The organism is Natronomonas salinimetallica (genome assembly GCF_013839515.1).
Classification (GTDB): domain Archaea; phylum Halobacteriota; class Halobacteria; order Halobacteriales; family Haloarculaceae; genus Natronomonas.
Genome location: NZ_JACDNQ010000011.1, coordinates 1 through 56,753, shown reverse-complemented (window position 1 = coordinate 56,753; position 56,753 = coordinate 1). Strand labels below are relative to the sequence as shown.

The 56,753-nt window shown below is 67.7% G+C and carries 50 protein-coding genes and 1 pseudogene (1 of these 51 running past the window's edge); 27 read left to right on the top strand and 24 right to left on the bottom strand.

Annotated elements, in window-relative coordinates:
• Positions 1-283, top strand: partial view of an ABC transporter permease gene (locus HZR14_RS09980; protein ID WP_181692724.1) — the 3' portion only. Its footprint begins 863 nt before the window's first position; 283 of the gene's 1,146 nt are visible here — the last part of the coding sequence; its start codon lies beyond the left edge, outside the window; its stop codon occupies positions 281-283.
• Between the two features lie 99 nt (positions 284-382).
• On the top strand, positions 383-559 hold the full coding sequence (locus HZR14_RS09975; RefSeq protein ID WP_181692723.1) for a hypothetical protein: 177 nt from the start codon (positions 383-385) through the stop codon (positions 557-559).
• Between the two features lie 55 nt (positions 560-614).
• Here the strand turns inward: HZR14_RS09975 and azf are convergent, their stop codons facing one another.
• Complete coding sequence (gene azf, locus HZR14_RS09970) at positions 615-1,382, bottom strand: NAD-dependent glucose-6-phosphate dehydrogenase Azf (protein WP_181692722.1); 768 nt, start codon at positions 1,380-1,382, stop codon at positions 615-617.
• A 161-nt stretch (positions 1,383-1,543) separates the two neighbouring features.
• Here azf and HZR14_RS09965 point away from each other — a divergent pair, with 161 nt between their 5' ends.
• Positions 1,544-2,695, top strand: a complete 1,152-nt coding sequence (locus HZR14_RS09965) for a CBS domain-containing protein (protein ID WP_181692721.1) — start codon at positions 1,544-1,546, stop codon at positions 2,693-2,695.
• A 159-nt stretch (positions 2,696-2,854) separates the two neighbouring features.
• On the opposite strand, the gene HZR14_RS09960 is transcribed toward HZR14_RS09965, so the two are convergent.
• A complete protein-coding gene (locus tag HZR14_RS09960; protein WP_181692720.1) occupies positions 2,855-3,271 on the bottom strand; it encodes a hypothetical protein in 417 nt (138 codons plus the stop codon).
• Between the two features lie 98 nt (positions 3,272-3,369).
• On the opposite strand from HZR14_RS09960, the gene HZR14_RS09955 reads away from it, so the two are divergent.
• Positions 3,370-3,732, top strand: coding sequence for a hypothetical protein (locus HZR14_RS09955; RefSeq protein ID WP_181692719.1), 363 nt, complete (start codon positions 3,370-3,372; stop codon positions 3,730-3,732).
• 115 nt (positions 3,733-3,847) lie between these two features.
• Here the strand turns inward: HZR14_RS09955 and HZR14_RS09950 are convergent, their stop codons facing one another.
• The 3 genes from HZR14_RS09950 to HZR14_RS09940 all read right to left on the bottom strand — a co-directional run bounded on the left by HZR14_RS09950 (position 3,848) and on the right by HZR14_RS09940 (position 5,792).
• Entirely contained in the window at positions 3,848-4,282 is a 435-nt protein-coding gene (locus tag HZR14_RS09950; protein ID WP_181692718.1) for a universal stress protein, read from the bottom strand.
• Positions 4,283-4,624: 342 nt separating this feature from the next.
• The gene (gene msrA, locus HZR14_RS09945; protein WP_181692717.1) at positions 4,625-5,179 is read right to left on the bottom strand and encodes a peptide-methionine (S)-S-oxide reductase MsrA; all 555 of its coding nucleotides are present in this window, start codon (positions 5,177-5,179) and stop codon (positions 4,625-4,627) included.
• Between the two features lie 172 nt (positions 5,180-5,351).
• Positions 5,352-5,792, bottom strand: coding sequence for a universal stress protein (locus HZR14_RS09940; protein WP_181692716.1), 441 nt, complete (start codon positions 5,790-5,792; stop codon positions 5,352-5,354).
• 199 nt (positions 5,793-5,991) lie between these two features.
• Here HZR14_RS09940 and HZR14_RS09935 point away from each other — a divergent pair, with 199 nt between their 5' ends.
• Positions 5,992-8,295 carry an amino acid permease gene (locus HZR14_RS09935; RefSeq protein WP_181692715.1) on the top strand — a complete coding sequence of 768 codons (2,304 nt, stop codon included), beginning with the start codon at positions 5,992-5,994 and terminating at the stop codon, positions 8,293-8,295.
• A 199-nt stretch (positions 8,296-8,494) separates the two neighbouring features.
• On the opposite strand, the gene HZR14_RS09930 is transcribed toward HZR14_RS09935, so the two are convergent.
• Complete coding sequence (locus tag HZR14_RS09930) at positions 8,495-8,674, bottom strand: hypothetical protein (protein WP_181692714.1); 180 nt, start codon at positions 8,672-8,674, stop codon at positions 8,495-8,497.
• Positions 8,675-8,850: 176 nt separating this feature from the next.
• On the opposite strand from HZR14_RS09930, the gene msrB reads away from it, so the two are divergent.
• The 3 genes from msrB (at position 8,851) to ubaA (ending at position 10,966) form a co-directional block, all read left to right on the top strand.
• Entirely contained in the window at positions 8,851-9,246 is a 396-nt protein-coding gene (gene msrB, locus HZR14_RS09925) for a peptide-methionine (R)-S-oxide reductase MsrB (RefSeq protein WP_181692713.1), read from the top strand.
• 54 nt (positions 9,247-9,300) lie between these two features.
• Positions 9,301-10,035, top strand: coding sequence for a halocyanin domain-containing protein (locus tag HZR14_RS09920; protein WP_255479229.1), 735 nt, complete (start codon positions 9,301-9,303; stop codon positions 10,033-10,035).
• A 118-nt stretch (positions 10,036-10,153) separates the two neighbouring features.
• On the top strand, positions 10,154-10,966 hold the full coding sequence (ubaA, locus tag HZR14_RS09915; protein ID WP_181692712.1) for an SAMP-activating enzyme E1: 813 nt from the start codon (positions 10,154-10,156) through the stop codon (positions 10,964-10,966).
• 55 nt (positions 10,967-11,021) lie between these two features.
• Here ubaA and HZR14_RS09910 read toward each other — a convergent pair whose 3' ends face one another.
• Positions 11,022-11,228 carry a DUF7470 family protein gene (locus HZR14_RS09910; protein ID WP_181692711.1) on the bottom strand — a complete coding sequence of 69 codons (207 nt, stop codon included), beginning with the start codon at positions 11,226-11,228 and terminating at the stop codon, positions 11,022-11,024.
• A gap of 102 nt (positions 11,229-11,330) precedes the next feature.
• Here HZR14_RS09910 and HZR14_RS09905 point away from each other — a divergent pair, with 102 nt between their 5' ends.
• On the top strand, positions 11,331-12,071 hold the full coding sequence (locus tag HZR14_RS09905) for a 4-phosphopantoate--beta-alanine ligase (RefSeq protein ID WP_181692710.1): 741 nt from the start codon (positions 11,331-11,333) through the stop codon (positions 12,069-12,071).
• 200 nt (positions 12,072-12,271) lie between these two features.
• A complete protein-coding gene (locus HZR14_RS09900) occupies positions 12,272-13,222 on the top strand; it encodes a cell division protein CdpA domain-containing protein (RefSeq protein WP_181692709.1) in 951 nt (316 codons plus the stop codon).
• 149 nt (positions 13,223-13,371) lie between these two features.
• On the opposite strand, the gene HZR14_RS09895 is transcribed toward HZR14_RS09900, so the two are convergent.
• Genes HZR14_RS09895 through HZR14_RS09885 form a run of 3 tightly spaced genes read right to left on the bottom strand, consistent with a single transcriptional unit; the run spans position 13,372 to position 16,089 of the window.
• Positions 13,372-13,872, bottom strand: coding sequence for a Mut7-C RNAse domain-containing protein (locus HZR14_RS09895; RefSeq protein ID WP_181692708.1), 501 nt, complete (start codon positions 13,870-13,872; stop codon positions 13,372-13,374).
• Entirely contained in the window at positions 13,869-15,611 is a 1,743-nt protein-coding gene (locus tag HZR14_RS09890) for a DNA polymerase/3'-5' exonuclease PolX (RefSeq protein ID WP_181692707.1), read from the bottom strand. Before HZR14_RS09890 ends, HZR14_RS09895 begins: the two co-directional genes overlap by 4 nt.
• Before the next feature lie 40 nt (positions 15,612-15,651).
• Positions 15,652-16,089: a DUF5788 family protein gene (locus tag HZR14_RS09885; protein WP_181692706.1), complete on the bottom strand. Its 438-nt coding sequence runs from the start codon at positions 16,087-16,089 to the stop codon at positions 15,652-15,654.
• Between the two features lie 86 nt (positions 16,090-16,175).
• On the opposite strand from HZR14_RS09885, the pseudogene HZR14_RS14740 reads away from it, so the two are divergent.
• The 4 genes and pseudogenes from HZR14_RS14740 to aglG form a co-directional block, all read left to right on the top strand.
• Positions 16,176-17,456, top strand: a pseudogene (locus HZR14_RS14740) (GAF domain-containing protein); the annotation flags it as partial.
• A gap of 27 nt (positions 17,457-17,483) precedes the next feature.
• Entirely contained in the window at positions 17,484-19,277 is a 1,794-nt protein-coding gene (locus HZR14_RS14735; protein WP_489675580.1) for a PAS domain S-box protein, read from the top strand.
• Positions 19,278-19,340: 63 nt separating this feature from the next.
• Positions 19,341-19,673, top strand: a complete 333-nt coding sequence (locus tag HZR14_RS09875; RefSeq protein ID WP_181692704.1) for a hypothetical protein — start codon at positions 19,341-19,343, stop codon at positions 19,671-19,673.
• A 76-nt stretch (positions 19,674-19,749) separates the two neighbouring features.
• Entirely contained in the window at positions 19,750-20,706 is a 957-nt protein-coding gene (gene aglG / locus HZR14_RS09870) for a glucosyl-dolichyl phosphate glucuronosyltransferase (protein WP_181692703.1), read from the top strand.
• A 41-nt stretch (positions 20,707-20,747) separates the two neighbouring features.
• Here aglG and HZR14_RS09865 read toward each other — a convergent pair whose 3' ends face one another.
• Positions 20,748-22,199: an oligosaccharide flippase family protein gene (locus HZR14_RS09865; RefSeq protein ID WP_181692702.1), complete on the bottom strand. Its 1,452-nt coding sequence runs from the start codon at positions 22,197-22,199 to the stop codon at positions 20,748-20,750.
• 157 nt (positions 22,200-22,356) lie between these two features.
• On the opposite strand from HZR14_RS09865, the gene HZR14_RS09860 reads away from it, so the two are divergent.
• Positions 22,357-23,346, top strand: a complete 990-nt coding sequence (locus HZR14_RS09860) for a hypothetical protein (RefSeq protein WP_181692701.1) — start codon at positions 22,357-22,359, stop codon at positions 23,344-23,346.
• Positions 23,347-23,639: 293 nt separating this feature from the next.
• Here the strand turns inward: HZR14_RS09860 and HZR14_RS09855 are convergent, their stop codons facing one another.
• Positions 23,640-24,989 (bottom strand): glycosyltransferase family 61 protein, encoded by a 1,350-nt coding sequence (locus tag HZR14_RS09855; RefSeq protein WP_181692700.1) that lies wholly within the window; start codon positions 24,987-24,989, stop codon positions 23,640-23,642.
• A 101-nt stretch (positions 24,990-25,090) separates the two neighbouring features.
• Between HZR14_RS09855 and HZR14_RS09850 the strand changes: the two genes are divergently transcribed.
• Both HZR14_RS09850 and HZR14_RS09845 read left to right on the top strand, forming a co-directional pair.
• Complete coding sequence (locus tag HZR14_RS09850) at positions 25,091-26,536, top strand: sulfatase-like hydrolase/transferase (RefSeq protein WP_181692699.1); 1,446 nt, start codon at positions 25,091-25,093, stop codon at positions 26,534-26,536.
• A 67-nt stretch (positions 26,537-26,603) separates the two neighbouring features.
• The gene (locus HZR14_RS09845) at positions 26,604-27,584 is read left to right on the top strand and encodes a glycosyltransferase family 2 protein (protein ID WP_181692698.1); all 981 of its coding nucleotides are present in this window, start codon (positions 26,604-26,606) and stop codon (positions 27,582-27,584) included.
• Between the two features lie 24 nt (positions 27,585-27,608).
• Here the strand turns inward: HZR14_RS09845 and HZR14_RS09840 are convergent, their stop codons facing one another.
• The 3 genes from HZR14_RS09840 to HZR14_RS09830 form a co-directional block, all read right to left on the bottom strand.
• Positions 27,609-29,351, bottom strand: coding sequence for a zinc ribbon domain-containing protein (locus HZR14_RS09840; RefSeq protein WP_220132525.1), 1,743 nt, complete (start codon positions 29,349-29,351; stop codon positions 27,609-27,611).
• A gap of 6 nt (positions 29,352-29,357) precedes the next feature.
• Positions 29,358-29,510, bottom strand: coding sequence for a DUF2080 family transposase-associated protein (locus HZR14_RS09835; RefSeq protein WP_181692697.1), 153 nt, complete (start codon positions 29,508-29,510; stop codon positions 29,358-29,360).
• A gap of 149 nt (positions 29,511-29,659) precedes the next feature.
• A complete protein-coding gene (locus HZR14_RS09830) occupies positions 29,660-33,400 on the bottom strand; it encodes a S8 family serine peptidase (protein WP_181692696.1) in 3,741 nt (1,246 codons plus the stop codon).
• 233 nt (positions 33,401-33,633) lie between these two features.
• On the opposite strand from HZR14_RS09830, the gene HZR14_RS09825 reads away from it, so the two are divergent.
• The 7 genes from HZR14_RS09825 (at position 33,634) to HZR14_RS09795 (ending at position 42,023) form a co-directional block, all read left to right on the top strand.
• On the top strand, positions 33,634-34,218 hold the full coding sequence (locus HZR14_RS09825) for a DUF192 domain-containing protein (RefSeq protein WP_181692695.1): 585 nt from the start codon (positions 33,634-33,636) through the stop codon (positions 34,216-34,218).
• Positions 34,219-34,431: 213 nt separating this feature from the next.
• Positions 34,432-36,222: a vWA domain-containing protein gene (locus HZR14_RS09820; RefSeq protein ID WP_181692694.1), complete on the top strand. Its 1,791-nt coding sequence runs from the start codon at positions 34,432-34,434 to the stop codon at positions 36,220-36,222.
• Positions 36,222-38,603 (top strand): VWA domain-containing protein, encoded by a 2,382-nt coding sequence (locus tag HZR14_RS09815; RefSeq protein ID WP_181692693.1) that lies wholly within the window; start codon positions 36,222-36,224, stop codon positions 38,601-38,603. Before HZR14_RS09820 ends, HZR14_RS09815 begins: the two co-directional genes overlap by 1 nt.
• A gap of 2 nt (positions 38,604-38,605) precedes the next feature.
• A complete protein-coding gene (locus tag HZR14_RS09810) occupies positions 38,606-39,181 on the top strand; it encodes a chromosome partitioning protein (protein ID WP_181692692.1) in 576 nt (191 codons plus the stop codon).
• On the top strand, positions 39,181-40,218 hold the full coding sequence (locus HZR14_RS09805; RefSeq protein WP_181692691.1) for a DUF7502 family protein: 1,038 nt from the start codon (positions 39,181-39,183) through the stop codon (positions 40,216-40,218). The genes HZR14_RS09810 and HZR14_RS09805 overlap by 1 nt, the downstream gene beginning before the upstream one ends.
• Positions 40,211-41,164, top strand: a complete 954-nt coding sequence (locus HZR14_RS09800) for an AAA family ATPase (protein WP_181692690.1) — start codon at positions 40,211-40,213, stop codon at positions 41,162-41,164. The genes HZR14_RS09805 and HZR14_RS09800 overlap by 8 nt, the downstream gene beginning before the upstream one ends.
• A 4-nt stretch (positions 41,165-41,168) precedes the next feature.
• On the top strand, positions 41,169-42,023 hold the full coding sequence (locus HZR14_RS09795; protein WP_181692689.1) for a DUF58 domain-containing protein: 855 nt from the start codon (positions 41,169-41,171) through the stop codon (positions 42,021-42,023).
• A 128-nt stretch (positions 42,024-42,151) separates the two neighbouring features.
• On the opposite strand, the gene HZR14_RS09790 is transcribed toward HZR14_RS09795, so the two are convergent.
• A complete protein-coding gene (locus tag HZR14_RS09790) occupies positions 42,152-42,655 on the bottom strand; it encodes a hypothetical protein (RefSeq protein ID WP_181692688.1) in 504 nt (167 codons plus the stop codon).
• 165 nt (positions 42,656-42,820) lie between these two features.
• Positions 42,821-45,733, bottom strand: coding sequence for a BGTF surface domain-containing protein (locus HZR14_RS09785; RefSeq protein ID WP_181692687.1), 2,913 nt, complete (start codon positions 45,731-45,733; stop codon positions 42,821-42,823).
• 127 nt (positions 45,734-45,860) lie between these two features.
• Here HZR14_RS09785 and HZR14_RS09780 point away from each other — a divergent pair, with 127 nt between their 5' ends.
• Positions 45,861-46,013: a hypothetical protein gene (locus tag HZR14_RS09780; protein ID WP_181692686.1), complete on the top strand. Its 153-nt coding sequence runs from the start codon at positions 45,861-45,863 to the stop codon at positions 46,011-46,013.
• Between the two features lie 3 nt (positions 46,014-46,016).
• Here the strand turns inward: HZR14_RS09780 and HZR14_RS09775 are convergent, their stop codons facing one another.
• From HZR14_RS09775 to HZR14_RS09765, 3 genes are read right to left on the bottom strand one after another with little or no spacing between them, the layout of a single operon-like run.
• Positions 46,017-46,784 carry an ABC transporter ATP-binding protein gene (locus HZR14_RS09775; RefSeq protein WP_181692685.1) on the bottom strand — a complete coding sequence of 256 codons (768 nt, stop codon included), beginning with the start codon at positions 46,782-46,784 and terminating at the stop codon, positions 46,017-46,019.
• The gene (locus HZR14_RS09770; RefSeq protein ID WP_181692684.1) at positions 46,781-47,584 is read right to left on the bottom strand and encodes an ABC transporter permease; all 804 of its coding nucleotides are present in this window, start codon (positions 47,582-47,584) and stop codon (positions 46,781-46,783) included. Before HZR14_RS09770 ends, HZR14_RS09775 begins: the two co-directional genes overlap by 4 nt.
• Before the next feature lie 27 nt (positions 47,585-47,611).
• Positions 47,612-48,628: an ABC transporter substrate-binding protein gene (locus HZR14_RS09765; RefSeq protein WP_181692683.1), complete on the bottom strand. Its 1,017-nt coding sequence runs from the start codon at positions 48,626-48,628 to the stop codon at positions 47,612-47,614.
• A gap of 273 nt (positions 48,629-48,901) precedes the next feature.
• Between HZR14_RS09765 and HZR14_RS09760 the strand changes: the two genes are divergently transcribed.
• Positions 48,902-50,023 (top strand): pyridoxal phosphate-dependent aminotransferase, encoded by a 1,122-nt coding sequence (locus HZR14_RS09760; protein WP_181692682.1) that lies wholly within the window; start codon positions 48,902-48,904, stop codon positions 50,021-50,023.
• Positions 50,024-50,122: 99 nt separating this feature from the next.
• On the opposite strand, the gene HZR14_RS14410 is transcribed toward HZR14_RS09760, so the two are convergent.
• Positions 50,123-50,254 (bottom strand): DUF7503 family protein, encoded by a 132-nt coding sequence (locus tag HZR14_RS14410; protein ID WP_255479228.1) that lies wholly within the window; start codon positions 50,252-50,254, stop codon positions 50,123-50,125.
• 408 nt (positions 50,255-50,662) lie between these two features.
• On the opposite strand from HZR14_RS14410, the gene HZR14_RS09755 reads away from it, so the two are divergent.
• Positions 50,663-51,628 (top strand): response regulator, encoded by a 966-nt coding sequence (locus HZR14_RS09755; protein ID WP_370464973.1) that lies wholly within the window; start codon positions 50,663-50,665, stop codon positions 51,626-51,628.
• A gap of 18 nt (positions 51,629-51,646) precedes the next feature.
• Here HZR14_RS09755 and HZR14_RS09750 read toward each other — a convergent pair whose 3' ends face one another.
• The 3 genes from HZR14_RS09750 to HZR14_RS09740 form a co-directional block, all read right to left on the bottom strand.
• Entirely contained in the window at positions 51,647-53,758 is a 2,112-nt protein-coding gene (locus HZR14_RS09750; protein WP_181692681.1) for a hypothetical protein, read from the bottom strand.
• 216 nt (positions 53,759-53,974) lie between these two features.
• A complete protein-coding gene (thsA, locus tag HZR14_RS09745) occupies positions 53,975-55,657 on the bottom strand; it encodes a thermosome subunit alpha (protein ID WP_181692762.1) in 1,683 nt (560 codons plus the stop codon).
• A gap of 237 nt (positions 55,658-55,894) precedes the next feature.
• Entirely contained in the window at positions 55,895-56,458 is a 564-nt protein-coding gene (locus tag HZR14_RS09740) for a KH domain-containing protein (protein WP_181692680.1), read from the bottom strand.
• Positions 56,459-56,753 lie beyond the last annotated feature (295 nt).

Genomic DNA, 56,753 nt, shown 5'->3' with positions numbered 1-56,753 from the left:
GCGCGCCGTCGGGATCCGACGCGGTGAGGTGCTCCGAATGATACTCGCGGAGGCGGCCTTCCTCGGGATCATCGGCGGACTCGTCGGATCCGTCCTGTCGCTCGGGGCCGGGCTCGTCCTGTTCGACGTTCTCACCGGGGACCCGATGCTCGTCTTCGGCTGGGAGAGTGTGCGGTATCTGTTCTATGGCTTCGGGTTCGCCGTCTTCGCGAGCGTGGTAAGCGGGCTGTACCCGGCCTGGAAGGCGGCGAACGACCCGCCGGTTGAGGCCCTTCGGGGCTAGGACGGCCCGCCGTCCGGCGCGGGGATTGCCCGCGAGGTGGTCGTGGCACTTCCGACACACCGTAGCAAGGTATGTATGTGCGGGAGCTGTACGTCCGGCATGGCAGACGACACGTTCTACTGTGAAACCTGCGACGAGGATCTCACCCACGACGACATCGAGACGGTCCCGGACGTCCCCGAGATCGATCTGGACCGATTCAGGTTCGTCGAGGGATCGGCCGAGGTGTACAGATGTGGCGCGTGTGGGACGATACTCGGGTTCAAACCCGCGTAGCGATACACCCGATGATCCGGGGGGCCGCCGTCGCTCTCGGTCGGACGGTGTGGTTTCACCCACTCGGCGTGTCCCGATCCTCGCCGTCCCACTCCGCGGAGTTGTCCCGTGGCTCGTAGCCCAACGCCTCCTTCGCGCGCTCTAGGGAGTAGTACTTGCGGTCGTTATCGGAGATGCCGTAGACGATCTCGTAGTCGTAGTTGGCACACAGTGCACGGTCGTGGATGTGGGCACAATCGCGGTAGGAGAGCCACATCGCCTGTCCGCGCTCGTAGTCGATCGGCGGGTGGTTCCGGGTGAGGTTTCCGATCCGAATGTTACAGACGTCGATGCCGTACTCGTCGTGATAGTACCGCCCGATGGTCTCGCCGGCCGCCTTCGAGATCCCGTAGTGGTTGCCGGGGCGGGGGAGCTCGGTCCCGTCGAGTCGGAAGTCGTCGTCGGCCCGATAGAGGTCCGGCTTCCGGTCGGTCTCGAAGTGGCCGACGGCGTGGTTCGAGGAGGCGAAGACGAACGTCTCGACGCCCGCGTCGACGGCGGCGTCGTAGAGCAGTTTCGTCCCGTGGATGTTGTTTTCGAGGACCGAATCCCAGGGGGCGTCCCGCCGGGGGTCCCCGGCCAGGTGGATCACCGCCTCCACGTCCTCGCAGGCCTCGGCCACGAGGGCCTCGTCGGTGACGTCGCCGACGAGATGGGGATGGTCGGGGTCGAACGGCGGCGGATTGTGAAACAGGTATCGCCAGTCGTACTCGTCGGCCAGCCCTTCTCGGATGGCCGTTCCGACCGATCCTTTCGCCCCGGTGAGCAATACGGTCTCGTCCATGTGAGTACGGGAACGCGGCAGCCGGGTAAGAAACGTACGGTTCGCGCTCGGATCCACCCGATATGCCGGCGCTCACTGCCGGTTTCGGGGTGAGGTACGCTCGGCTCGCGTCCGGATTTCTATGAAAAAAGTTCTTTGCCGTCCTGTGTGAGGAGTTAGGTATGTTCAAAGGGTTTCGGATCGGATCCATCGCCGGGATCCCGATCAAACTCGACGTCACGCTTCTTTTGATCCTGCCCGTGATGGCGTATCTCATCGCCAGCGGGATGCCCGAGGCGGCAGACGCGCTCAACGTCACTCTCGACGCCGGCCTCGACGTCGACGTGCTGACCGAGGGGATGCTGCCGTGGATCATCGGGTTCGCGGCGGCGATCGGACTTTTCGTCTGCGTACTGCTCCACGAACTGGGCCACGCGGCCGTCGCACGGCGATACGGCTACGGGATCGAATCGATCACCCTGTGGCTGCTCGGCGGTATCGCACGCCCCGAGGAACAGCCCGACCGCTGGAATCACGAACTGTGGATCGCGCTCGGCGGGCCGGTCGTCAGCGTCGCCATCGGCGTCGGCTGTGTTCTGTTTCTCGACGCCATCCCGTCGGATCCGGCGCGGTTCGTCGTCGGGTATCTGGCGGTGTTGAACGTCGTTCTCGCGGTGTTCAACATGATCCCGGCGTTCCCGCTGGACGGCGGTCGGGTGCTCAGGGCACTACTCGGGCGGACCAGAAGCCGCGTGGCGGCGACCGAAATCGCCGTCTCCGTGGGGAAATCCTTCGCGGTCGTGTTGGCGTTTCTCGGGCTCCTCGTGTTCAACCCCTTCTTGATCGCGGTCGCGTTCTTCGTCTACATCGCGGCGGCAGCGGAGGGGCGGCAGACGGCGCTGAAAGCGACGTTCGAAGGGGTTCGCGCCGGCGACGTGATGACACCGGTCGGGGAACTCCGGACCGTCGAACCGACGGAATCGCTCGCCGAGATGCTCGATCGGATGTTTCGCGAGCGTCACACCGGCTATCCGGTCCTCGATTCGGGACGGCTCGTCGGCATCGTTACGCTCGAGGACGTCCGCGACGTCGACCCGGAGGCCCGGCAGGCGACCACGGCCGGGGACGTGATGAGTTCCGATCTGGAGTCGGTGCAGCCCGAGACCGAGGCGGTAGAGGCGATGCAGCGGCTCGGAAGCGGCGACATCGGGCGGCTGTTAGTCGTCGACGAGTCGGGATCGCTCGCCGGCATCGTGACCAGATCCGATCTCGTCACGGCCATGAACGTCATGCGTGAGCGCCGGTCGGTCGAGGCGGCGTCCCCGCTGGAGTGAACGGGAGACGGCACCGCGGCGGACGGGGCGGCCAGAGCGTCACCGCCGGCATTCGACGGGGACGTGTCGTCACCGCCGGCATTCGACGGGGACGTGTCGTCGCCGCCGGCATTCGACGGGGACGTGTCGTCGCCGCCGGCATTCGACGGGGACGTGTCGTCACCGCCAGTGTTTGAACAGGAGCCGCTTGACGTCGTCCTTCGTTCGGACCCCCGTCGTGGATCCGTCGGGGAGGTCGACTTCGTAGGGTTCGTCGCCGCCCGACTCGCGCCAGCGATCGCCGTGGGCATCGAGCAGGCTCATGGCCTGCTGGAGGGTGTCCTCCGGGGTATCGCCGTCTCCGCCGTTTTCTCCGCCCGGTGTCGAGGGGTCGGTGTCGGCGCGAGCATCGGCGTCGCGATCCGGCTCGGCGTCGGCCCCGCCGCCCGCGTCCGGCGGCGTGTACGTATCGAGCAGGTACTGCAGGGCGTCAGCCGGCCGGACGGTTCCGTATTCGCCGACGTAGACGGCGTCGAGTTCCTCGCGGATCTCCTCGAGCCGTTCGAGGTGTGCCTCGGAGACGGAGATGTCGGGCATACTCGAAGGTGGACACACGCGCCGACAATAAGCTATCGGCAGTGGTACGTCCGTGGGCCGATGCGGCGAGTTATCCGTCCCGACGCCCACCGTCTGGTATGGTCGACGGAGAGCCAGGGGCGGAGATCACGGGGGCAGATACCGCGGGTAACGGTGTCGACCGAGATCCCCCCGACGGGAGTCAAGACGCCCTCAGCAGGGGTCAAGACGCCCCCGACGGGAGTCAGAACACCCCCGACAGCGAATGGGACGACACTTCCCGGGACGGAATCATCACCGTCCGAGGTGCGCTCGTGGGGGTCGGATGGATCTGGCTGACCGCGGTCTCGGCGTTCGCCGCCGTGGGTGCTGCGGGCTACGGTGTGCGGACGTCGCCGGCGTTTCTCCTCGTCGCGGCCCTCGCCGCCGCGCTCGCCGTCGCGGCCGGATCGGCCTCGCTCCGGACGTTCGGCTATCGGTGACGCGGTCATACTGCCGGACGTACCTACTTGAATCGCGGTCCAGTCTACAGCTACGCTCTACCGGACGCCTGGACCTGCGGCGATTCAGATGTTCACGAAATCACGTCCGGTAGTATCAGGCCTGGTCGTCCTCGACGCGGACGGTGAGGACCGGCACGTCCGACGCCCGGACGACGCGTTCCGTGACGCTGCCGAGCAGGTACCGATCGAGTCCGCTGCGGCCGTGGGTTCCCATCACGACGAGATCCATCGCCTCCTCGTCGGCGTACTCGAGGATCGCCCGGTGGGGATCGCCGTTCTCGATGGCGGTTTCGATCTCGACGCCGGCGTCGTCGGCGCGGGCGCGGATGTCCTCGATCGCCTCCTCGCCGATCTGCTCGAGCCGCGCCTGGAACTGGCCGTCGCTCATCTCCGGTGCGGAGGGGATGTCCTCGACGACGAAGAGCGCGTGAAGTACCGCGTCGGTCTCCCCGGCGAGGCCGATCGCCTGGTCGACCGCTCGGCTGTTTCCTCGGCTTCCGTCAGTCGGTAGCAGGATTCGGTCGTACATATACGAGTCATCCCCCCACCGATACAAAGAACTGTCCCAGTGTCGCAGGGGGTGAGACCGGAGGGTCCCCGAGGGCGTTCGCGGCGGCGGCCGTCCGGCACGCGCGCGCCGTCCCGGTCCGATCTGACAGCACTCCCCGGTCCGACCTGACAGCGCTCCCCGGTCCGATCTGACAGCACTCCCCGGTCCGACGCGACAGCGCTCGTCTCGACGCTCTCCGCCCCGATAGCCTCATACTGACGGACAAAAGAATGTGTACACGACGCACGAGGATCACGCCGTTCGACGGAGCGAACGGCGGATCACTCGTGAGTCGGTTTCATTTGATTTTGTCCACCAGTATCAGGTCACCAACTCGGCGTGTTTCTCTCGCAGTTTCGACAGCTTCGGATTGACGTTGACCGTACAGTAGGTATCGTCCGGGTTCTTCTCGAAGTAGTCCTGATGATATTCCTCGGCCGGGTAGAACGTCTCGAGGGGTTCGACGTCCGTGACGATGTCGTCGTCGTACAGTGGTTCGACGTCCTCGATCACCGCCTCGACGGTCCGGCGCTGGTCGTCGTCGTGGTAGTAGACCGCCGAGCGGTACTGGCTGCCGACGTCGGGACCCTCGCGGTTCAGCGTCGTCGGCGTGTGGACCGTAAAGAACACCTCGAGCAGGTCGCGGTAGCCGATCGTCCCGGGATCGAACGCGACCTGGACGACCTCGGCGTGGCCGGTCCGACCACGACAGACCGCCTCGTAACTCGGATCGTCGACGTGGCCGCCGGCGTAGCCAGATGTCGCCGACTGGACGCCATCGAGTTCCTTCAGCACGGCCTCGATACACCAAAAACAGCCGCCGCCGAGCGTCGCGGTTTCGAGGTCGCCGTCGTGGTCGTGGCTGGACTCGGGCATACCGCCGTTTGGGGCTCGAAGGGCTTGAATCGTCGCGTCGAGGCCACCGGCTACTGCCGGCCGAAGGGCCGATCACGACGCCGCGAATGACATCGGGATGCGATACGCTCGGAAGCGATAGCGCAGGGCCATCGACTGACTGCCCCCGTCGACGCTGCTCATCCTCCGCGGTTCATTCGGATGCTCCGTCGTGCGGGAGCGCGATGACGGGTCGATCCGCGTCTGTAACGAGCTTTAACGATCGATCCCCGGAGAGGAACTGCATGATTCGGTTTCCGCCGCGGGATCGGTAGGCGATGGCGTTCGCATCGACGTCCTCGGCGGCCTCGAAGATCGCGCCGACGACGTCACGGGCGTAGGCGGTGTGTTCGTCCGCGTCCGGAAAGACGGTGCGAACGGCGGCGTAGGACGCCTTGGCCAGTTCTTCGGACTGCTCGACGGGCGTTTTGTCGGGGACGCCGCCACCCTTCTCGACGACGTGGAGCGCCGTCACCCGTTCCGGGCCGTACGGCTCGAGTGCCGTCGCGGTCGCCAGCGCGTCCGCCTCGTTCGCGACGGGCAACAGGACGTGCGCGAGCAGAGGCCGGGGACCGGATTCGGATGCAGTCGTCATGTTCGGGATTACCGCCCCTCGGTTTATAAATTTTCGACGGCGTCGGGGCCGACGACCGGCGGTAGTGTTCGATCGTCGTTCCACGGTGTTGGCGTTTAGGAATATATAAACCCGACGCGATGAAACAGCCGGACATGCTTTTCCGACATCGTTTCTCAATCTCTCGAATATTCGATCGCCGACATGCGGGTGAGAGCGGATGAGTGACGAGGAGCTCGCAAAGGACCTCGGCCCGTTGGCCGCCCTCACCATCGGCGTCGGGACGATGATCGGTGCGGGGATCTTCGTCCTCCCGGGGACGGCAGTACTCCGGGCCGGACCGCTCGCCGCGGCTACGTTCGTCCTCGGGGGCGTCATCGCGCTGTTTACGGCACTTTCGGCGTCGGAACTCGGTACCGCGATGCCGAAATCGGGCGGCGCGTACTTTTATATCAACGAGGCACTCGGGCCGCTTTTCGGCTCCATCAGCGGCTGGGCGAACTGGCTCGGGCTCGCGTTCGCCTCGGCGTTCTATATGTATGGCCTCGGCGAATACGTCAACACCCTCGTCGGCGCGCCCGCCCTGTCGGTCGGCCCGCTGTTCTTGGAGGCCGCACAGGTGATCGGCCTCGTCGGGGCGTTGTTTTTCATCGCGGTCAACTATTTCGGCGCGAAGGAGACCGGCGGCCTCCAGATCGTCATCGTGCTTTTGCTCTTGGGAATTCTCGGACTGTTTACCGTTGTCGGTCTGTTCAACGCCGACCTCGACTCGCTGCGGCCGCTCGCACCGCCCGGTGCGGCGGCCGAGGTGTTGCCCGTCACCGCCATCATTTTCGTCTCGTATCTCGGCTTCGTCCAGATCACGTCGGTCGCCGAGGAGATCAAAGACCCCGGTCGAAACCTCCCCCGGGCAGTCATCGGGAGTGTGGTCCTCGTGACGGTTGTTTATGGGCTCTTCTTGCTCGTGTTGTTAGCCGCGGTACCGAACGACCTCGTCGCGGGCAACGATACGGCGGTCGTTGACGCCGCACAGTTGCTCTTCGGCCAGTACAGCGCCCTCGGGTTCGATCTGGGCGTACTCGGGTGGGGGATGTTGCTGTTCGGTGGGCTGCTCGCGACGGCCTCCTCGGCGAACGCCTCGATTCTCTCGTCCTCACGGATCAACTTCGCGATGGGCCGAGAGAAAATCATCACGCCGAGCCTCAACGAGATCCACGAGCGCTTCGGCACGCCCTACAAGTCGATCGCCCTCACCGGTCTACTCATCGTCGTCTTCTTGCTCGCCGGCAACCTCGAGATACTTGCGACCGCGGGATCGGTGTTACACCTCATCGTCTACGGTCTCTTGAACGTCGCGTTGATCGTGATGCGGGAGGCCGAGCCTACGGGGTATGACCCCGATTTCGAGGTGCCGCTATATCCCCTCGTCCCGCTCGTCGGAGCGGTAACGTCCTTCGCGCTCATCGCCTACATCGAATGGCGGGTCATCGTGCTCTCGGCCGGACTGACCGTCTTCGCGGCGCTTTGGTACTTCGGCTACGCGCGAAACCGCGTCGAGTCCCGCGGCGTCCTCGCCGGCTGGATTCTCGATCGCTCCGGTAAACTCCCCGACGTCGCCGTCTCTGCGGCGACCTCCGTCCAGCCGGAGGGTGACGATTACCGCGTGATGGTACCGCTTTCGAACCCCGCAACCGAACAGCACCTCATCACGCTCGCGTCCGCCATCGCCAAACAGAACGACGGGACGGTCGTCGCGGTCAACATCGCAAACGTTCCCGATCAGACGTCACTGGAGGCCGCCCGCGACCGCGGTGCCCACGATGCCGCCGGCGACCTCCTCGAGCGTGCCCAGACCGACGCCGAGACGTTCGGTGCCGACGTGGAGACACACGTCGTCCTCTCACACCGGACGTTCGAGGAGATCTTCGACGCCGCCCGAACCTACGGCGCGGACGTCACCGTGATGGGCTGGGGCGAGGACGCCCACGGCTCGCCCGGGCGCGCCGAGTCGGCGATCGACGAACTCGCGTACTCACTGCCGTGTGATTTCCTCGTCTTCCGTGACCGCGGCTTCGACCCCTCGCGGATCCTGTTGCCGACCGCCGGCGGCCCCGATTCGGACCTTTCGGCCGCCGTTGCTCGGACCCTGCGGGCGGAGTTCGGCTCGGAGGTAACGGTCTTACACGTCGCTGACGACGAGGCCGAGGGTCGGGCGTTCCTCGAACCGTGGGCGGACGAACACGGCCTCGACGACACCGAGTTGCGGGTCGAAACCGGCGACGTCGAGGCGAACATCGCTCGCGCGGCCGCCGACGCGACGCTGCTCGTCATCGGCGCGACCGAACGGGGGCTGCTCTCGCGGCTCGTCCGGGGGTCGCTCGTGTTGGACGTGCTCTACGACGTCGACTGTTCGGTACTGCTCGCGGAGAAGAAACACGACCGCGGGATTCGAGAGCGCCTCTTCGGTGCCGGCGCGCACGAGGACGACACTCGGAGTGGCGTCGGCCACGAGGACGAGGCGTGACACTGTCGGCGATCCCGGTATCGCGCGATTCGCGCGCCGGTGGCGCGATCGCGTCAGAACGTACGCCGGCGGCATGAGGGGCCGTCGCCGCGGCGGTTACGAAAGCGAAAGCCTCGCCGCTCATACTGTCGGGTATACCTATCTCAAGCTATTCGCGCGACGGTGACGCGATAGCTTCACGAAATCATAGCCGACAGTATCAGGAGGTCGTGAAACCGCCCGATCCGTCGTACTCCTCGAGGGCCCACTCGAGCTCTTCGATCGCCCGCAGGACGGCGACCTCGGCGGTGTCCTCGAACTCCGACGACGGCGGGTCGTAGTCGTCGTATTCGGCTTCCAGTGTCTCGATCCGCTCGCGAATCTCGGCTTCGGTGCGCATGTTCGTACCGACCGGCGGGGGCCTCTTTGGGTTTGCGGCCCGTCCCGGCCCCGGCCGCCGACGGCGGGGGCCTCTTTGGGTTTACGGCCCGTCCCGGTCCCGGCCGCCGACGGCGAGGGCGCACCGTGGTTGGCCGCCCCCACAACGGCAAAGCCGCTGGAGACCGAAACGGGGGTATGGAGTCCGAAGTCCCGCAGACGGACGAGGAGTGGCGCGAGGTGCTCACCGACGAGGAGTATCGGATCCTCCGCGAACGGGGGACCGAACCGAAATTCTCCGGAGACCACCTCGGGACGGACGGGGACGGCACCTACCGGTGTGCCGGCTGTGAGGCCGAACTGTTCGATTCGGGGATGAAGTTCGATTCGAACTCGGGATGGCCCTCGTTTTACGATGCCAAAGAGGGCGCTGTCGAACTCAGAGAGGACAGAAGCCACGGGATGGTCCGAACCGAAGTCGTCTGTGCGCGCTGTGGGGGCCATCTCGGCCACGTCTTCGAGGACGGCCCGGACCCGACGGGCAAGCGCTTCTGTATGAACTCCGTCGCCCTCGAGTTCGACGACGAGGAGTGACAGTGCGTCGCAATCCTAAAGTAAAAATAAACCGACCGACAAGGACCGACACGAATGGCTACTAACGACGGGGCCGGGATGACCCGGCGCGATCTCTTCCGTGTCGGTGTCGGTGCGGCAACGGCCGCGGCGGCGACGGGGGCAGCCCAACCGACCTACGCACAGGAGGAGTTCGACTACGGCGGATGGTTCGAGGACGCGAACAACTACGACGGAACGGTCGACATGACCGGCGAGGACGAGGTGACAGTCGAGGTCGGTGCCGGCGAGAACGCCCTCGCGTTCGGGCCGCCGGCGGTCCACGTCGACGTCGGCACGACCGTCGTCTTCGAGTGGACCGGCGAGGGGGGGACCCACAACGTCGTCGAACGGGAAACCGGGGAGCGATACGGAAGCGACCTCGCCGACGAAGCCGGAACGCGCTACCCGATCACCTTCGAGAGCGACGGCATCAGTACGTACGTCTGTAGCCCACACTCGAGCGTCGGAATGAAAGGCGCGGTCGTGGTCGGCAACGGCGAGGGCGTTCCGGACGTCTCGGAGGGGGAGATGACCGTCGGCGGCGGTGGTGGCGACGGCGGCGGAAGCGGAGACGGCGGCGACGGAAGCGACGGCAGCGGAAGCGGAGACGGCGGCGACGGAAGCGACGGCGGCGACGGGGAGGTCCCGCCGGCGATGAAAGGCGACAACAGCGTCTTCGCGCTGTTCGGCCTCTCGGCCGTCATCGCGTTCCTCTCGCCGTTCGCGGTCGTGGTGTTGATGCGGCAAAACGACGCAAGCGAGGCCTGAGACGGGTCGTCGTACCGGCGTCGTCGGTCACCGTTCGCACGGTTTGGCGATGCTCGACCGGGCGGCGGTCAGTATACACACCCAGCGCATTTTATACCGGGACGCGTAACGGACGGATATGGCGGGACTCGCTCTCGACGCCGACCAGCTCGATCGCTACTCCAGACACATCATCATGGACGACGTCGGTCCCGCCGGCCAGGCGCGACTGCTCGATTCGGAGGTGCTCTGTATCGGGGCCGGGGGGCTCGGCTCGCCGGTCATTCAGTATCTGGCGGCGGCCGGCGTCGGCACGCTCGGGATCGCGGACGACGACGTCGTCGAGCGCTCGAACCTCCAGCGACAGGTCATCCACGGCGACCCGGACGTCGGCCGCCCGAAGGTCGAATCCGCCCGCGAGTTCGTCGAGCGACAGAACCCCGACGTGACGGTCCGATCCCACGAGACCAGAGTCGAGGCCGACAACATCGAGGCGTTGCTCGAGACCTACGACGTCGTCGTCGACGGCTCGGACAACTTCGCCACCCGGTATCTGGTCAACGACGCCTGCACGCTCGCGGGCGTCCCGTTCGCCCACGGGGCGATCCTGCGCTTCGAGGGGCAGGTGACGACCTTCGAGGCCACCGAGGGCGGCCCATGCTATCGGTGTCTCTTCCCGGAGGCCCCCGAGCCCGGTACCGTCCCCGACTGTGCGAGCGCCGGCGTCCTGGGCGTGCTTCCGGGGACGGTCGGCTGTATCCAGGCGACGGAAGCGGTCAAACTCGTCTTGGAGTACGGCGAAACCCTCGATGGCCGGATGATATTCTACGACGCCGCGGATATGACGTTCCGGGAGATCGCCATCGAGCCGCGCCCGGACTGTCCGATCTGCGGCGAGGGCGGGATCGAGTCGATCCAAGAGGTCGAGTACGAGGAGACCTGCTCGGTGTGATACGGTCGGTTTGGCCCCCTACCGGCACGTCGCTCGGTCGACGGGGGCCGACCGATCACAGGTCCTCGTAGCCCATCCCCATGGACGACAGGACGGAGCCGACGAGGCCGTGGCATATCAGCCCGCTGCCGAGGACGACCGCGGCGGAACCGAGCGCCGCACGGCGGTTCTCACGGCCGACGATCACGAGTCCGAGACACAACAGGGCGACGCCGGCGACGCCGGTCTCGCCGAGCGTCGCCCGCAGTTCGTCAGTGTCCATGTCGGGGACTGTCGGCGGCGGCGATTAAAGCCGGCGGGTTCGAACGGCGACCGCAGCGTCGACGAACGGGAGCCTTTTGGTCGATGACGCCCCACGAGGGGTATGACCGGCCCGGAGATCCCGGAATCGCATCCCAGATACGAGTCGCTTCTGACGCGACATCGCATCGAGGCGGGCGTCGACCGTGGGCTCACGTCCAGGCAGGGACTCATCGCGCAGGGTCGCGGCGAGGCGTTCGATTACCTGCTCGGGGAGGAGACGATCCCCAGCGCCGACGACGCCGAACGCGTCGCCGCCGCCCACCTGCTCCGCGCCGACCACCCGGTGTTGTCGGTCAACGGCAACGTCGCCGCGCTCGCGCCGGGTGAGATCGTCGCCCTGGCCCAGGCGACCGGTGCCGACGTCGAGGTCAACCTCTTCAACCGGACCGACGAACGGATCGGACGGATCGAGACACACCTCCGCGAACACGGGGCCGAAACCGTCAAGGGATCGACGGCGGACGGCCGGATCCCCGGTCTCGACCACGAGCGCGCGAAGGTCGATGCCGACGGGATCGGGGCGGCGGACGTCGTGTTGGTGCCGCTCGAGGACGGCGACCGCGCCGAGGCGCTCGCCGCGATGGGCAAAACGGAACTCGTCGTCGACCTCAACCCGATGTCGCGGTCGGCGCGGTCGGCGGCGGTGCCGATCGTCGACAACCTGATCCGGGCGGTGCCGAACATGATCGAACACGCGGTTGAGTTGGCCGACGCCGACGACGGGACGCTGGATGCGATCGTCGACTCGTTCGACCCCGAGGACGCCCTCGCGGCCGCCGAAGAACGGATCCGAGACGTTTGACCCGTCGTGTCGATCCGTGCGGCGCGCGGCGGTCGAACGGCGATCCGTGCGGCGCGCGGCGGTCGAACGGCGATCCGTGCGGCGCGCGGCGGTCGAACGGCGATCCGTGCGGCGCGCACCCCGATCCGTAGCGGTCGAACGGCGATCCGTCTTGCGCCCGTCTGACATAGTGTTTTGTGGGTCGGCGAAGTACGTCCCGTATGGCTAGCCTCACGGAGGTCTACAGGGGGGGCGGTGGGGCCGGCCTCCGGCGGCTGTACGCTGGTGTCGCGTTGTTCGGGATCGGGGCCGTACTCGTCACGACCGGCCTCGTCGTCGCGTCGACCGGGGTCGGCTCGTCTCTCGGGCTCGGGCAGTATCAGTCGCGCGAACTGGCCGGCGTACTGGGCGGGATCGGGCTCCCGGCGGTCCTCTTCGGGACCGTGGTCGCGTTGCCGAGGGCCTCGCGCCGACTCCAGTCGGCCGCCGCGGTCGGGGCAGTCGTCTGTCTGGCCGGCGTCGGGATGTTCGCCCGCTGGTACCCGGTCGATTGGGTCGGCGGCTCGGGCGATACGACGATGACGCTCGTCGTCTCGGCGACGTACTTCGTCGGCGCGATCGTCACGAGCTGGTGTCTGTTCAGCGCCGTTGCGAGCTTCAAAGCACGCAACGATCCCGGCGGCACGGTGTCGCTCGAGATCACGAAGGGGGGCGAAACCCGGATCGTCGAGGTCTCGAACGAGGAGCTACGCGGTCGGCTCAGCGGGATCGGAACGTTCGGTGCCACGCCGGACGGCGAGGCCGAGACACAGACGAACCGCCCGTCGTCGGGAGAACGGACGGCCGCCAGCGATCGGTCGGCGTCGGGAGCCGACGGCGACCGGTCCCGGACCGACAGGACGGCAGGTCAGACCGACGGATCGGCCGGCCCGACCCCGAGTCCGACCGACGGGGGTACCGACGCCGCCTCGATACGGGAGCCGGGCGTTTCCGACGACGCGGAGTTCCTCGACGAGGAGCCGTCGGCACCGATGAGCGACCGCTACTGCGGCAACTGCGCGCACTTTCGGTACGTCCGAACGGAGGAGGAGGCGCTCGTCCCCTACTGTGGGTTTTACGACGAGCCGATGGACGACATGGAGGCCTGCGTCGAGTGGTCGCCGAATACGTGAGACGGGCTGTTGTCGTAGCGCGACGACGATCCGTCTGATACTGTCGGACGTAACTACTTGAATCGAAAATCTCTGAGCGTCGTGTCACAGTACGGTTTCGTCTATCTGAACGATTCAGGTATTCACGAAATTACGTCCGACAGTATGAGTCACGACAGTACCGACGTCATCCGTTCGTAGTGGCTTCCCTTCCAGAACAGCTGTCCGCAGGACCGACAGCGCCAGCAGTCGGTTTCGTCGGGATCCGGGCTGTACTCGGGCGTGTCGGCGTCCGGGGGGACCTCCCGGAGCCGGCCGTTACACCGCCCGCAGTAGGAGGGCTCCTCCTCGGGGGTGAGTTCGACGCCCGCCCGCCGGAGTTCGGCCACCTGCGCCTCGACGTCCCGTTCCGTGAGCAGGATCGCCCCCTCGACGCGGTCGGCCAACTCGACGTCACGGGTGAGGAGCCGTCGGCGCTCCGCCTCGGCGAGGGCGGCGAGGCGGTCGTCGGACTCGATCCCGCGGTCGAGGGCGTAGGCCGTATCGTATCCACAGACCCGGAGGTAGACGGCGAGCGTACCGAGCATGACGTCGAGCAGCAGCCGGTCGGTCTCGGGTCGGATCGGCGTCTCCCCGCCCCCGCCCTCGCCCGTGGGGACTCCGCCGGTCATCCGAGAAACGCCCGAACGCCCGCCGCGTCCCGGCAGTTCAACACGTCGGCCGGTTCCGCCCACCCGCGACGGGCGGTGTGGACGCCGAAACGCGCGTTCGCGTAGGCGCCCGTCCCGTGCGCGTCGGTGTTTATCACGACCGTCGCACCGGCCTCGATCGCGGCCTTGACCCGTCTCGACCCGAGGTCCAGCCGCCGGGGGTCGGCGTTGATCTCCAGGGCCGTTCCGTGCGCCGCCGCCGCGGCCGCGAGCCGCTCGATGTCGACGTCGTGGCCGGGGCGCTGGTTCAACAGCCGGCCGGTCGGATGGCCGAGGATATCGACCGCGGGGTGTTCGGCCGCGGCGACGAGTCGGTCGGTGCCGTCGCCGTCGAGGGCGCTGTGCGGCGAGGCGACCACGCAATCGAGCGCGTCGAGGACGTCATCGCCGACGCTGATCGAGCCGTCCGATCCGACGTTCGCCTCGACCCCGGCGAGGACGTCGATCGACGCGTCGTCGTCGGCCGCCCGGATCGCGTCCGCGTGGGCCAACAGCCCGTCGTCGTCCAGCCCGACGCCGCCGACCATCCCCGGCCCGGTGGCGTGATCGGCGACGGAGACGTACTCGTGGCCGTACTCCGCGGCGGCCTCGACCATCTCCTCGACCGTCGCCGAGCCGTCGGAGGCGGTCGTATGGAGGTGGAGGTCCCCGCGGACGTCGGCCGTCTCCACGAGTGTCGGGAGGGCGTCCTCGGCCGCCCGTTCGATCTCGCCGCGGTCCTCGCGCAGGTCCGGTGGGACGAACGACAGCCCGACGGCGTCGTAGACGTCCGCCTCGGTTTCGCCCGCGACCCGGTCGCCGACGCGTTGGCCGCCGTCGGGATCGTCGACCCCGGAGACGTCGAAGACGCCGTACTCGTTGACCTTCAGCCCCATCCCGATCGCGCGGTTCCTGAGCGCGACGTTGTGGTCTTTGCTGCCCGTAAAGTACTGCAGGGCCGCGCCGAACTCCCCCGGGACCACGACGCGGAGGTCGACGCGTTCGCCCTCGGCGCGGACCGAGGCCTTGTTGCTCCCGGCTTCGATCACCGAGTCGGCCCCTTCCCAGGAGGCGAACAGGTCGACGACGCGTTCGCCCGCCTCGCTGGCCACCAACACGTCGACGTCGCCGATCGTCGGCCGCCACCGCCGGATCGACCCGGCCGTCTCGACGGCTTCGACCGCGTCGTGGCTCTCGAAGAAGGCGACGAGACGATCGGCGACGGGGCGGGCGTCCCCGAGCAGGCTCCGGGCCCTGGCCTCCCTGGCGAAGGGGATGTTTTCGAGGATGTTCGACTCCGTCTTCGCGCCGAAGCCCTTCACCGTCCGGATCTCCCCGGCCTCGGCGGCCGCCTCGAGGTCGTCCAGGGTCTCGATGCCGAGGGCGTCGTACAGCGAGGCGACGGTCTTGGGACCAATGCCCTCGACGGCCGTCAGGGCGTCCATCTCGACGGGGAGGCCCTCGCGGAGCTCTTCGAGTTCCCCGATCGTTCCGGTCTCGACGTACTCCGCCGTCTTCGCGGCGATCGCCTCGCCGACGTCGTCGATCTCGGCGATGGCGTCCTCGCCGCCCTCGGCGTGGAGGCGGTCGACGGAGACGGCGTTGCTTCGGACGCTATCGGCCGCCCGGCGGTAGGCGTTCGGTTTGTACTCGACGTCGCGCGCCTCGAGGTGAGCCGCCATCTCCTCCAGTCGGTCGGCGACGGCGGCATTGTGGTTCATCGGCGTCCCCCGCTCGTCGCGTCCGTCCGCGGGTCCCGGATCACCGTCCCCGCACCTCCGGCCCGTCGTCCTGTCCGAGCGCCTTCTTGAGGAAGTCCATCCAGCGTTTCGTGTCCGCGGTTTCGCTCCGCTCGGCCTCCCGGGCGACGCTTTCGGAGCCGAGGGTCTCGAGGGCCTCCAGGGCCCGGTCGATACCGATGATGACGCCGGCGGCCCGTTCACCCGCCTCGAAGTCGATCTCGCCGGCCTCGATCAGTTCCTTTCGTTCGAGGCGTTCGCGCCGCAGGTTGCGTTTGGCCCGCTCGACGCGGTCGCGTTCGCCCGGCGGGACCGTCTCCCGGCGCTTGATTTCGAAGACGAACTCCCGGAGACGTATCTCCTCGCCCTGGATCTCGATCCGCTCGGGGATGTCGACGCCGAGCGTCGATCCCTCCCGACCGATCCGTTCGAGGAGCTGTTTGCGCTCGTACTCCTGCACGTCCGCCTCTCCGGGGCGGAGGGTAAAATACTAACCGGCAGTACCGCATCAAAAGACTCATCAATTTCTCGTGTCACCACGAGGTAATGGCGGATCGGATCCAGGTACTAACCGTCGACGACGGATCCGGCACTGGGGCAGAGACGGTCGAGAAGCTCCAACGGGCGGACGACCGACTCGACGTCACGCCGGTCGCGACGGCCGAGGACGCGCTCGAACACCTGCGCCGCCAGCCGGTCGACTGTGTGCTCTCGGACCACGGGGAGTCCGGCATAGACGGGCTGGCGCTTCTGTCGGAGGTCCGAGACCGGCGGCCCGATGTGCCGTTTATTCTGTACACGGGGGACGGTTCGGAGGCGGTCGCATCCGAAGCGATCTCCGAGAACGCCACGGATTACGTGCGAAGGGACGATTCGGCCGCCCATTTCGAAGCACTCGCACAGCGGATCGTCGCCGCGAGCGAGACGCGACAGGCGAGTGAGTACGAGCGCGTCGCCGACCTCGTCAGGGACATCCAATCCGACCTCGTCCGGGCGAGGACCCGCGAGGAGGTCGAAACCAGGGTCTGCGAGCGGCTTGCCGAAGCCGATCCCTACGTGTTCGCGTGGATCGGGACCGTCGACACCGACCGCGATCGGATACGGCCGCGGGCGTCGGCCGGGCGGGATTCCGACTATCTCGACGAGGTCGAGATCACCGTCGACGACAGCGCGACCGGGCAGGGACCGACCGGGAAGGCGGTCAAGACGCGCTCGATCCAGGTGGTCCAACACATCGCCGAAAACCCCGCATACGGTCCGTGGCGTGAGGACGCGCTCGAACGGGGGTATCGCTCCAGCGCCGCCGTGCCGATCGAATACGACGGATCCTTCCATGGGGTATTGAACGTCTATTCGGACCGTCCGGCGGCGTTCGACGCCGACGAGCGGTCGTTGCTCGGGGAGTTCGCCGAGACCATCGCACACGCGTACCACCGAATTCGCATCCAACAGCGGTACGAATCGCAGTACCGCGAGCTGTTCGAGGACGCGCCGGTGATGATGGCGTTCACGCGCGAGTCGGGCGGCGAACCGGTCATCGAGGACTGCAACCGGCGGTTCGCCGAAACACTCGGATACGCCGCTTCGGAGCTTCGAAACCGGCCGCTCGCGGAGCTGTACACCGACGAGTCGGTACAGCGGCTGCTCGACGAGGGCGGGTACGAACGGGCGCTCGAGGGGGAGTTCACCCCCCAAGAACGCGCGTTCGTCACGGCGGAGGGCGAACGGCTGGTCACGCTTCTCCAGGCGACACCGCGTCGAAGCGACGACGGCGAGATCGTCGGCACCCACGCGCTCTACGTCGACATCACGGACCGCAAGCGGGCCAGGGAAGTACTCGAACGGGCGGAGGCGATGGAGGCGTCGATGGACGGCATGGCGATCATCGACGAGGGAAACCACTACGTCTACGCGAACCAGGCCCACGCTGCGGTCTACGGATACGACGACCCGGACGCGCTGATCGGGAACACGTGGCGGATGCTCTATACCGACGACGAGATCGAGCGACTGGAGTCGACGGCCCTGCCCGCACTCGAGGAGACCGGAGAATGGCGGGGGGAGGCGACCGGGCTCCGGGCGGACGGAACGACGTTTCCACAGGAACTGTCGCTGACGAGCGTGGGGGACGGGGCGTTGGTCTGTGTCGTCCGCGACATCACGGAGCAAAAAGAACGGGAGCGAGAGCTCCGTGAGGTCAAAGAGCGCCTCGAGCTCGCGGTCGAGGGGGCGAACCTGGGTATCTGGGACTGGGATATGACCACGGACGAGATGGAATTCAACGAACAGTGGGCGCAGATGCTTGGCTACTCGCTCGATGAGATCGAGCCCCACCTCGACGCCTGGGAGAAACGCGTCCATCCCGACGATGTTGACGATGTCGAGGCGGCCCTCGACGCACACATCGCAGGCGAGACCGACTACTACGACACCGAACACCGGATGCGGACGGCCGACGGCGACTGGAAGTGGATCCGGGACGTCGGCAGGATCGTCGACCGCGACGGGAACGGTGAGCCGGTCCGTGCCGTGGGCGTCCACATCGACGTGACCGAGCGCAAGGAGTACGAGCGGGTACTCGAGCGGACCCGAGAGGAACTCCGACACATCATCGACCTCGTGCCGGACCTGCTCTTCTTGAAGAACCGCGAGGGCGAGTACCTGCTGGCGAACGAGGCGACCGCCGAGGCGTACGGCTCGACGCCCGAAGCCATCGAGGGGGCCTCGGAGTCGGCGGTGATCCCGAACCTCGAGGAGGCCGAAGCGTTCCACGAAGACGACATCGAGGTCATCGAGTCCGGCGAATCGATGAACGTCACCGAGGAACTGACGACCGTCGACGGCGAGACCCGCATACTCGAAACGACGAAGATCCCGTACGAACTCCCGGAAAGCGGCGAGACGGTCGTCCTCGGATACGGCCGTGACGTGACCGAACGCAAGGAGTACGAGAGACGGCTCGAAGAACAGCGCGACAGCCTCGAAGTGCTCAACCAGGCCGTCCGCCACGACATTCGCAACGACCTCCAGCTCGTGTTGGCCTACGCCGACATGCTGGGGGCATACGTCGACGCGGACGGCGAGGCGTACCTCGAGCAGATACTCGAAGCGGCCCGTGACGCGGTCGGCATCACCACGACCGCACGGGACGTAACCCAGGTGATGCTCCAGGCCGACGCCGAGCACCGTCCGGTGCCGCTTCGTTCCGTGCTCGAAGCCGAGATCGACGACGTTCGCTCGAACTACGAGCACGCGATAGTGCGGGTCGATGGGTCGATTCCGGACGTCACGGTGTGTGCCGACGATATGTTGGAATCGGTGTTCCGGAACCTGCTGTCCAACGCGATCCAGCACAACGACAAGGACGTCCCCGAGGTGGTCGTATCGGCGACCTGCGGCGACGAGGCCGTGGCCGTACGGGTCGCCGACAACGGGCCGGGGATCTCGGAGGCGCGAAGGGAGCGGATCTTCGAACAGGGCGAGATGGGGCTCGACAGCGAGGGAACGGGGCTCGGGCTGTATCTCGTCGAGACGCTCGTCGGCCGCTACGGCGGCGAGGTCCGCGTCGAAGACGGGGGCGAACGGGATTCCACGGGGGGCGACGACCGCGAGGGGGCGGTGTTCGTCGTCGAGTTGCCGATCGCGTAGCCGTCCGGCCCGGACGCGACCGCCGCCACGAACGCCTTTGTCCGTGGGGAACGTACCGCCCGTATGGAACAACCGAAACCCGCGGACGGCTGGCCGGACGGGCCGCTCTCCGAGGCGGAGGCCGCGGACCGACTCGGCGCGGACGGACTCGCCGTGTGGGTGATGGACGCCGACAGCGCGGTTCGGTCGGCGACGGTCCCGGCGGACGCCCCCGAGACGCCCGTCGTGGACATCGTGATCGAGACGGACGATGCCTTCGAGATGTACAGCTACTCCGGGGGCCGGTGGATGGACTACGGCACGCAGAGAAAGGACGACGAGGACGCGCCACCGATGGCCGGGACGCTCGAAAGCTATCGGATCCTCGCCGGCGAGAGCGAACTCGATCTCGGGTAGCCGCCGAGACCGCCGCCGGGGGCTCCCTTCTCGGGTTCAGAATGCTTATTCCCGGCGGCGTTGAACCGGTCGAGTAATGGACGTCTCCGTCGTCGTCTGTACGTACGCGATGGACCGCCTCGAGCCCTTCATCGAGGCGGTCGAGAGCGTGCTCGCACAGACCCACGAGGAGCTGGAGGTCGTTCTCGTCGTCGACGGCAACGACGAGGTGTTCGAGCACGTCCGGGAGCGCTTCGGCCCCGGCAGCGACGCCGCCGCGGGCTTCGACGGCGACATCGTTCTCCACTGCAACGAGGAGAACCGCGGCATCTCCTACAGCCGGACGGAGGGCGCACGGCTGGCGTCGGGGACGGTCGTCGCGTTCATCGACGACGACGCCGTCGCCGAACCGGACTGGGTCGAGCGGCTGGTCGACGTCTACGAGACGACCGACACGCTCGCCGCCGGGGGATACGTCGCCCCCGACTGGCAGACGGCCAAGCCCGAGTTCTTCCCCGAGGAGTTCTACTGGCTCGTCGGCTGTACGGAGCGGGGCTTCGCCACCGACGGCGAGGAGGTGCGAAACACCTACGGGTCGAACGTCTCGTATCGACGCTCGGCGTTTCTCTCCGTGGGCGGCTACGACCCGAACACCGGCCGGAAGGGCGATCGCCACGTCCAGGCCCACGAGGCCCCGGTCGGCATCCGGCTGCGGGAGCGCTACGGCCACGGCGTCATCTACACGGAGGACGCCGTCGTCCACCACAAGCTCTTTGCGTACCGCGGCGACTTCCGGTGGCTGCTGTTTCGTTCCTTCTGGCAGGGCTTTTCCAAGCGCGTGCTGGCGATCCTGTATCCCGGCAGCCAGGGCAACGAGAGCGCGTTCTTGAAACGGCTGCTCACGGAGCGCATCCCGTCCCGGCTCGAGGCGGGCGTCCTCGGGCCGTCGGTCCCGGAGCTCAAACGGGTCGGCGCGATGGTCGCGTTTACGGGGGCGGTCGGGCTTGGATACGTCTACGGGCTGCTCCGGCGTGACGTGTTGCGGGAGGCGTGACCCGACCCCCGCCGGCGTCCGCGGGCCGGAGCACGGGGTCGTCATCCCGACACGAGGGGCACCTCGACCGGGAGGTTCCGGTCGACGGTCGCCCGAAACCGCGCGGAGAGCGCGAGCAGGGCCAGAAAGTAGACGCCGGCACCGAGGCCGACCAACGCGACGACGGTGGCGACGTTGTGGCCGAGGAGGCGGTAGGTGTCTTCGACCCAGCGGCCGGCGAGGACGACCCCGCCCATCACGAGCGCGGCGAGCCACTGGCGGCCGATCTCGCCGTAGGGGATCGCGAAGTCGACGATCGCACCGAGCGAGCGGTGGGCGACGACGAGGCTGACCGCGACCGAGAGCGCGGTCGCGACCGCCGCGCCGAGCCAGCCGTACAGGTAGATCAAGACGACGTTCAACGACACGTTCGAGACGACGAAGAGGGCGTTGACCCGAAAGGAGCGACCGGGACGATCGATCGCGTTGAGCGTGTTGAGAAGTTGGTTCTGATAGCTCATGAGCAGATTCGCAACGATCAACACGGCGAGTATCGTCGTCCCCCGCCGGAACGCCTCGCCGTAAATCGCCAGCAGTCGCTCGCCGACGATCAGCCCGCCGACGAGCCCCGGAATCAACAGCAATCCGGCGTAGGCGAGAGCGTCCTCGGTGAGCGAACGAACCTCCTCGGGGCTCCCGTCCGCCGAGAGGCGGCTCATCTCCGGGAACAGCGTCGAACTGATCGCCCCGGCGAAGAGGATGAGAAACTGCGCGATGCCCCAGGCGGCGGCGTAGATGCCCACGAGCGATGACGGAACGAAAACCCCCAATACGAGGACATCGGTGTAGTTGAACAGCCGCGATTGGAGCCGCCCGAGCCAGGCGAACTTGGCGTACTCTACGAGGCTCCGGAAGTGACGCCGTCGGGGGATCGCGATCCCCGAAAGCTCGCGGGCGACGACGGCCGCGCCGAAGACGGTCGCGACAAGGAACCCGCCGACGTAGCCGAAGAACACACCGGCGAGCTCGAACCCGGCGAGGAGGGTGCCGATCTGGAGGAGCCCCCGTCCCCCCGTCTTCACCGTCTGGAGGGCTCCCTGCGTGCCGACGCGGTGGAGGCCGCTCAGAAGCGACGCGACGGTCGACCACGCGAGCGTGGCGAACAGCAAGGCGACGACGTAGCCCGTTGCCGGGTAGCCGACGTAGGCGTCGACGTACGACCGAGACAGCGCGAGCGCGACGGCGAGGACCGCAAAGAGTCCGCCGATCGATACCGCCGCCGCCGCGGCGTATCGCTTTCGGTCGTCGCCCTCGCTGACCCGTTTCGAGACCGCCCCCGAGAGACCGACCTGCCCGAAGATTGCGAGCCAAGAGACCAAGGCGACCACCTGGTAGTAGATCCCCAGGGCGTCCGCGCCGAGCAGGCGGGCAAAGTACACCGTCGCCACGAACCCCAGGGCGGACGCTGCCAATCGCGAGAGGAAGTACACGAGCGACGTCTGTCCCAGGTTCATGACGGACTAAGGGTTCGAAAATGAGTCCGCAAGCAGCGCTGAAAGACGCTTCGATCCCGCGGGCAGCCGTCGCGGAATCGTCGTGGGTGACGCCCCCGTCGTCGACCCCCGACGACCGACCGCAGCGCTATTGTGTTCGTCCGGGCAACCCCCACATATGCGACACCACCTCCGGCGGGCGAAACACGTCTACGAGACGCGGGGGCTGGTGGAGACGGCCAAGGCCACGCTCGGCTACGTCCCGATCGAACTCAACAACCTTGCTTTCCGCGCGCGATACGGTCCCGGAACGCGCGTGATCGCGGAGGAGTGGGACGCCCTCGTCCTTCTGGACGCCTGCCGGTACGACATGTTCGCCGAACGCGCCGACGCCGTCGCCGGGCGCGTCGGGGGCGAGTGCCACCTGGAGTCGCGGATCTCGCTCGGGTCGACGAGCGAGGAGTTTCTCGAGCGCAACTTCGGGGACGGGACGTTCCACGACACGGTGTACGTCAACACGAACCCCTACCTGCCGCGGTTGGGGCTCGACGACGGCACGTTTCACGCCGTGGTCGACCTGCTCGCCGAGTGGGACGACGACCTGCAGACGGTCCGCCCCGAGACCGTCGTCGAGGCGGCCCTGTCGGCCCGCGACCGGTTTCCCGACAAGCGGCTGATCGTCCACTTCATGCAGCCTCACTACCCGTTCATCGGCGAGACGGGGCGGGGAATCGACGCGCGGGGGTGGCGGGCCGACACGTCCGACACCAACGGTAGCCCCAACGGCGGAGGGGCCGTCGAGGGCGACTCCGTCTGGCAACGCCTGCGCAACGGCGACGACCTCGACGTCGAGGTGGTCTGGGATGCCTACCGAGAGAACCTCGATATCGCCCTCGATCACGCCCGAGGGTTGGCGGACGCCCTCCCCGGTCGGACGGTGCTGTCGGCGGATCACGGCAACCTCGTCGGCGAGCGCTTCCGGCCGATCCCCTCCCGGCGCAAGTACGGCCACCCCTACGGCGTCTACCTCCCCGAGTTGGTCCAGGTGCCGTGGTTCGTTGTCGAGTCCGCGGATCGGCCGGCGATCCGCGCCGACCCGCCGGTCGAGCAGCGATCGCCTTCCGAGGAAGACGTCGAGGACCGACTCGAGGCGCTCGGGTATCGGTGAGCCACCGGCGACCGGAAGATTCCTACCAGAGGCGTTGATTCCTGAGGCCCGTTATAGAGAATCACCCGCTGATACCGATTCACTGAACGCATCTCTACCGTGTGAACTGATACTGGTGGACGAAATCGAATGAAACCGACTCACGAGTGATCCGCTGTTCGCTCCGTCGAACGGCGTGATCCTCGTGCGTCGTGTGTACATTCTTTTGTCCGTCAGTATGAGCATCGATTGCCTCTGGGACGCCCGAAACGGGAACCGTCCCTGCGAAGGACCGCCTCGAACAGCTCGGGTACTTATAAGTCCTTTCGATCGGCGGATTCCTCGTCGAGGACGCGGGCGATTGCCCGGTCGAGTTCCGCCGTGTCGACCCGGACGTCGACCCCGACCCCTTCGCCCTCGACGAAGGCGTACTCGTGGCCGAGGGCCGCCGCGAGCCGATCGAACGTCGCGATCCGCTTGTCGCCGAACAGTTCGACCACGGCGAGGTCCTCGCCGAAGACGACGTTCGTCAGGCCCGCGCCGTGGGGACCGACGACGAGGTCGGCCCGCGAGAACAGCGCGACCTGCTCGCGGACGCTCAACTCGCCGGGGAGGTAGGTGTCGATCCCGTACCGGTCGAGCACGCCCTGGAGTTCGTCCCGGTTCGCGACGCGTCTGACGGTCGCGTCCCCGCGGGCGACGTAGATGCGTTCGCTTCCCCCGTGGCCGTCCGACGGCCCGTCGTCGTTCGGTTTCCGGTCGCCGTCGCCCGATTCCGCCGCCGGTTTCGCTCCCGCCGGTTTCGCTCCCGCCGTCGGTTCCGCCGCCGGTTTCGCTCCCGCCGTCGGTTCCGCTCCCGCCGTCGATACCGACGCTCGCATTCGGTCGCCGAGCCACGCGCACTCGGCGGGCGTCGGGTCCGGGAACGTGGGCACGACGAGCGTCTCGACGGCGGCGATCCCGCCCGCAAAGCGGGCGACGTCCCCGGCGTAGTCGACGAGCGAGAGCGACTCCTCGACCCACTCCGGCGGCTCCGGCGGGACCAAGAGCGTGGGGTATCGACCCGTGGCCGCCCCGTAGCGCTCGAGCAGCCGGATCCGGGGCAGACACTCCATCGTCCAGTGGTAGTAGTTGAGCCACGGCGGGACCGCGAGCGCGGCGGTCCCGAAGCGGTGATCCGGCGTCGGGGGCGGCCCCCCCGAGAGCGCATCGAGCGTCCGTCGGACTCCGCTCGAGCGCATCGATTTCGCGAGGGTGACGCCGGTCCGTCGCGGTCCGAGCGGCGGGGTGGCGACGGTGTCGACGACCACGCGCCCCTCGGCGTTCACCCCCGGCCCGGCCGGCCCCAACACCGTCGCCTCGGGGACCTCACAGACGAACCGGTCGCCGGGGTCGTAGCGCTCGGGCGTCGCCCGCCCGCGGAACCCCCCACTCGCTTTGATCCGCATCGACCCCTCGTGGGGCTCGGAGACGACGCAGTCCGGGGCCGCCCGGAGGTCCGACCGCGACACCGTGTCGATCCGCCCGCGGAGGTACCGACGGTAGGCGAGGCGGTAGAACAGGACGTCCTCCACCAGGACGGCCGCCCCCTCCCGGAGGAGTTCGCGCCACCCGTCCCGGCGGTATTTGCGGACCGCGCGCAAGGGGATGTCGTGCAACTCCATGCTGTCCGGATGTTTTCGAGTAGGCGTCATAACAGTACTGGGAGCGCCCCGGTCCTCGAAACCCGAACGGATAAACCGATCCGAGACGTTCGTGTGGGCGGATGAGTCGCCCCAACGTCCTGCTCGTCGTCCTCGACAGCGTCCGCGCGAAGAACGTGGGGCTGTACGGGCACCACCGCGATACGACCCCGTTTCTCTCCTCGTACGCCGACGGCGCGACCACCTACCGGCAGGCCAGATCCCCCGGCATCCACAGCGTCGCGAGCCACGCCAGCCTCTGGACCGGCGCGGCGGTCGAAGAACACGGCATCACGCGCCACGAGGACCGACTGCGCCCCGAGACGACGGTCTGGGAGGAGCTTTCGGCCCTGGGCTACCGGACGGGGGTTTTCACGGTCAACTCCGTGCTCGCACACGCCTCGAACCTGACAGACCCCTTCGACCACGCGATGACGCAGACGTTTTCGGGGTCGTCGAACAAACCCTTCCCCGGTGCCCGCGGCCCGACGGATTCGGCCACGCACGACGGCATCGCGGGCAACCTCGAGCGCGCCCTTCGGGACGAATACCCGCTCAGGTCGCTTTACAACGGCGCTTACCACCTCTATCAAAAGCGGCGCGGCTCCGCCGAGGGGACGCCCGACTCCGGGCAGTTGATCGACGGGTTCCTCGGGTGGGCGACCGGGAACGGCGACGGAGCCGACGACCGCCCCTGGGCCGCGTGTCTCAATCTAATGGACGCCCACTTCCCCTACGACCCGGCCGAGCGATACGACCGCTGGGGCGGCGAGACGCTCCGCACGCTCCACGCCGAGTTCGAGAAGCCGCCGGCGAACGAGTTCGTTCGGGGACGCCCCTGGTGGCAACTGGAGGCGTTCGAACACCTCTACGACGGGGCGATCCGCCAACTCGATGCCCACCTCGAAGGGCTCTTCGAGGGGCTCGAAGACGCGGGCGTCCACGAGGAGACCCTCGTCGTGCTCACGAGCGACCACGGCGAGGGGTTCGGCGAGATCAGCCGCCTCACCGGCCGGACGAGGCTGGTCGATCACAGCTGGGGAATCCACGAGGTGTTGACGCACGTCCCCCTCGTCGTCAGCTACCCCGGCCAGACCGACCCGGTCACCGTCGACGCGCCGGCGACCCTCGCCGCGTTTCCCGACACCGTCCGGGCGGCGCTCGACGGCTCGGCGTCGCGCGATTCGTTCGTCCCCGAGGGACCGGTCGTCGCCTCGACCGAACGGCTTCTCACCGAACACGACGGCATTTTCGAGGGGAGCACCGAGGCGGCGACGGATTACTACGGCCCCTGGCGCGCGGTCTACGAGCGCTCCGGGGACCACACGATGAAGTACGCCGTCCGCGGCGAGGACGCGCTCGCGCTGCGAATCCGCGACGCCCGGGAGGCGATCCCGGTCGACCGGGACGGCTCGAAGCGAGTCGAGGACGCCTTCGCGGCACTCGAATCGATGGACCTGCGGGGGGACGCCGGGACGGTCGAGGCGGACGTCGAGGACCGACTCGCCGACCTCGGCTACCTTCGCTGACCGACTCGCCGGCGGCCCGAGCGCCGGCGCTTCGATCATCGACTCCGATCGACGGGAAAGCCACCGCATGACAGGACACACCGACTCCGATTCCGATGCCGACTCCGGTCCCGACGCCGACACCTCCGGTGACGCGGCCACCGGGACCGATACGCCCCCCGACGTCGCCGTCGTCGTCCCCGTCTACGACGACCCCGAGGGGATCCGAACGACCCTCGATTCGCTGCTCGCCCAGTCGACCGACCGCGAGTACCGGGTCGTCGTCGTCGACAACGACTCCACCGACCGCACCCCCGACGTCGTCCGTTCGTACGACGACGACCGGGTCACCCTCCACCACGAGACGGACGTCCAATCCTCCTACGCCGCCCGCAACACCGGCATCCGAAACACCGACGCGGAGATCCTCGCGTTCGTCGACGCAGACATGACCGTCCCCGAAGACTGGCTCGACACCGCACTCGCGGCGTTCGAGACCGCCGACGCCGACTACATGGGCTGTAACGTCGACATCACGCTCCCCGAGGATCCCTCACTCGCCGCCCGCTATGACCACCACACGGGCTTTCCCGTCGAGGGCTATCTCGAACAGCAGGGGTTCGCCCCGACCTGCTGTCTGTTCGTCCGCCGCGACGTCTTCGCCGACGTCGGCCTCTTCGATCACCGCCTCGTCTCCGGCGGCGACAAGGAGTTCGGCAACCGCGTCTCGGAGGCGGGCTACGACCGCCACTTCGCCGCCGACGTTACGATGTATCACCCAACCAGGGACAGTCTCCGCGCACACGTTAAAAAGGACCGCCGGGTCGGCCGCGGCCTCTGTCAACTCCAGCGGTACCACCCCGACCGCTACGGGACGCCCGGCGTTCCGCCCCGCCCCAGCGGGATCAAACGCCCCGAACCCGACCTCCCGCTACGCGATCGGCTCGCCTTCGGCGCGCTCTCGACGCTTCTCACGGGCGTTCGAGGACTGGGGTACTACGAGGCGTATCTGTCCGGGGAGCGCCGCGACGACCTCGGTGACGTCCCGCGATTAGACTCCTCCGAGTGAGCCCGAGCCGACGCGGAACCGTTCCTATTTTCGGCAGTAAACAGCAGTCCTCTTAACGAACTGAGAGGTGCTGTGTGTCGCTGGGCTTGACACTGAATCGTTGTTACTGCTATTGTTTTTCGTCTCTATCGGGGTGACAGCGGGCGCTATGAAGCACGACCCGCCACCAGCAATCACAACTTTCTCCGAATGTCCGGTAAACACGATAGGTGCTTCACCGAACACGAGACGCGAGCCAGCGGAACGGCTAGCTGGCACGATTTCAGAATCCCCGATATACGAGGACGTGAAACCGTGTTCCAGCGTTGCTGTCTCGCTGAAGAACACACGCGCCACGTTGACTGCACCAACGTAATCCCGGTCGGCCTGAAAGCCACAGCGGGCGTTGTCGCACCGGAAGTGGCCCCCACACCACACCTCAAACGAGTGGTCGGGAGACTTCGTGGTATGCCCGGTCGCGCCGCACCGAGGGCACGACCGACTCGTGTTGCCCGGACGTACTTTATCCATGTACAGTCCGGCGATGTCAGCCCGGTACTCGATTTTCGAGATGATTTCTCGCCGCGCCCACGACGACAACTCCCACGAAAGTTGTCCTTCGCCACGAGGCGGTGACAGACTTCGTAGGTCTTCGTGTATAATCGCGTCAACGTCGTACACCAACGCGAGAGCAAGCACTTGATTCGCTACATCATGAACCAACTGCACTCGCTTGTGCCGAATCTTGTTGTTCACACGCTCGTACTCTGCCTGAACCTGTGTGAACGAGTCCGTGTGGTCACGCCCTCCTCGACGCAGATATGCCAACTTGGAGTTGAGTTGGTTACGTTCACGAGCGAGATTCTGCATCCGCTCTCGCTCGGTGTTCTGAATGAAGTACGGCGTGGAAAGTTGTTCTCCGTTCTCGTTGACAACGACTGCGGTAGCGTCTTTTCGGAGGCCACCATCAATCGCCAAGACGGTTTCCACGTCGCTCGATTTCTCTTGGTGTTCAACCTCAACGGGGAACGAGAGTTCGTAGTATTCGTTCCCGGTTTTCGATTGTGTGGGGTGGAAGGCGGGTGCGGAGAGACTGCCGTGTTCTAAGAGTTCGTGGAACGCTTCGTATCCTTCCAATTCGTGTTCCGTCCACGTCCAGTCACCACGAGTCTCGGGTTCGACTGTATCCGGTGTTTTGAGTTTGACCGTGAGTGTCTGCGTATCTTCGCTGTACTCGTATTTGACAGCCTGCCCGGAAGCGGGGCCATCGTCAGCCGAGTACGGAAGCACACCTTTCGAGTACGATGGACACTCTTGCAACTCGAAATATGATTCAGGGAAGCACCCGTGGCGGTCGTAGTACGAATTGAGTTGCCCGATTAGCAAGTCAACGTACCCAGATTTGAGGTATTCCTCTGAGTCCCAGAGTCGTTCCTTGATTCTCCGAGTGTCGATGCGTCGAATCTTGTGGTCGGGAAGAACGGACTGGATGGATTGGAACGCTTCGCGTTTGTCAGCATGACTTCGGAGTGTTTCCCCAACCTTCTGCATCACGCACCGTTTGTACCGACTCGGGAGATACAAGTCAACGCTTCCGAACGCTTCGGCTTCGTCAAAGTATTTCCACGCTTGATACGAGTATTCATCAATCCCGGTGAGGTGTTCGGGCGTCCAGTATTGCTCGATGAGCGTATTTGCAACGCTGGTTGTGAGTGTGTCTAATCGAGCGTGGCGTTCTTGCTCCTCGAAGGGGAGGCGGAGTGGGAGTGAGAGGTGTGTTGACGCCATGTTGTGTTACTCGTCGTCTTCGTTTTCTTGTTGTTCGAGGCGGATGACGGCGACTTTTTCTCCAATCCAGTCTTTTGGGACGTGGACGTGTGCGCCTCCGCCAACGGGTTTTGCTTCTTTCTCAAGGGCTTCTCTGCCCTCGAACGTGAACTCAGCCATATCTGCAGTATATACTCGATATCTATTAGGCGTTTGGGTTCTATTTGTATCGAAGGACTGCTGTTCACTGCTGATTTTTGTAGCAGTTACGCCACCCTACTCGACACGACCGTCGTTCGCCCCGGCGTCCGCCCGAACTACAGGGGACGCTACTCCCACTCCTCGGTCACCCGGATCGGCCCGACCGTCGCGTTCGCGCGCCTGCCCGCGGCGTCGACGACCGTCACCGAGGGTTCGGTCTCGCCGAGCGGGGGCGCATAGCGCGTCGTCGGCGAGTCGGTCACCCGATCGACCGACCCGTCGCCGTCGAGGTCCCAGCGGTACTCGGCGGGGCCGGCGGGCACGTCGCTGTCGCCCGCGTCGAGCGTCGTCGGCGTCCCCTCGAGCATCCAGGTCCGGCTCGTCGACAGCGCCGCGGTCGGCGCGTCGTTCTCGATGACGAACCGCTCTGTCGTGCGCTCGCCCTCGAGGGTCACCGTCCGCCGGAGCGTCGACCCGACGAAGGGCGGCTCCTCGGGCGCGTCGACGGTGACGTTGACCGTCCCGGCCAGGTGCAAGCCGGGCGTCGGGCCGAGCGCGACGCTCCCGTTTCCGTCCGTCGTGAGTTCCGCGGCGCTCGTGGCGTTGCCCGCGCGGTGGGCGATCCGGACGGTCGCGTTCTCGACGACCACGCCGCGCTCGTCGCGGACGCGGACGTCGAGCGTCGTCGGCGACGGCAGCGTCCGGTCGAGCGTCGTGTCCTCGGTCGCCTCGACCCGCCCGAGCGAGTAGAAGTCGGGGCGGCCGGGGGCCGTCGGCGCGTCGTCCCACAGGTCGCCGCGGCGGTACTGGACGTCGTAGGGCTCGTCTTTCGGCACGTCGAGGCTGAAGCGCCCGTCCGATCCCGTCGACGCGACGAAGGGGTCGTCGCCGTCGGTCGGGGCCGCGATGACGGTGTCGTTGTCGGCGACGCCGCCGTCGGCCCGCAGGAGCCGCCCCTCGATGAACCGCGTCGACGTGTTCGGCGCGCGCCCGACGTGGAAGGCGTCGGCCGTCATCGTCCGGACCGTACTCCCCGCCTCCGACTCGAGGCCGACCGCGAGGCTCATCGTATCGGCGTCGTCGGGGACCTCGACCGTGGCCCGAAGCCCCCGGTAGCCGAACCCTGCGGGCGTCCGCTCCCACGCCGAGCCGTCGATCCACGGCGGCGTCTCGGGGCTGTCGGGCGCATACCAGACGGTCGCCTCCGCGATTTCCTCCCGCGCCGCGGTGCGGATCCGGATCGGCACCGTCCCCGGCCCGGCCGCGTTCGTCGGCGTGGGGGCCTCGAGGCGGACGTCCCGGAGCAGCGGGACCGACGCCCCCGGATCGGTGTCGTTGCCTCGGAGCGTCACCGCGGTTCGCGTCCGCGTCGAGAGCCGGCCATCCGGGTTCGCGCCGTCGATCCGCACCGACAGCGAGTCGCCCTCGGCGATCGGGACCGACCCGACGTCGATCACGGGACGCTCGCTGCGGCGTTCGGCCCGAACCGTGCCGCCGACGGCGACGGCGACAGTGTGCTTGTCGCCGGCGTGGAGTTCGGTGCCCGCGCCGTCGGCGAGCGGCCGCGCCTCGACCGACGCGACCCCGTCGCGGATCTCGACGTCCGCCCGCGCGAACAGCGGGTGTGAGAGCGCGCTGACGTTCCCGGCCGCGTTGCCCGCCGCCGGCGCGGAGAGCGCCGCCCGCCAGCCGTCGAGCCGGAGGTGACGCTCGTGGTCGATCTCCGGCGTCCGGTGGACGCGCTGGATCGGGCGATCGCCCAGCCCGAACCACGACAGCTGTCGGCCGCCCCGACTCCGCCGGACCGACGTCCGCTCTTGGACCTCCGGGGTGCGGTCGACCGTCGTCCGCCCGATCCGGTAGGTGGTCGTTTCGAGGTCCGCGGGGTGGACCTCCCGTCGGGTGGCCCACCGCGTCCACCTGACGTGGTTGCTCAGATGGAAGACGTCCGCCGCGTCCAGCCCCTCGCCGTCGGTCGCCGTCGTGAGCAGGTACGTCGCCGTGAGCGCGGTCTCGCGGTCCCGCGAGACTCGGATCGTCCGGTTGTCGGCGTCGAGGACGCGCCGGGAGAGCCGTTCGGTTCCACCGGCGGTCTCGGTGACCATCGACGCCGCGACCGAGCGGTTTTCGAGGGAGCCATAGCGCACCTCCAGGGCGGTGGCGTCGACTCCCGATCGGACGGTCTCGGCCTCGTCGAGGACGACGCGGGTATCGCCGTCGACCCGGAGCCGCTCGGAGAGAAACACCAACGAACCGGTCGCGTCGTCGACGCCGGCCGACCAGAGGACGTAGGTGCCGCCCCCGGCCAAGACGCTCGCGGTGTTCCCCTCGAACTCCAGGACCTCGCTGTGGGTGTCCCCCTCGGTGAAGACGAGCAGTTCGTCGCCGTCGACGCGGTCGCCCGCCGACAGCGGCCGCTTCTCGACGGTGAGACGCCCGCCGCGGACGAACCCGACGGCGACCGACCGGGGTTCCCCGCCCACCGCATACCGGATCGCCCCGACGTGGGCTCCCGAGGGGACGGCCCCGTCGACCCGGAGTTCGACCGCCGCCCGTTCGCCCGGCGCGAGCGAGAGGCCACTGCGGTTCAACGAGAGCGCGCCTCCGGCCCCCTCGCCCGTATCGGCGTTCCGGAGGGCGAGATCGAAGTCGAGTTCGTGGCGGCGGTCGTCGCGGTTCCGAAACGTCACCGTCCGGGTCACCGAGTCCTCGTCGTCGACGACGCCGAGATCGACGACCCCGTCGGCGACGATGTCGGGTGCGAGCGCGCGTTCGGCGTCGACCTCGCCGGCCCCCGTCCCCTCGGCGATCCCGTCTCCGTCGGACGTCTCGGCGATCCCGTCTCCGTCGGACGTCTCGGCGACCGGATCGGCGACCCCCTCCGGGCCGTTTCCGATCGGTCGCGCGGTACTCGTCAGCCGGCGCTCGATCGCCGCCCGCCCGAGGCCGGGCTCGGATTCGAGGACGAGCGCGGCGACGCCCGCGACTCGGGCCGCCGCGATGCTCGTGCCGCTCCGACGGGCGTAGGGGTCGTCCGTCCAGCCGTCCCCGGCGCGCGGCCCGACGATCCCCTCGCCGGGCGCGAGCAGCTCCGGTTTAAATACGCCCGCGGAAGTCGGCCCCCAGGCGGAGCGGGCCCAAATCCCCCCTTCGCGGTCGGTCGCGCCGACGGTGAGCGCACTCCGGGACGTCCCGGGCGTGGTGACCGAGCGGGGGCCGCCGCGGTTGCCCGCCGAGGCGACCACGAGGACGCCCCGATCGGTCGCCCACTCGACGCGGTCCTCGATGGTTGCGGGGGCGGCGCCGACGCTTTCGAGGCTCAACAGGACGATGTCGGCGTCGGCCTCGCTGACGGCGTACTCGATGCCCTCGGCGACGGTCGCCTCGTCGGCGTCGCCGTTCTCGGCCATGATACGGACATCGACGAGGGCCGCGCCCGGCGCGACGCCGGCGTGGTCGCCGTCGCTTGCGGCCCCGCTGCCGCCGAGGACGCCCGCGACGAACGTCCCGTGGCCGCTCGCGTCCGTCCCGCGGTCGGGGTGGGTCGGCTCCGCGCCGGTCAGGTCGACCCGTTCGGTGACGCGTCCCCGGAGGTCGGGGTGGCCGTCGTCGATGCCGCTGTCGAGGATCGCGACGGTGACGCCCTCGCCGGTCGCGTCCGCGGGCGAGGGCGGCGTCTGCGCCGGGGCCGGGGGCGTCGCTTCGGTATCGCCGGCGTCGCCGACCGGGCCGACGGCCCCCGTTTCGGCAGCCGCGGTCCCGACGGCCGCCAGCGTACCGAGACAGGCCGAAAACAGCACGATCGAGACGAGCGTCGCGAGCGCCGCGAGACGTCGGCCCGAACGGGGGGCACGCGGGGCAGGAGCCATCGACCGGGCGTTGGGGCCTCGAAAATATATACTGCCGGCCGCCGTCGTTCCGATCTGCGCCGTCGTTCCGATCCGCGCCGTCGTTCCGATCTGCGCCGTCGTTCCGATCCGCGCCGTCGTTCCGATCCGCGCCGTGGTACGTATCGGGCTGTCGCTCGTCCCTCGCGTGGATCGGCGGCGAACCGCGACCGCCCCTCCCCTGTTTTATGTATCGTCCGTCCGAACCGGACGACATGGATCGCCGGACGTGTCTTGCGACGGCCGGGGCGACGTTTGCTACCCTCGCCGGCTGTCTCGACGCCGGATCGGCCGGCGACGGGAAATCGGCCGGCGACGGGGGATCGGAGAGCGCGACGCAAACGGGGGCGGACGGGACGTCCACGCCCGGGACCGAGACGCCGGATTTCGACCCGGTCCACGAGGGCTACGAGACGACCACGGTTCGCGTCGAAACGCCGGACGGCGAGTCACTCGGCACGGTAACGGCGGCCATCGCGGACACGGACGACCTCCGATACACCGGGCTGAGCGATACCGAATCGCTGCCGGCGGACCGCGGGATGTTGTTCGTCTTCGGATCGGTCGCCGACCGGACGTTCGTTATGCGGCGGATGGACTTCGGGATCGATATCGTCTACGCGGATTCGACGGGGACGATCACGGGGATCCACCACGCCCCCGCGCCCGGCCCCGATGAGGACGGCACCGACCAGCGGTATCCGGGGCGGGGCCAGTACGTCCTCGAAGTGAACTACGAGTGGACCGCGGAACGCGGCGTCGACGTCGGAGACCGGCTGGCGTTCGAACTCGACGGGTGACACGCCGGGGGCGTCGATACCGATACCGGCCGCAACGCCACCGCCACCGCAATCTCGCCACTGCCATCGCAATCTCGCCACTGCCATCGCAATCTCGCCACTGCCATCGCAATCTCGCCACTGCCATCGCAATCTCGCCACCGCGACCCTCGGTCTCGCCACCGCGACCCGATGGTCAAACACATGTGGCTCCGTCCCCTTCGGCCGAGTACGATGGCCCTCCTTCAGGCCGGCGGGTCGCTCGCGAGCCCGCTCGGATTGCTCGGCCTCGCGGCGCTGATCCCGCTCGTCGTGTTGTATCTCGTCCGCCCCGACCCGCGCCGGTACGACCTCCCGACGGTCGAGTTCCTCACCGAGGGCGACGGTGACAGCCGACAGCAACGCATCCGCGATCGGTTTCGTATGTCGACGATCTTCCTGCTGCAGGCGCTCGTTCTCGTCGCGATCCCGCTGGCGCTCGCCGGGCCGCAGGTCCCGCTGCCCGGCGGTACATCCGGCGAGACGGTCGTCGTCCTCGACACCAGCGCGAGCATGGCGACGACCGACGGGGACGCGACGCGGTTCGAACGCGCCGTCGACACCGCCGAGGGGGTAACGGGCGACCGGACGACGCTCGTCACCACGGCCCCCGAGCCGACGATCGAGATCGCCGACGGCGACCGCGAGGCGACGGCCGCGGCGCTGTCCGGGCTGTCCGTCGTCGAGGCCGAGGGCGACCTCCGGCGGGCGATCAGGGTCGCTGCCGACGCCCACGAGGACGCCCGGCGGATCGTCGTCGTCAGCGACTTCGTCGACGACACCGACTGGGAGGCGGCGGCGGAGAGCGTCCGGGCGGGTGGCGAGGAGGTCGTCGTCCGCCGGGTCGGCGGCGGCGGCGAGGACAACGTCGGGATCGTCGACCTGTCGGTGACGGCGACGGAGGCGACGGCGGTCGTCACGAACGGCGGCGAGACCGAACAGACGCGGGACGTCTCCCTCGGCGATTCGACGGAGACGGTCGCGTTGGCCCCCGGCGACGTCACCGAGGTGACGCTTCCGCTCCCCGACGGCGGCGGGGAACTGCGGCTTTCGCCCGGCGACTCCTTTCGGACCGACGACGTCGCCTACGTGGCCGCCCCGGCGGACCGGACGATCGAGACGCTCGTCGTGACGAACGACCGGAACGGCTTCTTGCTGGCGGCGCTGGACGTGATGGGCGACGTCCGCGTCGACGTTGCCGCTCCGCCGGTCTCCGACGCCACCGGCTACGACGTCGTCGTGTTCAGCAACGTCGATCCCGAACGGGTCCTCGAGGGGACGATCGCCGACGTCCGCGGCGACGTCGAGGACGGGTCGGGCGTCGTCGTCCAGAGCCAAGACGATCTCGGGGCCGTCGGCTACGGCGGGTTGGCGCTCATAGCGCCCGAGGAGGTCGGCGTCCGGACGGACGTCCGAACCGCCGCGTCCCATCCCGTCGTCGACGGAATCGGCTTCGTCCCCGCGGAGGCGTACCTCTCCGGGGCACTCCAGCGCGGGGAGGCGCTCGCGGTGGCCGACGACGGCAGCCCAATGATCGCAGTCGACGAGGTCGGCTCCGGGCGGGCGATGTATTACGGCTACATCGAGGAGGACTCGGCGTTCAAATACAACTACCGCTACCCCGTCTTCTGGCGGCAGGCGATCAACTACGCCGCCGGGCGGACGCCGATCGAGGAACTGAACCGACGGAGCGGCGAGGCGATCACCTTCGATGCGCCGACGGTCGTCGAGACGGGCGACGGAGCCGTCGAGACGGCGCGGCTCGAACCGACCGAGACGGGGTTTTACGACACGGCGACGACCCGATACGGCGTCAGCCTGCGCTCGCCGTCGGAGTCAGACGTCGTCTCCGAGCCGATCGAGGCCGAGACGGGGACGGTCGAGACCGGGTCGACGCCGCGGTCGCTCACGCCGTGGCTCGCCCTCGGCGCGTTGCTCGTCGGCCTGCTCGAACTCGGATACCTGAAATACCGGGGTGAGCTGTGATGGCCGCCGGTGTCGCTTTCGCCGTCGGCGTCGTCGAGTCGGTCGGGTCGATCGGGCCGGTCGGCTTCGAGCGGCCGCTGTTGATCGCCGCGCTCCCGGTCGCACTCGCCGCCGTCGCCCTCGCCTTCTACTGGAACGTCGGGCCGGGCGCGCCGACGGGGCGGACCCGGACGCTCATGATCGTCTCGCGGGTGCTCCTCGCCGTCCTGCTCGTCACCGCGGCCGCCGGCCCCTACGTCGTCGACGTCAGCCGATCCGTGGGCGATCCGGAGGTACAGTTGCTCGTCGACGACTCGGCAAGCATGGACGCCTACGACGCCGACGCGGCGGCGATCGCCGACTCGATCGAAGCCGAGGGCGTCCCGGTCCGGCGGACGACGATCGCGACCGGGGAGTCATCGCCGATCGGCGACGAGGTGCTTCGGAGCGTCGAGGCGGGGTCACACGTCCTCTTGCTCTCCGACGGCCGGGTGACCGAGGGCCGCAGCCTGGGGGCGGCGGTCGACGTCGCCGCCGAGCGAAACGCCACGATCAGCACGCTCCGGATCGACCCGGCGCGTGCCGAACGGCTCGTCACCCTCGAGGCCCCCGAGACCACGACCGCCGGGGCCACGGAGTCGCTTCTCGTCTCCGTTGGCGGCGTCGGCGATGCGAGCGCGGAGCTTACGGTGAGGGCCGACGGCGAGGTACTCCACGAGGAGACGGTGACGGGGACGGCGTCGGTCGACCTCGAACACACCTTCGAGGAGCCGGGCGATCACCGGATCGAGGCGACGATCGACGCCGGCGACGAGGCCGGGTTCGAGCGAAACACCGTCTTCCGCCGGGTCGTCACGGTCGTCGAGCCCCCCGAGGTGCTGTACGTCTCCCGCGTCGACTACCCGCTCGAGACGTACCTCGAGGGGCTCTACGACGTCACCCGCGCCGAATCGGTACCGGACCGGGCGGCCCTGGAGGCGTATCACGCCGTCGTGATTCAGGACCTCGCGGCCGAGGACCTCGGCGACGTCGGCGCGCTTCAGGCGTACGCCGCCGACGGCAACGGGGTCGTCGTCGCCGGGGGCGACAACGCCTACGGGCGCGGCGGCTACGCGTCCTCGTCGATCGCGACGATGCTGCCGGTCCGCTTCGAGGAGCGCGCGGGCGGCGACGACGTCGTCCTCGTGATCGACGTCTCCGGCAGTGCCGAGGAGGGCATGCCCCGGATCCGGGGGCTCTCCCTCGACGTCATCGAGCAGATCGGCGACGACAGCCGCCTCGGCATCGTCGCCTTCGACAGCGGGGCGCAGGTGGTCTCGGAGCTCCGCCCCCTGGAGAGCGAACGCCCCGAACTCAGAGAGACGATCCGGCGGCTGCAGGCCGGCGGGGGGACGGACATCGGGGCGGGCCTGCGCGCCGGCGGCGCGCTGCTCGAGGGCGGCGGCGAGGTGATCTTGATAAGCGACGGGGTCGACGACTCCGACCAGCCGCTCGCCGCCGCCGGGGAACTCGCCGCCGAGGACGTGCGGGTGACGGGCGTCGGGTTCGGCTGGTGGCGCGAGGACGACCGCATGGCCGAGATCGCGGGCGCGACCGGGGGGACGTACCTCCAGCCCGACGAGACCGAGCGCCTCCGGCTTCTGTTCGACACCGAGGCGGCCCCGCCGGAGGCCGACTCGCTCGTCGTCCTCGACAGCACGCACTTCATCACCGACGGCGTCGAGACCGAGTCGGACCCGGCCGCCGCAAACGATGTCGACCCCCGCCAGGGGGCCCGCCTCCTGGTCACGACGAGCGAGGGCGAGCCGGCGATCACGAGCTGGCGCTTCGGGCTCGGACGCGTCGTCTCGGTGACCGCCTACGGCGACGACGGGAGCCTCGGCGGCCTCCTGCGGGCACCCGACGCCGAACTCACGACGCGCTCCGTGAACTGGGCCATCGGCGACCCCCGTCGCAAGCGGACGAACGTGACCTCGGTCGCGGACGCCAACCGCGGGACGGAGACGACGGTCGTCCACCGGGGGGCGACGCGGCCGGAGGGGACGGACCTGCGGTTCGTCCGGGCCGACACCGAGCGCTTCGAGGCGACGATCACGCCCGAGACGGTCGGCTACGGCTCGGTACTCGACGCCGAGTACGCCGTCAACTACGCCGAGGAGTACGGGGCGGTCGGGCAGTCCTCGGCGCTCGAGGCGGCGGTCGACCGGACCGGCGGGGCGGTGTTTGCCCCGTCCGAGACGGCCGAAATCGCGGCGTTTACCCGCTCGGAGTCGACCCGCGAGCGCGCGATCCAGCGCTCGTTCGCGTGGGTACTGCTCGCGCTCGCGCTCGTCGTCTACCTCGGCGAGGTCGCCCTCCGGCGGCTGGGAGAAATATATACCGTCGGAGACACGAGGTCGTAGCGATGGGATACATCGGCGGCCACATCGACACGACGGTGCTCATCGCCCTCCTCGTCGCGGCCGGCGGGCTGGTCGGCACGACCGCGGTGTATCAGGCCGCGAGCTCGGAGCTACAGTCGACGAACGCCGACCTGGAGGCGGAAAACGAGGAACTGCGGGCGGAACTCCAGGCGACGGAGGCGACGCTCGAAGCGCGCGAGACGGAGCTCAACGAGACCGAGTCGACACTCGAAACGAGAGAACAGGACCGCGACCAGCTACTCGCCCGGCTCGACGAGACCGAGGCCGAACTCGAGGCGACCGAATCGGAGCTGGCGGCGACCGAGGACGACCTCGCCGAGGCGGAGGCGGAGGTACGCCGGGTGCGCTCGGACCTCGGGGCGGCCCGCGATGAACTGGCCGACGCGGAGGAGAGCGTCGACGAGTTGGAGGACGAGAACGCCGAGTTGGAGGACGAGAAAGAGGATTTGCAGGACGACGTCGACAGCCTGGAGCGCAGGAACGCCGAGTTGAACGACGAGATAGCCGAATTAAATGATAGGATCGACGAACTCGAAGCCGATCAAGGAGCCGGATGATGAGCGACCGCCAGCCACGGCCCTCAGACGACGGGTCACAGCCCTCAGACGACCGGGCGGGGGCGAACGACGGGTCACAGCCCTCGGACGACCGGGCGGGGGCGAACGACCGGGCGGGGACGGCGACCGGGGACACAGCCCACGCCCGCGAGGAGCTGCTCGCGGCCGTCTCGGAGATCCGCCGGGAGGCGAAGAAGGCGGCGCTGTTGCAGGCCGGTCTCGACGCGATGTTGGTGCTCGTCGCCCTCCGGCTGTCGTTGCAGGTCACGGCGACCGAGGTGGGGGCCGCGGCGCTGTTTTCGGTGCCGATTCCCGGCGGGCTCACAGACGCCTTCGGGTCGGTGGGCGTCGTCCTTCCGGATCCCGTCGCCGTCTCGGGGGCCGGTCTCGCGACCGCGGTAACGGCGGGATCGTGGCTCGTCGCCGACGCTGCGCTGCGGTACGACCGCCTCGACGTCGAGCGCTTCGAGGCAGACAACCCGGTCGTCGAGGAGGCGCTGCGGACGGCCAGGGACAGCGCCGAACGCGACGTCGATACCCCGGTTGCGGCGGAGCTGTATCGGGACGTGCTCGGGCGGCTCGAGGGGACGTCGAGTCGGGTGTTCCTCCGGCGGCGACAGCTCCTCACCGTCGTCGCCGCGATCGCGGTGTGCAGCGCCGCGAGCGTCGCGGTGGCGGGACTCGGGATCTCGCCCATCGGCGGCGGGGACGCGGAGATCGAGGCGACCGCGGGCGGGGGCGGTGGCGGCGGCGGGGGCGGTACGGGCGGCGGTTCCTCCGGATCGGGCGGCGGAACCGATCTCCTCGGCGAGGAGGGCGACGTCGAGCGCGGCACGGAGGACAGCGCGCTCCGGTTGCGCGGGGAGGGAAGCGGCTCGGCCGCCGGCGGCGGCGATTACACCGGGGGCTCTTTCGACGTGGATCCGGCGGACGTCGACGCCTCGCAGGCGGAGTTCACCGACGAAAGACGGCCCAAGGAGGCCGACCTCGTGCGCGAGTACAACGAGCGGATCCGTGGGGGGTCGAGCGATGAGTGAGCCGGGAAGCGAGGGGCTTGACGTGGAGACGGCGGGCGCACAGGTCGGGCGGGTCGAAGCCCAGATCCGCGAGCGGATCGTCGGCCAGGAGGCGGCCGTCAGACAGCTGCTCGTCTGTCTGTTGACCGACGGCAACGCCCTGCTCGAGGGCCAGCCGGGGCTCGGCAAGACGCTGTTGATCCGGACGCTCGCGGAGACGGTCGACCTCTCGTTTTCGCGCATCCAGAACACGCCCGACCTGATGCCGTCGGATATCACCGGGACGGAGGTGATCCGCGAGTCGGGCGACGAGCGCGTGTTCGTCTTCGAGGAGGGACCGGTGTTCGCCAACGTCGTGTTGGCCGACGAGATCAACCGGGCGACGCCGAAGACACAGGCCGCCCTGCTGGAGGCGATGGAGGAGGGCCAGGTCACGGCGGGCGGAGAGACCCGCGGACTGCCCGAACCCTTCTTCGTGCTCGCGACGCAGAACCCGATCGACCAGGAGGGCACCTACCCGCTGCCGGAGGCCCAGCGGGACCGTTTTACGATGAAGATAACGATCGAGCCGCCGCCGTTCGAGGACGAGCTGGCGATCGTCGACCGCTATACGGGGTCGATCGATCCCGCACCGCCCGTCGAGACGGTCATGAGCGGCTCGGAACTGCGGGCGATCCAGGGGCTCGTCCGGCAGGTCCCGATCGCCGACGACATCCGCGAGCGGGCGGTCAGACTCGTCGCCGACACTCGGGAGGCCGACCGCCTGGAGTACGGTGCGAGTCCGCGGGCGAGCATGGCGCTCGTCGTCGGCTCGAAAGCGCGGGCGCTCTTGGAGGGGCGGGCCTACGTCAGCGAGGCGGACCTGGAGGCGATCGCCAGGCCGGTGTTGCGCCACCGCGTCATCGTCGATTTCCGGGCCGAACGCGACGGCGTGACGCCCGACGACGTGATCGCGGGGCTGCTCTGAGCCGATGGCGATCGATCCCGACTTCCTGTCGGTGCTGGATCGCTTCGACCCGAAGATCGACCGCCGGAGCTCGTCCCGACAGCGCGGCGAGCAGCGCTCGACGGAGCTCGGCGAGGGGCTCGTCTTCAGCGACCACCGGCGCTACGTCCCCGGCGACGACACCCGCCTCATCGACTGGACGGTCTACGCCCGCAGCGACGAACTCTACGTCCGGCAGTTCGAGACCGAGAGAAACCTCACGGTCCACGTCCTCTTGGACCGCAGCGAATCGATGGCCTTCGCCGACCGGGCGACGTTCGAGTCCGCCGCCAAGATCGGGCTCGGATACTGCTATCTGTTCGCGTCCGAACACAACGACTTCCGGCTGTCGACGTTCGGGGAGACCCACGAGCGACTCGACGGCGGAGCCGCGACCACCGGGGCGTTGCTGTCGGTGATCGACCGGCTCAACGACGTCACGTTGGACGGCCGGGCCGACCCCGGGGCGGCGCTGTCGGCCTACGCCGGGACGATCACCTCCCGATCGCTCGTGGTGATCGCGAGCGACTGTCTGTTCGACCCCGAGGTCTTCGAGGCGGGCGTGGAGGCGCTATCGGGCCACGACGTCCTCGTCGTCCACGCCGTCGCACCCGAGGCGCTGTCGCCGCCGGTCGACGGCGAGGCGATCTTCGAGGGTCTCGAAACCGACGCCAGCCGTCGGACGTACTTCAGCCCGCGCACCCAGCGCCGCTACCGGGAGCGCCTGGAGGCCCACTGGGACGCCATCGAGTCGGCGACGGTCGCCCAGGGTGGGGCGTACGTCCGGGTCCGGACCGACGAGCCGTTCTACGACGCCTTCGAGCGGGCGTGGATCGGGTGAAATGAAAAGACTGGGTACGCTGCGGGGACGGAGACAGCGCGGCGTGACCGATCGTTTTCGTCGGACGCTGCGGGGGGCAACGACGGCGTGACCGACACAGGGGCCGCTCGGATGCGGGTGGCCGCGACTCACTCGTCCGTCGCGTTCCCGTCCGCGCCGTCGTCCGCCGTCGCGTTGTCGCCGCCGTCCGCCGACTCGGTGAGTTCGTCGTAGGCGCTGGCCTCCAGGATAGCCGAAATCCGATCGTCAGTGAGTATCCCGACGAGTGCCGCCGGATCGCCGGTGGCCCGTAAAAGACTCGCTTCCTCGTCGACGGCCTCAATCTCAGCGCCGTTGGATTCGAGACGTTCCTGTGCTTCTGTTGCCGCCTCGGCGAGGATCTTCGATCGCTCCTCGGAGAACTGCTCTGCGGCCTCCGCCTGCGTGACGTTGCCCGCTTCGACCTCCGAGATGAGCTCCTGTTGGCTGGTCTGGATGGCGTCCCGATCGGGTTCGATCCCGACGGTGACGGTCACCCGATCCTCGGTGCTCGATTGGGCCGGGGCGTCCTCGCTGGAGCCACATCCGGCGATCGCTGCGGTCATGCCGACGCTCGCGGTCTTGAGAAATCGACGACGGCCGTGTTCGCCCATGCCACTACTGGGTGAGTGCGTCGGATATCCCTTGTGGAGTCCGATGCCCCCGAGGCCGCCCGGCGCGCCCGCGCCGGCTTCTCCTGTCGCCGGCCCTCCGCTCGCGACGGTCCCCCGACCGACGGCCGCGGTGACGCCCCGCCCGAAGGGGACGTCGTCGCCACCTCATACCCAGTAGCCGAGCACGTGGATCCCGCCGACGACCGCCGCCCCGCCGACGGCGTGTTCCGCCCCGACGGCACCCGAGAGCGCCCCGAGCGCCCCGAGCATCCCGAGCACGTCGTCGGTCGGGAGCCCCGGGTCGTCGCTGTTGTCGCCGTCGGTACCGTCTTGGCCGCCCTCATCGCCGTCGTCGGTACCGTCTTGGCCGCCCTCATCGCCGTCGTCGGTACCGTCCTCGCCGCCCTCATCGCCGTCGTCGCGTTCGGTATCGACCACGCCGACCGGAGCCGCACGCCCGACGGCCAACTCGCCGACGGCCTCGTCGTCGGGCGTCGAGAGCACGTACCGGTAGGTGCCCTCCTCCAGCGTCCCGGCGTCGAGTTCGACCGATCGGTTCGCACCGCCGGCGAGCGTCCGCCGGACCGAGTCGACGTCCGCGCCGCCGATCCGGAGATCGACCGGCTTCGACTCCGTCGCGGCCCCGGTGTTTTCGATCACCGCTCCGACCGTCACCCGGTCGGCCGTTCCGGCGGTCACCCGGTCGGGCGCCTCGCGTATCACGAAGCGACTCGGCGTCCCGCGGTCGCCGCTTACGACCCCGCCGCGCTTGTCGACGATGCGGTCCTCGGCGTAGAACTCCACCTCGACGCCCTCCCCGACCCGGAGCACGGAGAGGTCCTTCGTGGCCTCGAACGTGCCGTTCTCGTCGACGTCGACGTCGTCGATGGTGATCCGCGTCGGATTCGAGCGGTCGTCGGCGACGATCTGGATGTAGAACTCCGAGGCGGGCGCGACGTTCGTCTCGCCGGTCAGTGTGACGTTCGTCCCGTTCGACAGCGCGACTTGACCCTGATTCGTCGTCCGGTCGTACTCGGCGTACGACTCCGCGACCGTGAACGGGACCGTCTCCGTGGTGCCGGTCTCCGCCCGGTTCAGATACGGGTAGTGTTCGGTGCCGTCCTCGGTCGGTTCGGACTCCGGGTCGAACGGCTCCGGTCGCGTCGAGAGCGCGTCGTTGCCGAAGCGGTAGCGCTCCTCGGGCGGGGATTCGTAGCCGTACTCGAACTCGAAGTCGTCGCTCTCGCCGTCGCTGAACGCGTTTTCAAACGCGCCCGCGTCCCGGGTGTCGACGACGAGGTAGAACCGCCCGTCGACCACGCGTTCGTTGTTCTCGTCGATGTCGGGCAGCACGTACGCCTCGCCGTCCGTCGCCCCACCGAGGTCGAGTTCGGTCCGCGGTTCGTTCGACGTCATGTCCGTCTGGAGGGCTTCGAGGACGATCCCCTCGTCCGTGAGACCGAGCAGGGATTGAAACACCTCGGGGTGGATCCCCTCCTCGAACGTGTCCGGTTCCTCGCCGGCGAGGTGATGAAGCGCCCCGTAGATGCCGGTTGCGTTCACCTCGAAGACGAGCCGGTCTTCCTTTGCGACCGTCTCCCGTTGGGTCATCCCGTCGGTCAGTGAGCCAATATCGCCGGGGGTCTCGAACTCGTTTGCCGGGCCGCGGGGGGCGACGTACGTCTCGACCGACTCGACGCCCGGTTCGGTCATCTGCAGGTTCGAGCGCGCGATCGGATGAGCGAAGTCGGCGATGCCGTCCTCGCGCAACTCGACGGTCCCGTCCGCGCCGAGGACGAACCGGTAGCGCTCGGCTTGCACCGGCCAGGGCAGCGGTCCCATCCCCATCTCCTCGCGGAAGGTCGTCAGGCTCTCCCAGGTCCGGCGGCCGTCCTCGCCCCTGAAGCGGACCTCCGAGAGGCGTTTTTCGCCTCCCCCTTCCGTTTCGCCCGTCGGTGGGTCATGGAGGTAACTCCGAACGGTACCGTCGGTCATATACACGTCCTCGGTATCGGCGCTGGTGCCGAGCAGGCGGGTGTTGATCGTCAACGTTCCCCCCTCGACGTAGACGATGTCGAAGAGGTTGGTCGGCCTGCCCTCCCGTGCCTTGTGGTCGGCACCGACGAGTAGATACCCCCCGTCGACGCCGCTGATACTCATATCGACGGTCACCATATCGCCGGCCGACACCTCGTGGCGGTCGGTATCGAACGACCCCTCGACGTCGGGCTCGATCACGTCGAGTTCCAGCCGCGGACATCTGTCATTCGGCGGCAGCTCCGAACAGTCCTCGGAGAACCGCTCCGGGTAGAGATCGAACCGGTAGCTCGCGGCATCGAAGTCCCGAAACGACAGCTCGATCGGCGTTTCACTCTGCGTCGCGGGAGGCTCGAGACGAATCTCGCCACCGCGACGGTAGACGGTCTCCCGTTCGTCCCCGTCGAGGATCTCGAACAGTTCGTCGTCGGTCAGATCCGGCGACGAGATCACCACGACGTCGGACGGCAGCGCGTTGTCGAGTCCGGTCAACTCGGTGGTGTGATCCGCTTCCGCGCCGAAGGCGTCGATTTTGGTGCTACCGAGTGACGGCTCGAAGTCCACCGACTCGACCGTGATCGACGCCGATTCGGACCCGAGACGACCGCCGGAGTCCCCGATGAGAGCCGCCTCGATCGGTACGTCGCCCGCCGTCGTCGGGTGCGTGACTCTGATGTCGACGACGACCGTCCCGCCCTCCGGTTTGAGTTGGACGCCGTCGTCCGTCGGCCCCTCCACCGTCCGTCCGGTCACGACGTCGATGTTCTCCGTCCGATCGGCGGGCCACCCCGTAAAATCGAGTTCGACCGTCGCGTCCGTCCCCGCCGTGTTCGCCGTCTCGACGGTCACCCTGTGGGTATCCGTGACGCCCGCGAGGCCCTCGTCGTCGTCGATTGCCACGTTTTCTATCGTCGCCGCGCTTTGTGCCGCCGCCGTCCCGCCGGCCAGCCCGACACCGACGAGCGCCGCGAGGGCGACACAGAGACAGACCGCTCCGAACCGGCGCACGCGCAGCGGCGGGCGAGCGGGAGATACAGCCATTATGCGGGATTCACACGATCCGATTATCAAGTCGTGACCTGTTTCGGCGGCCGAAACGGGCGCTGCCGTGCGCATCGAATCGATTTCACACCGTCCGGCTTTTGACCCGACCGACCGAATACCAGCCATGACCGACGCCGCCGACGCCATCGAGCGCTTCCTAAAGAAGGCCGACGACGCCTACGGCGAGTACGAGGAGGGCTACGCCGACGCGGACGCGACGCTCCGCAGGCTCGAACGCCACATCGAGGAACTCCGCGAGGCGCGAAAGAGCGAGTGAACCTCAGACGGCCCGCTCGCCGCGGATGAGCCCCAGCACGCGCTCGTAATAGCGGCCGAACTCGGCGTCCGAGCGGACCCGCGGGCGCGACATATCGACGTCGACGACCTCCCGGACCCGCCCCGGCTCCTTGGCCATCACGACGATCCGGTCGGCGAGTTTCACCGCCTCCTCGACGTCGTGGGTGACGAAGAGGACGGTCTTTTTGGTCTCGCGCCAGATGTCGAGCAGTTCGGTCTGCAGCATCTCGCGCGTCTGGGCGTCGACGGCACCGAAGGGTTCGTCCATGAGCAGCAAGTCGGGATCGACCGCCAGCGCCCGCGCGATGGCGACGCGCTGTTTCATGCCGCCCGAGAGCTCTTTGGGGTAGCTGTCGCCGAACCCCTCGAGGCCGACCAACTCGATCAGGCGGTCGACCCGTTCTCCGCGTTTCTCACCGGCGACGTCGCTTTTTTCGAGGCCGAACGCGACGTTCCCCCGGACGGTCCGCCACGGAAAGAGGTGATACTCCTGGAAGACGACGCCCATGTCCGGCGTCGGACTGTCGACTCGCTCGTCGTTCAAGAAGACGTCGCCCGCCGTCGCCGATTCGAGGCCGGCGATGATCCGAAACAGCGTCGTCTTTCCACAGCCGGAGGGGCCGACGAGACAGACGAACTCGCCCTCCGAGACGCCGAAGGAGACGTCCTCCAGCGCCCGGATCGGTCCCTCCGTGCCCTCGTAGTGCTTGGCGATGTCCGCGACCCGGACGTGCGTACCGTGGGCCGTCATCGCCACGCGAGCAACCTCCGTTGGACCGCCCTGAAGCTTACGTCGACGAGCAAGAACAGCAGGCTCAACACGAGAATGTACGCGATCACGACGTCGACCTGAAGGTTGTTCGAGGCGCGCAGGATGCGCCGTCCGATGCCCGGGACGCCGAATATCTCGGAGGCGACGACGAGCATCCAACACCGCCCGATCCCCGTCCGGATCCCCGTCAGGATCTCCGGGGAGGCCGCGGGGACGACGACCGATCGCAGCAACTCGAAATCGCCCTCGACGCCGAGGCTGCGGGCGACGTCCAGGAGGTCCTCGGAGACGCCCTCGACGCCCCCGTAGGCGGCGTAGAAGTTGATCCAGAACGCGCCGACGGCGATGATGAAGGCCGCCCCGGCGTGGTTGATACCGAACCACGCGATCGCAAAGCCGATGAGCGCCAGCGGCGGCACCGGTCGCAGGGTCCGGACGATCGGCGCGGAGACGTCGTCGGCGAGAGAACTCCACGCCAGACCGACCCCGGCCGCGACGCCGAGGCCGGTCCCGATCGCGGCACCTGGGATCCAGTGACGGACGCTCTGGCCGATCGCGGTCGCCATCTCGCCGCTTGCGGCCTCCGCGTAGAACGTCTCGCCGACGGCGGCCGGCGACGGCAACACGAACGCGGGCTGGGTGAGCGAGACGGCCCACCACAGCGCGAGAAAGCCGGCGATCCCGGCGGTCCCGAGGACCGCCCGCCGGGGGTCGATCGCCCCGAGCGAGCCCTCGACGTACCCGTCGAATGCTTCGTCTACGTCGGTCTTCGTTGCCATCCGTGTGCTCACTCACCGTGTCGGTGATTATATGCTGTCGTAGACATCGTAATCGAAGATCCCCTCGGTCGTCAGCTGCTCGTCGATCTGGCCGTTGTCGTGGGCGAACTCGGCGAAGACCTCCGTCCCGCTCTCGATCTCCCGCGGGTCGGTGACGAAGTTCGACAGCGGCGAATCCAGGGCCCGCCGGGCGCGCTCCGCGGGCATCCCGATCCCGCTCTCGACGTGCTCGGCCGTCCCGTCCGGGTTATCGGCGATGAACTCCGTCGCCCGGACGTGCTGTTCGACGAACTGCGCCGCGAGCGGCGATTCTCTGACCGCGTCGCTCATGAGCGTCACCGCCGCGGGCTGTCCGGGCATGATCTCACTCGCCGTGCGGAACATCGTCACGTCCGAACCCTCCTCCGCGGCGATCGTCGGTACCGGCTCCATGATCGACGTACCATCGATCTCGCCGCCCGCAATCGCCTGCCAGACGGCGTTCGCGCCGTTGATCTCGATGATGTCGACCGCCGACTCGGGGTCGACGCCGACGACGTCCCCGAGCCAGTACCGGAGCAACACGTCCGGGACCGACCCCTGTGGGAACGTCCCGAACCGGAAGCGTCGACCGTGTTCGTCCGCCCAGACGTCGAAGGCGTCGGCTCCGTGGTCGGCCCAAAGCGACTGCAACTCCTCGTCGGCCATGATCCCCATCGGCTCGACGATGTTCGCCGCCGTCACCTGCGCCGGGATCCCCCGGTCGATGACGATCATCGAGGGGACGATGCCGAACATCGCGACGTCGACGTCGCCGCCGCCGTAGGCCTGGACGATCGCCGGCCCGTCCGTGAACTCCCGGCCGTCGATTTCGGCGTCGATCTCGCCGAGGTAGCCCTCGCCCTCCATGACGAAATACTGTAGATCGGGATAGATCGGCATGTACGCCACGGTGAGTTCCTCCAGCGAGCCGCCGCCGCCGCTTCCGAGACAGCCCGCGCTCCCGGTAGCCAGTGCCGCACCGAGCCCGCCGAGATACTCGCGCCGTGAGAAGTCGAATTCCATCCGTATAGGGAATACGGGGGCCATACGTATTCACTGACAGGTAGCGGTAGCGCTGGACCCGACGTATGACGGAGGCGGAACGTAGGATCGGACGTAGAGGCCCTCTATAACGTGGTCTATCCGGGGCTGCCCGTTCGAAAGATCGTCCGATATACAGGATATTATTGCTGCTATTTGGGGTCCCCCGTGACGCCGCTCCGCCGTGCGTTCTCCGTCCACCGCCTCCCGCGGCGACACGGCAGAACTATGGCTGTTCCGGACGCCCCCGTCCGTATGAGTCGGTTTTCATCCCGCGTCGAGCGGATCTCGATCAGCGGCATCCGAGAGGTGTTCGAAGCGGCCGGCGAGGACGCGATCAACCTCGGGTTGGGACAACCGGACTTTCCGACCCCGAATCACGCCCGCGAGGCGGCGATCGAGGCGATCCAATCGGGGGCGACGGACGCCTACACGTCCAACAAGGGCACCCAGTCGTTACGGGACGCCATCGCGGCGAAACACGACCGGGACAACGACTTCTCCGTCGATCCCGACGACGTCATCGCGACCGCGGGCGGCAGCGAGGCACTCCACATCGCCATCGAGGCCCACGTCGAGGCGGGCGAGGAGGTCGTCTACCCCGACCCCGGCTTCGTCTCCTACGAGGCGTTGACGCATCTGGCGGGCGGCGAACCGAAGCCCGTCGACCTGCGCGAGGACCTCACGATGGCACCCGACGCCGTCGAGGACGCCATCACCGACGAGACGGCGCTGTTCGTCGTCAACAGCCCCGCGAACCCGACCGGTGCGGTCCAAAGCGAGGACGACATGCGCGAGTTCGCCCGAATCGCGGACCGACACGACGTGTTGTGTCTCTCCGATGAGGTCTACGAACCGTTCGTCTTCGATGGCGAACACCACTCGCCCGCCGACTTCACCGACTCGGGCAACGTCGCGGTCGTCAACGCCTGCTCGAAGGCCTACTCGATGACCGGCTGGCGGCTCGGGTGGGTGAGTGCCTCCACCGAACGAATCGAGCGGATGCTCCGGGTCCACCAGTACGTCCAGGCCTGTGCGTCCGCGCCCGCCCAGTACGCCGCCGAGGCGGCGCTTTCGGGGCCACAGGGCCGCGTCGAGGAGATGCGGTCGGCCTTCGAGACGCGCCGCGACGTCGTGTTGGAGGGCCTCGAAGGGATGGGCCTCGACGTGCCGACGCCGGAGGGTGCCTTCTATGCGATGCCGCGCGTCCCCGACGGCTGGGTCGACGAGGTCATCGACCGCGGCGTCGTCGTCGTCCCCGGCGAGGCCTTCGGCGAGGGTGGGGCCGGCCACGCCCGGATCTCCTATGCGACCGACGTCGAGACGCTGAAGGAGGCACTCGAAGTCATGCGCGGGGCGACGGCCGCGGTGCGGTAGCGACGCGGCTCTATCGATGCTCCCATCGGCGAACGAGTCCGTCAGCTCGTCGCTGTCCGTCCGATTTCCCGGAAAAAGAACGTCGCCGCGTCCGCGGGTCTAACTGATCGTGCTGCCGTTCGCCGTCGCCGCAACGGATCCCACTTGCGTGAGCAGGACAGTCAGTGTGAACAGTACGCCCATCATTCGAGGGTGCTCGCGCAGGTACGCCGCGATGTCTGTATCTGACATGATACAGGATACCAACCGACCGGGTTGATATTAAATTTATTTGATACTTTCCTACATAATTTTAATTAGATTAAGTTAAAAGTTTAAGAAAATTGTGCGATGAACGCAACTGTTCCACAGAAAAGGAGAATACGGCGATGTCCGCCGCTCGATCGGGGCCGGCTCGATGCAAAAGGTGATTCGGTGCGACGAACGGTGCCGGGGCGGGCGGTAGTCGGTACCGACGACCGTTCGGGAGCCCCCGTCGACGCCGGGCCGGGGGAACGGCCACGGAACCGGGGCGGCTCTCACCCGTTGCCCCGATGGTCGCCGGAGGCGGCTCTCACTCGTCGCCGGGTGGTCCCTTCTCCGAATCCCACAGGGGTGCTCGGAGCGCCGACGTGTTGGCCGGGTATACAACATATTTAGGTGCATGGGGAGTACCCGGTGGTAGGGCTGATCCCACACATGAACACGAGCAAGCGAGAACGGAGCGAGCGGGTGGCGATCTCCCGTTCGGCCTTCAGCGGTGATCCCCCGCTTCGAGATGGGAAACCACCCCTCCTCAGGGGCGAGATACCGGAGGGCCTCGATCAGGACGCCATCGAGGTGCCGGTTCCGGTGTCCGCGGACGCGGACACAAAAGAGGTCAGCGTCCTCCACGTCGACGACGATCCGGCGATAAGCGACCTGACGGCGACCTATCTGGAGCGGATCGACGACGATCTCACGGTCTCGACGACGACGACCGTCGTCGAGGCGCTCGACCGCCTCGAGGACGGGGCCTTCGATTGTGTCATCAGCGACTACGACATGCCGACCACCGACGGGATCGAGTTCCTCGAGATCGTCCGTGACCGGTATGCGGACCTCCCGTTTATTCTCTTCACCGGCAAGGGCAGCGAGGAGATCGCAAGCGAGGCTATCGCCACGGGGGTCACAGACTACATGCAGAAGGGGGCCGGCACCGATCAATACGAGGTGCTCGCGAACCGCGTCAGGAACGTCATCGAGCGTTACCGGGCCAGACAGCAGTTTTGGGAGACGCTGTCGTGGTACCGGCGGCTGGTCGAACAGGATCTAGCCGGCGTGTTCATCGTCCAGGGCGACGAGTTCGTCTACGTCAACGAACGGTTCGCGGACGTCTTCGGGTACGCACAAGAAGAACTCGTCGGGGCATCGCCGGTCGTCATCGCTGCCGACGAGGCGGCCGAATCGACGCTACGGACCTTCATCGAGATGGATCCGGAAGCCCACGATACCTTCGAGTACGAGTTCACCGGCGAGCGGGCCAACGGCGACGGGATCCACGTCGAGGTCCACGGCGGCTCGATCAAGTACCACGACGAACTGGGCTGTATCGGCATCCTCTGGGACCACGACTGCGACGAGTAAAGCTAAGCGAGGGCGGTGTCAGTACTGCGGCGACATTGGCCGCCGCAGATCGTCGACTGTCAAGGAGTGGCTCCAGGAGAGTTCCCCGTCGTGTCGAACCGGTACGTTCTCCAGCTCGAAAAACCGGATGAGCTCCTGTTGGGAGACGTGAAACGACGCGATCTCACCCGAGCTCAGGAAGTGCTCCCCGTTGCCGCTGATGTGCGGTTTGAATACGCTTCCGAGCCCCGCCTCGTCGGTCGCGTAGGTCTTGATTTCGACCTCGAAGCCGTCCCCCTCAGGTGTCACGTCGAGGACGTTCGGGGTCCGGCCCGCGGCCTGCGTGACGGTCGCGCCGCCGTCACCGACGACGATATACTGGCCGCCGAGGACGCACTCCTCGCGGGCGATCGTCAGCGCCGCGCGGAGCGGGAAGCCGGCGTTCAACAGCCGGGCGATCAACTCGCCGATGCGTACCGCGCCGTCGTTCAGGACGTCGTTCAGCGTGACGATGCCGCCGACTGCCCCGGCCTCGATGACCTCCAGACCGTGGCGATAGGAGTTACACGCGTTCAGGAGGAACGCGTCGACGCCGGTCGATCCGAGCGTCGACGCATCGAGGGTGCCGTCGGCGCACTCGAAGCCGTCCCGCTCGGTGTGGCCGATGTAGTGGAGGAAGTTTCGGTCCGCCCCGAACGCCTCGCGGAGTCCCTCGACGGTCAGATCCCGCCGCACCCGGACGTCGAAGGGCAGGTTCTCCCGGTCGCCGTAGACGTCGCCGACGAGGTCGCGCTCCTCGCGCATCCGCGGGTCGTTCAACACGATGGTGATCGAGATGTCCCCCTCGGTCGTCTCCCGATCGAGGCGGTTCCGGAAGGCCGCCGCCGTCAGCTTGCTCGCGCCGATGGGGATGCGGTCGCCGATCCAGGCCTGTTCGAGGGAGCCGGACGACCGGGGCTGGACGTAGGCCGGCTTCTCTGCCCCGGCGTCGGTCGGCCCGGCGACCGACCGCGTGAGGACGCCGTTTCGCGTCAGCGCCGCCGTGGACCCGGCCTCCGGCTGCGCCGTGTCGGGCGTATCGGCCGTCCGTACGACCGCGAGGTCGTCGACGACGAACGGCAACTGCTCGACGGTTTCGTCCGTCGTCTCGACGTGAACCGTCAGTCGCCACTCCGGAACGACGTCCTCGACGAGCGCGTACGGGACCTCCAGGTACGTCGCCACCTGCTCGGCCAGGGGCCGTTCGTAGAGCCGACCCCAGTCGAGGTCGACGTACTGCTCGACGTCGTTGCGGGCGCGTAGATCGATCTCGTAGAGCCCCTCGGTCCGGGTGACACAGTCCAACACGAAGAGCCGCTTGAGCGTCCGCTCGACGTTCTCCTCGAAGGACTTCGGCGAGGAAAGCGAGTACTCGAAGCCCGTATCGGTCACCAACCGCGGCTCCGGTCCCGCCACGACGTCGGCACCCAGATAGTACGCCAGCGGCGCGGCCGCGTACACGGCTCCCCGGGTCGGCGGGAGCTCCAAGCTGATCCCCGTCTCGGGGGACTCGACCGAGTCCGGCACATCCAGTCGGTCGCCGAGTTCGACCGCCGGGGGATGTCCCCGCAGGGAGGGAAACGACCGCTCCGGGGAGGTGGTCTTCAGCGCCGACCCGAACGTGCTCACCGCGGCCATCACGTCGTGGGGATCGGCCGTGGTCGTCACCGTCGCCGTCGGCCGGTCGTGCCACGACTGCGCGCCGATCCGGAACTCTCTCGGCCCGTCGAACTCGATGCGCGTCTCCAGGAGCGTCGCCGTGATCTCGATCGGTCCCTCGACTTCGACGTAGGTCTTGATCTGTGCGCCCAACTCGAGGACGTAGCTCCCCTCGCCGACCGATCCTTCCTCGAGGTGGCCGACCTCGGTCACCATCTCGCCCGCGTCGTTTCGGACACAGACCGTCACGACCGTCGGCAGGACGACCTCCCCGGCCGTGATCCCGACCGCGCTGTCGACGGGAAAATAAAACGGGTCGGTGTCGATCGGGGTCGGCGAGACCGGTCGGTCGGCGTGGAGCCGGTACCGCAGCCGTTCGAGGCGGTCGACGACCTCGACGCCCGGGGGATCCTCGAGCGGTTCGAAGCCGAAGACGGGGTCCTGTTCGCTCATCGATGGGCGTGTCGTATGACAGTTCTTACCGAGCGACCGACAAAAACCTATCGGGGATCGCAGGACGGCCCGGCTGTGGCAGTCGATCTCGTGTCACGACACGCGCTCCGTTTTGCGGTGGCCGTCTCGGGAAAAAATAGTGATGTTCGAACGGATTCGAGCGATTCGACAGCGGCCTCGGGGGCGGACGTGGAGTCGGTACTCGCGGAGCGCGGCCTACATCATGCCGCCCATGCCGCCGCCCATGCCGCCGCCCATACCGCCCATGCCGCCGCCCATACCGCCTGCGCCGCCGGGGCCGCCGGGTGCCTCGTCGTCGTCGTCGTCGCTGGAGCCACCCTTGAGGTCGCCCGCGGCGATGACGTCGTCGATGCGGAGGATCATCACGGCCGCCTCGGTGGCGGACTCGATGGCCTGCGTCTTGATGCGGAGCGGTTCGACGACGCCCTCACTTTCCATGTCGATGACGTCGCCGGTGTAGGCGTCGAGGCCGGCGGTGCTGTCGTCGGCCTGTCGGCTCCGAAGCTCGACGAGCGAGTCGATCGGATCGAGCCCGGCGTTCTCGGCGAGCGTCCGCGGGATGACGTCGACCGCGTCGGCGAAGGCCTCGATGGCGAGCTGTTCGCGACCCTCGACGGAGTCGGCGAAGTCACGCAGGCCGAGCGCCAGCGCGATCTCGGGAGCGCCGCCGCCGGGGAGGACCTTGCCCTCCTCGAGCGTCGTACGAACGACGCCGAGACTGTCCTCGATGGCGCGTTCGATCTCGTCGACGACGTGTTCGGTGCCGCCGCGGAGGATGAGCGTGACCGCGCGGGCCTCCTCGACGTCTTCGACGAAGATCTTCTCGTCACCCGCGATGGGCTTTTGGGTGACCGAGCCGGCGAAGCCGAGGTCGTCGTCGGTGATGTCGTCGATGTTGGAGACGAGCCGGCCGCCCGTCGAGCGCGCGAGCGCTTTCATGTCGGACTTCTTCGCGCGACGGACCGCGAGGATACCCTCCTGGGCGAGGTAGTGTTGGGCCATGTCGTCGATGCCCTTCTGACAGAAGACGACGTCCGCACCGACGTCGACGAGCGTGTCGACCATCTCGCGGAGCTGTTTTTCCTCCTGTTCGAGGAACTGCTCGAGCTGGTCGGGGTCGGTGACGTTGACCTCGGCGTCGATCTCGGTCTCTTTGACCTCGATCGCCGTATCGAGCAGCGCGACGTCCGCGTCCTCGACGAGCGCGGGCATGTTGTCGTGGACGCGCTCCTTGCCGACGAGGACGCCCTCGACGAGCTCTGACTCGTCGACGGCACCGCCGACGACCTTCTCGACTTTGATGTTGTCCGTGTCGATATCGTCGTTGTCGGCGACCGCGAGCACCGAGTCGACGACGAGCTCGGAGAGCAGGTCCTTCGAGTTCTCCGCGCCCTTGCCGGTCATCGCCGTCGCGGCGATGGATTCGAGCACGTCGGTGTCCTCGGCGTCGACGTCGATCGCGATGTCGCCGAGGATCTCTTTGGCCTCGGCGGCGGCCTGGCGATACCCCTGTGCCAGCACCGTCGCGTGGATGTCCTGTTCGAGGAGGTCTTCGGCCTGCGAGAGGAGCTCGCCAGCCACGACGACCGAGGTGGTCGTCCCGTCGCCGACCTCTTCCTCCTGTGTCTCTGCGACCTCGACGATCATGTTCGCTGCGGGGTGTTCGATGTCCATCTCACCGAGGATGGTGACGCCGTCGTTCGTGACGACGACGTTACCCGTCGAGTCGACGAGCATCTTGTCCATCCCCTTGGGGCCGAGCGTCGTACGTACGGACTCGGCGACCGCTTTTCCGGCGGTGATGTTCATCGACTGTGCGTCCTGTCCGGAGGTTCGCTGGCTCTCCTCGGAGAGGACGATCATCGGCTGGTTGCCCATCTGTTGTGCCATAGTCGTCCGAATGATTGTCTGTGGTTCTATATAAATCTTGCTGAAACGCCGGACGAAAAACCGCCGGACGGGTCCCGGATCACCGTGTGACACCTCCGCACAAAACTATTTTATATTCGGTCGTCGCGGTTCCGGCGCTCGCGCCGCAGTCGGACGGTTTCGGGCTGTCGGCGGGTCCGTTGGTATCGTCCCGTCCGTTCTACCGCCGGAGCAGGCCGAGACGGTTCACGCCGACCGGGAGCCGTCGGCGAACTGGTGGTACTCGATGTCGTTCGAGCGCATCTCGTTGTGGCGGCGTTCGAGGAACGAGTAGACCGCGCCGTGGGGCGCGCCGTCGAGGATCATTTCGGCGGCGCTGCGGACGGCGTCGACCTGCTCGGGTGAGCCGATGATTCCGAGCGTCGTCCCGTAGATGACGACGTCGGCACCGCTGAGTTCGGCCATCAGCTCTCTGGTCCGGCCCCCCTCGCCGATGAGCCGGCCCTTCTTCCGCCGGAGGTCCTTTTTGTTGCGTGTCGCGGCCTCGATGTCGACGAGTTCGAACATCTGCATGTCGTCTTCGAGCAGCCGGAGGGCGTCCTCGGGGGCGAACCCGCGGCCGATCGCCTTGACGATGTCGGGACCGTTGAGGCCGGTGATCGGGTCGCCGACCGACTCGACGCGGACCGACCCCGTCTCGGAGTCGATATCGAGGCGGACCTCCGCGCGCGCTTCGATCTCACGCATCGTTTCACCCCCCTCGCCGATCAGGACGCCGATCCGGTCCTTCGGCACTGTGACGTGTTTCATACGCACATTTCGAGACGCGGACTTTTAAGGATACGCGTTCGGCGTCGCCCCCTACAGAGAGTACAGGAGAGAGCCCACGAGTTCAGTCGTGGGAGGGGGTCAATTTGATACTGGTGGACGAAATCAAATGATACTGGTGGACGAAATCAAATGATACTGGTGGACGAAATCAAATGATACTGGTGGACGAAATCAAATGATACTGGTGGACGAAATCAAATGAAACGGCTCTGTTGAATCACTAGACAGCGGCGGGATCGGTCGCTAAATCAAAGGAATTGAAGCGGGAGGCTTC

Bases quoted from the DNA above. Each gene is read 5' to 3' on its own strand.
- HZR14_RS09760 (WP_181692682.1), top strand. From the start codon at position 48,902: ATGAGTCGGTTTTCATCCCGCGTCGAGCGGATCTCGATCAGCGGCATC.
- HZR14_RS09825 (WP_181692695.1), top strand. From the start codon at position 33,634: ATGGATCGCCGGACGTGTCTTGCGACGGCCGGGGCGACGTTTGCTACC.
- HZR14_RS09955 (WP_181692719.1), top strand. From the start codon at position 3,370: ATGGTCGACGGAGAGCCAGGGGCGGAGATCACGGGGGCAGATACCGCG.
- HZR14_RS09865 (WP_181692702.1), bottom strand. From the start codon at position 22,199: ATGAACCTGGGACAGACGTCGCTCGTGTACTTCCTCTCGCGATTGGCA.
- HZR14_RS09940 (WP_181692716.1), bottom strand. From the start codon at position 5,792: ATGACGACTGCATCCGAATCCGGTCCCCGGCCTCTGCTCGCGCACGTC.
- HZR14_RS09780 (WP_181692686.1), top strand. From the start codon at position 45,861: ATGACCGACGCCGCCGACGCCATCGAGCGCTTCCTAAAGAAGGCCGAC.
- HZR14_RS09890 (WP_181692707.1), bottom strand. From the start codon at position 15,611: ATGAACCACAATGCCGCCGTCGCCGACCGACTGGAGGAGATGGCGGCT.
- HZR14_RS09790 (WP_181692688.1), bottom strand. From the start codon at position 42,655: ATGGGCGAACACGGCCGTCGTCGATTTCTCAAGACCGCGAGCGTCGGC.
- HZR14_RS09805 (WP_181692691.1), top strand. From the start codon at position 39,181: ATGAGCGACCGCCAGCCACGGCCCTCAGACGACGGGTCACAGCCCTCA.
- msrA (WP_181692717.1), bottom strand. From the start codon at position 5,179: ATGCCCGAGTCCAGCCACGACCACGACGGCGACCTCGAAACCGCGACG.
- aglG (WP_181692703.1), top strand. From the start codon at position 19,750: ATGGACGTCTCCGTCGTCGTCTGTACGTACGCGATGGACCGCCTCGAG.
- HZR14_RS09975 (WP_181692723.1), top strand. From the start codon at position 383: ATGGCAGACGACACGTTCTACTGTGAAACCTGCGACGAGGATCTCACC.
- HZR14_RS09785 (WP_181692687.1), bottom strand. From the start codon at position 45,733: ATGGCTGTATCTCCCGCTCGCCCGCCGCTGCGCGTGCGCCGGTTCGGA.
- HZR14_RS09800 (WP_181692690.1), top strand. From the start codon at position 40,211: ATGAGTGAGCCGGGAAGCGAGGGGCTTGACGTGGAGACGGCGGGCGCA.
- HZR14_RS09910 (WP_181692711.1), bottom strand. From the start codon at position 11,228: ATGGACACTGACGAACTGCGGGCGACGCTCGGCGAGACCGGCGTCGCC.
- HZR14_RS09820 (WP_181692694.1), top strand. From the start codon at position 34,432: ATGGCCCTCCTTCAGGCCGGCGGGTCGCTCGCGAGCCCGCTCGGATTG.
- thsA (WP_181692762.1), bottom strand. From the start codon at position 55,657: ATGGGCAACCAGCCGATGATCGTCCTCTCCGAGGAGAGCCAGCGAACC.
- HZR14_RS09775 (WP_181692685.1), bottom strand. From the start codon at position 46,784: ATGACGGCCCACGGTACGCACGTCCGGGTCGCGGACATCGCCAAGCAC.
- HZR14_RS09850 (WP_181692699.1), top strand. From the start codon at position 25,091: ATGAGTCGCCCCAACGTCCTGCTCGTCGTCCTCGACAGCGTCCGCGCG.
- HZR14_RS09960 (WP_181692720.1), bottom strand. From the start codon at position 3,271: ATGCCCGACATCTCCGTCTCCGAGGCACACCTCGAACGGCTCGAGGAG.
- HZR14_RS09815 (WP_181692693.1), top strand. From the start codon at position 36,222: ATGGCCGCCGGTGTCGCTTTCGCCGTCGGCGTCGTCGAGTCGGTCGGG.
- HZR14_RS14735 (WP_489675580.1), top strand. From the start codon at position 17,484: ATGGAGGCGTCGATGGACGGCATGGCGATCATCGACGAGGGAAACCAC.
- HZR14_RS09840 (WP_220132525.1), bottom strand. From the start codon at position 29,351: ATGGCGTCAACACACCTCTCACTCCCACTCCGCCTCCCCTTCGAGGAG.
- HZR14_RS09765 (WP_181692683.1), bottom strand. From the start codon at position 48,628: ATGGAATTCGACTTCTCACGGCGCGAGTATCTCGGCGGGCTCGGTGCG.
- HZR14_RS09875 (WP_181692704.1), top strand. From the start codon at position 19,341: ATGGAACAACCGAAACCCGCGGACGGCTGGCCGGACGGGCCGCTCTCC.
- HZR14_RS09830 (WP_181692696.1), bottom strand. From the start codon at position 33,400: ATGGCTCCTGCCCCGCGTGCCCCCCGTTCGGGCCGACGTCTCGCGGCG.
- HZR14_RS09965 (WP_181692721.1), top strand. From the start codon at position 1,544: ATGTTCAAAGGGTTTCGGATCGGATCCATCGCCGGGATCCCGATCAAA.
- HZR14_RS09895 (WP_181692708.1), bottom strand. From the start codon at position 13,872: ATGACCGGCGGAGTCCCCACGGGCGAGGGCGGGGGCGGGGAGACGCCG.
- HZR14_RS09740 (WP_181692680.1), bottom strand. From the start codon at position 56,458: ATGAAACACGTCACAGTGCCGAAGGACCGGATCGGCGTCCTGATCGGC.
- azf (WP_181692722.1), bottom strand. From the start codon at position 1,382: ATGGACGAGACCGTATTGCTCACCGGGGCGAAAGGATCGGTCGGAACG.
- HZR14_RS09835 (WP_181692697.1), bottom strand. From the start codon at position 29,510: ATGGCTGAGTTCACGTTCGAGGGCAGAGAAGCCCTTGAGAAAGAAGCA.
- HZR14_RS09905 (WP_181692710.1), top strand. From the start codon at position 11,331: ATGACCGGCCCGGAGATCCCGGAATCGCATCCCAGATACGAGTCGCTT.
- ubaA (WP_181692712.1), top strand. From the start codon at position 10,154: ATGGCGGGACTCGCTCTCGACGCCGACCAGCTCGATCGCTACTCCAGA.
- HZR14_RS09855 (WP_181692700.1), bottom strand. From the start codon at position 24,989: ATGGAGTTGCACGACATCCCCTTGCGCGCGGTCCGCAAATACCGCCGG.
- HZR14_RS09950 (WP_181692718.1), bottom strand. From the start codon at position 4,282: ATGTACGACCGAATCCTGCTACCGACTGACGGAAGCCGAGGAAACAGC.
- HZR14_RS09845 (WP_181692698.1), top strand. From the start codon at position 26,604: ATGACAGGACACACCGACTCCGATTCCGATGCCGACTCCGGTCCCGAC.
- HZR14_RS09920 (WP_255479229.1), top strand. From the start codon at position 9,301: ATGGCTACTAACGACGGGGCCGGGATGACCCGGCGCGATCTCTTCCGT.
- HZR14_RS14410 (WP_255479228.1), bottom strand. From the start codon at position 50,254: ATGTCAGATACAGACATCGCGGCGTACCTGCGCGAGCACCCTCGAATG.
- HZR14_RS09930 (WP_181692714.1), bottom strand. From the start codon at position 8,674: ATGCGCACCGAAGCCGAGATTCGCGAGCGGATCGAGACACTGGAAGCC.
- HZR14_RS09750 (WP_181692681.1), bottom strand. From the start codon at position 53,758: ATGAGCGAACAGGACCCCGTCTTCGGCTTCGAACCGCTCGAGGATCCC.
- HZR14_RS09860 (WP_181692701.1), top strand. From the start codon at position 22,357: ATGCGACACCACCTCCGGCGGGCGAAACACGTCTACGAGACGCGGGGG.
- HZR14_RS09810 (WP_181692692.1), top strand. From the start codon at position 38,606: ATGGGATACATCGGCGGCCACATCGACACGACGGTGCTCATCGCCCTC.
- msrB (WP_181692713.1), top strand. From the start codon at position 8,851: ATGGAGTCCGAAGTCCCGCAGACGGACGAGGAGTGGCGCGAGGTGCTC.
- HZR14_RS09900 (WP_181692709.1), top strand. From the start codon at position 12,272: ATGGCTAGCCTCACGGAGGTCTACAGGGGGGGCGGTGGGGCCGGCCTC.
- HZR14_RS09795 (WP_181692689.1), top strand. From the start codon at position 41,169: ATGGCGATCGATCCCGACTTCCTGTCGGTGCTGGATCGCTTCGACCCG.
- HZR14_RS09935 (WP_181692715.1), top strand. From the start codon at position 5,992: ATGAGTGACGAGGAGCTCGCAAAGGACCTCGGCCCGTTGGCCGCCCTC.
- HZR14_RS09770 (WP_181692684.1), bottom strand. From the start codon at position 47,584: ATGGCAACGAAGACCGACGTAGACGAAGCATTCGACGGGTACGTCGAG.